Raw genomic sequence first — 57,671 nt, forward strand, 5'->3', positions numbered from 1 at the left:
CCGTCCGGGGGTTTTTTGTCCTTTCGTCCCGGGAGGGATTGTCTGTATTTCACCCCTCTCTCCCCCCCCCCCCCCCCCCATCCCCCCCCCCCCTCCCCCCCTTCCCCCCCCCCCCCCGCCGAGCGTCGCCGTCGTCCTCGACGGGAAGGGCGGACAGGGGACCTGTACACGGGCGATCCGCGGTGCGCACGTCCAGCGTGCCACTGCCATGGGCGAGTTCGGGCGTGCCACATGCACCGGCGCACTACCCCCCGTCGACCCCGAGGTGTCAAGCGAACGCCCACGATGTCAGCCGTCGTGAGCGCCGACGCCCGAGAGCCCGGACGGTGCCCGGTCCCAGGCGGGGATGCGATACGGCGGGATCCTTGTGCGGGGAGAGGTCCGGGGACGCTCTCCGGTGTGCGTCAGAGGTCGCACGTGGCGCCCATCCTGCACGCAACGCACATTGATCGTGCGTCCTTCTTGCGTCTCGCGCGCCGCTGACCCGTGGTGTTCCTCATCTGTCGTGGCCCTGCGTCTTTGCGGTCACCCACCACGTGGAGTGCGTCGCGATCCTGGAGCCCGCCGAGCAGCGCCGTATGCCACGCGACCCCCCGGGCATGCCCGGGGGGTCGCGTGGTGCGGGGTGGGTGGGGTCAGGAGAGGGTGTAGGTGGTCATCTGGTGGATGGCGTTGTCGAGCGAGAGGACGCCGCCGCCGAGGAGTTCGGCGGTGCGGTTGACGCCGAGGTGGTCGAAGTTGAGGGAGACGACGTCGTCGACGCCGTCGGCGTCGAGGTCGGCGGTGAGGTAGGTGCGGCCGCCCATGAGGGTGGCGCCGCCGCGGCTGGACTGGAAGGCGCCGTCGTAGGTGAGCTGGGACGGGTCGTACGCGACGACTCCGGCCTCGGTGCCGCCGATGACGAGCCTGCGCCCGGCGGGGCCGGTGGCGAAGGAGGCGGTGCGGAGGCTGGCGATCACGGAGGCGCGGGTGTCCTGGCCGTCGGCCGGGTAGCCGTAGATCGAGCCGAAGCTGACCGAGTACAGCGCGTCGTTCGCGTCGTCGACGAAGAAGTTGCCGTGGGACCACGGGCTTCCGGTGACCGTCTGGCGCAGGAGCTTCCCGGTGCGGCCGTCGCGGATCTCGACGATGACCCTCGGGGAGGCGGTGCTCAGGTCGCCGGCGACCGTGGGGTCCGCCATGACGATCCAGGTGTTGACGACGGCGTGACCGTCGGCGTACGGGATGGCCGGCGAGGCGAAGACTCCGTGGTCGAGGACGGCGCCGTGCAGCTTGCCGTCCGCGGCCCGGGCGGGGGCCTTCGGGTCGGCGTTCCACTCCACCGCGCCGGTGGCGCCGTCGAGGGCGACGCCGCCGACGACGGCGTCGCCGTCCCAGAAGGCGTTCTCGGTGGTGTACTGCGTGTACACCCGGCCGTCGCCGACGGAGGTGTCGGAGAAGACCACGTCGGTCCGGTCGGTGGGCGCCGTGTACGTCCACAGCAGCCTGCCGCGGGCGTCGTAGGCGCGCAGGGCGTCGGTGGGGACGAGGATCTCGGCCTTGCCGTCGCCGTTCACGTCGGCGACGGTGACCGAGCGGACGAAGGCGCCGGCGCCGTCGATGGTGGTCAGGACGTCGCCGTCGGTGCCGTCGAGGACGACCGTGGCGGAGTCCGCGGCGACGACGACCTCGGGCTTCCCGTCGCCGTTGACGTCACCGGTCGCGACCGCGCGCACGGTGCCGGGCACGGTGGCCCGCCACAGCTGCTTCGGCTCGGCGCCCTTGACCAGGGACGGGCCGGACCAGGCCCAGACGCCGCGGGAGGTGCCGCCGGCGACGACGTCCGGTCGCTTGTCGCCGTCCAGGTCGACGCTCTGGGCGTGGTTCAGTTCGCCGCGCAGCGGGGTGACGCTCTTCTCCTTGCCGTTGCCCAGACGGTAGGAGTGGATGTTCTGGGACTGGTCGACGACGCGCACGTAGTCGGCGTCGCCGGCGCGGTAGACCTGGTGGGCCATCGGCGAGGCGTCGAGCCCCTCGTGGCGCCAGACGGCCTTGCCCTTGGCGTTGAAGGCGGTCAGCGAACCGTAGAGCATGCCGGAGACGTTCTTCGCCGTGCCCATGTCCCGGTCGTCCTGGGCCGAGGCGATCAGCTTTCCGCCGACGGCGTCCAGACGCCAGGTGCTGGGGCCGCTCTTGTCGTTGTCGGCCCCGCGCTTGGTGGTGGCGGACCACGCGACCTCGGAGCCGTCCTCACCCTCGAGGACGCGGATGGTGCTGGCGTTCACGGCGTAGGCCGAGTCGAGCGTGGACTCGCTGACCGCGTACTCGGAACCGGGGGCGGCCGCCGTGTCGCCCACCGTCATGGCGGTGGGCACCGCGTTGATCCGGGTGTTCAGGACGGTCCGTCCGCCCTCCGACAGGTCGTAGGAGACGAGCGCGTAGGAGACCGCGTCGTTGACGTCGGTCTGTTCCAGGGCGACGAGCCGTCCCCGCTCGGCGTCCAGGCGGAGCTGCCGGCCGTAGAGCTCGCTGTCCGCCTTCCAGGCCACCGCGCCGTCGGCGGTGCCGAGGACGACGGTGGTGCCGTGCGCGGCGACGGTGGTGGTCCTGCGCAGGTTCCAGGAGACGGCGACCCTGCCGTCGCCGACCGCCTCGACGGCGCCCCAGGTCGCGGGCCGCGCCTCCCCGGTGTCGTACGTCCAGCTCGACGAGGGGGTCAGCACCCCGTCGGCGTAGCCGAAGCGGATGCCGCTGAGGGTGGCCGTCGCGGTCGCCGGGGCCCCGCCGTCGTTCAGGCGCGGGGCATCGGCGACGAGCAGGGTGCCGTCGACGATCTTGACCATGGAAGCGTATGCGTACAGCTTCGACCACAGGGTCCTGCCGGTCCTGCCGTCGAGGACCGTCACGAACGTGCCGGTGTACAGCGAGGAGCCCGGCGAGGTGAAGGCGCGGAACGGCACGCTGCCGACCGATGCCGAGAAGACGAGGTCGGGTGTGCCGTCACCGGTCAGGTCGCCGGTGTCGTAGCCCTGGTCCGAGGTGGGCGAGAACGGGCTGACGGCGTTGTAGCCCATCAGGATCCGCGCCGGGTAGGGCTCGGTCTGCCACGGCCGGACGTTCCTGACCTTCCAGTCCGCGTACAGGGAGGCGTTGGTCCGCGCCCACGTGGTGGAGCCGTCGGCCTCGTGCAGCTGGACGTTGCCGAGGCTGTGCACGGTGAAGTACCGGCCCTCGCCGGCGTCCGCGGTGGCGCCGACGCCGCGGACGCCCTCGAGTGTGGAGGTGGCGGTGAAGGTGACGGGGGTCGTGGAGTCGGCCCCGGTGGCCGCAGGGCCGCCGGACGTGCCGCCGGGGGACGTCCCGGCCGTGGACGTGTCCTCGTCGGTGGGTGCGTCGGACGACAGGTCGCCGTACACGTCGACGCCCATGTGCGTGCCGAGCCGCTCGGCCTCGGCGGTCGTCAGTTTCATCACCGAGGCGTCGTCCGCCGCCAGCGCGTGCGGTGCCGCCGTCAGCACCAGCCCCGCCGCGACCAGGGCGGAGGCGAGGCGCAGGGCCTGCCCGGAGGTGGGGGTGCTTCTCATCACTTGGCTCCCTGCGCGATGCGGATCGCCGAGCCGTCGGTGAGGACGGCCTGGTCGTAGCTGTACTGGAGGGCGTCGGTGCCGGTCTGGTTCTCGATGCCGACGGTCGCGCCGGCACCCTTCCCGGGCACGGACTTGTACTGGAAGATCACGTCGCCGGTCGCCTCGTCGAAGACCGCCTCGAAGGTGACCCGGCTCCGGTCGGACACGAGGGCGGCGTTGTTCCAGACGATCGCGAACCGGCGCTTGCCGGCCTTGCCCGTGGTGGCCGTCTGCACACTCGACCTGGCGTCGACGACGAGGTCGTCCCAGAACGGGGCGGCGATGCCGTCGGGCTTGTCGGCGCCGGGCAGCGCGGTGTTGGCGTAGTCGCCCAGACGGGGGCCCATGAAGGCGATGAGCCCGTTGGTGGTGACGGAGGCGCTGTCGTAGTCGACGCCGTACAGGCTGACCCAGAAGGGCAGCGAGAGGGTCCGAGCGTCCTCGTCACCGCTCAGGGCGACCTTGTCGGTCCCCTTGATCCAGGAGTACGCGACCGGGGCGCAGCTGTCGCCGAACGCGTCGGTGCGCTCCGGAAGCCGGATCGTGGTGGTCTCGTCGCCGTCGACGGTCAGGGACGAGGCGGCGACCCCGTTGCACAGCACGGGGGCACCGGGCGTCACCGTCAGGGTGTGGCCGCCCTCGGCGACCCGCGGCAGGGTGAACGTGCCGTCGGCGCGCGAGGTGACCGGCGCGACGGGGGTGCCCGTGACCTCGACGACGGCGTGGGCGAGCGGCTTCCCGGTGACGTCCAGGACGGTGCCGGTCACGGCGTGCTGCGGCACGGGGGTCAGTGCGACGTCCTGCGTCAGCTTCTGGCCGTCCGCCAGGGCGACGCCGGTCAGTGCGGTGTCTCGGTAGCCGTAGCCGGAGAACGCGAAGTCGTAGGAGCCGGGGAGCAGCGGCACACGGTAGGAGCCGTCCGATCCGGAGGTCACGGTACGGGTGCCGTTGGTGCCGGTGACCGCGACGGTGATGTCGGCGAGCGGCTTGCCGGTCGCCTCGTCGGTGATCCTGCCGGTCACGTCGGCCGCCTCCTGGGGGGCCTTGGAGACGGAGGCCAGGATGTCGAGCTTCCCCTCGCCCCACACGTTGTTGGCCTCCGCCGTGCCGCCGCAGTGCGTGTCGTCGACGTTGCGCGCGCCCTGGTTCAGCAGCTTCCGGGTGCCTTCGATGTCACCGATCAGCGCCGGCGCCGCCGACCACAGCAGGGCCACGGCCCCGGCGACGTGCGGCGTCGCCATCGACGTACCGTTGATGGTGTTGTACGACGAACCCGGCCAGGCGGAACGGACGTCGACGCCCGGGGCCGAGATGTTCGGCTTCATGGAGCCGTCGACGAGGGACGGGCCGAAGCCGGAGAAGGAGGCGATCCGGCCGGTGGCGTCGTAGGCGCCGACGCCGTACGCCGGAGCCTGCGCGCCCGGGGCCTCGGTGGTGGAGCACGTCGTGCCGTTGCCGGCGTTGCCCGCGGCGAACGCCTCGAAGATGCCGGCCGCGTTCCACGCCTCGACGATGTCCTGGTAGAACGTCGTCTTCCCGCCGCCCCACGAGTTGTTGACGATGTCGGGTGCGAGCTCGGGCCGCGGGTTCTGACCGTTGTGGTCGGTCGGAGCGAGGATCCACTGCCCGGCGGCGAGCAGGGAACCGTCCGAACAGGACCGCGACTCGCAGCCCTTCGCGGCTATCCACGTCGCGTTCGGGGCGACGCCGATGCCGTTCCTGCCCACCATGGTGCCCATCGTGTGGGTGCCGTGGCCGTTGTTGTCGCAGGGGACGCCGCCGTCACCGCACTGGCCGGACGGGTCGTACCAGTTGTAGTCGTGGGTGAAGGAGCCGTCGCCGTTGTTGCCCCGGTAGTTCGCGACCAGGTCCGGGTGGTCGTACTGGACTCCGGAATCGACGTTGGCGATGACGATTCCCTCGCCCCGGTCCGCGTACTGCGACCAGACCTGGTCGGCCTTGATGTCGGCGATGCCCCACTCCGGGGCGCCGTCCTCGGCCGCGGCCGTCTCGACCCCGCCGTCGGCGGCCTCGATCTCGTCCAGCTCGTAGTGCTGCTCCTTGACGACGCGTGCGACGTCGGCGCGCCGGGCGAGCTTCGCGACGAGGTCCGCGCCTCCCCGCACCTCGACGGTGTTGGCGATCCAGAAGTCCCGGTGCCCCACCTTCTCCTTGTCGAGGAAGGAGGCCAGCGATTTCTGGCTGTCGGCGGCGTGGGCGCGGAGCTTCGTGAACGCGGCCTTCGCCCTGGCGGCGTGTCCGCGCCCGGTCCGGGCCGCCGACAGGTCGGCCTGGTCCTTGAGGACGACGAAGAAGGTCGCCTCTCCGCCGTCCGCCACGGCGGCGGACAGGGCGGAGTCGACCGTGGCCGACGGGCCGGTCACGCGGGCCGCACCGGCCGGGAGGGAAGAGGCCGCCGCGGGCAGCGGCGCGGTGAGCAGAGCGGCCGCGGTGACCGCGGCCGCCGTCCACGCGGCGTATCTGCGCCGGGGGTGGGACAGGTGCATCGGGGGTGCTCCTCCGGGAAAACGACGGGGGAGCCCGGACGCTAGAGAGACACCGTTACTCGGGCATTACAGCGGTGGGGGCCTGGCCGGGCGGAGCCCGAGCGGACCGGAGCGGACCGGGGCCCCGCAGGGCGGACCGGACCGGGCGGTGCGGTGCGGAGTCGTCCCCGGCGGTACGGAGGAGGAGCGGAACGGACCGGAGCGGTGCCGGTGTGCGCGTCGGCGCCGGGTCGCCGCTACTCCCGCCCCGGCCCCGACGGAAGGGTCCGCGCCCAGGCCGCCCGGCGCGTCCCGGCGGGATAGGGCAGCTCCGTGGCCGACGACTCGGCACGTTCCAGCTCGCGGGCGCCCTCGGCCGTCCGGCCGAGCCGGGACAGGGCCGTGCCCAGGGCGATGCGCGCCTCCGTCTCCGCGAGGCGTTCGCCGGTGCGCCCGGCGCGGGCGACCTCGGCCCGGGCGAGGCCCAGGGCGGCCTCGGCCTTGCCCGAGAGGAGCCGGGCCCGCGCCACCAGCACCGGGGCGTCGCCGGCGTGGCCGTCCAGGGCACGCAGAGCGTCGTCCGGGCGGTGGGCGTACAAGGCGAGTTCGGCGCGCGCGGTGCGTACCTCGTGCTCGGCCTGCCGGTCCCCGAGCGCGTGGGCGATCACCTCGGCGCGGTCGACCAGCGCCTCGGCGCTCGCGGTCTCTCCCAGGAACCCCCGCACGCGGGCCATCGTCGCGAGGGCGTGCGGAAGGCACCAGGCGTCGTACGCCTCCGCGCCCGACACGGCCTGCTCGGCCATGACCCGGGCCTGCTCGGGCTCTTCGAGCAGCAGGCGCAGCTCCGCCAGGTTCGCCCGCTCGAACGCGGCGGAGATCGGATCACCCGACCGCTCGGCCAGGGCGAGCGCCCGGGTGCCGATCTCGACGGCCTCGCCGAGCCGGCCCGCCCGGCGGGCGTTCTCGCGCAGGGTGGACAGCACCGAGCCGAGCAGGGTCGGGTCCCCGTACGCCTCCGCCGGTGCCAGGGCCTGGTCGCCCGCCGCCCGCGCCTGGTCGAGCCGGCCGGCCAGGCCCAGGCTGGCGGCCTGGAGGGCGAAGGCACGGGCGGTCAGCCCCTGCCCGCGTGTTCCCGGCACGTCGCGCGCGGCGGCCAGGGCGTGCCGGGCGGCCTCGGCCCCCGCCGCGTACCGTCCCTGCACGCAGCGGACCACCGCCAGGGCGAGGAAGTGACCGGCGGCCGGTTCCGGCGCGGTGTCCACGGTCACGGGATGGGCGCGCAGGACCCGGCGGCCGGACCCGGCGGCCCGGGTCTTGGCGAGCGCCTCGGCGAGCAGCGCGGCGGCCAGGACCGCGTCGTCGTGGTCGCCGCGCCGTTCGAACTCGGCGAGGGCCAGCCGCAGCGCCTCCGCGGCCTCCTCGAAGTGGCCCATCCTGCGCAGCACGTGGCTGTGCGCGAGGCGCGCGCGGGCGGCGTCGACGTCGAGCCGGGCGACCAGGTCGCGGTAGTAGCGGTCGGCGGTGTCGTTGGCGTACAGGGCCGCCGCGCGTTCGGCGGCACGGCGCAGGTACGACGCGGCACGCGGGTCGTCCGCGCGGGCGAAATGCGAGGCGAGCGCGTCGACCGCGTCCGGGCGACGGCGCCGGACGGCCTGTGCGAAGGCGGCGTGCAGCCGGCGACGCCGGACCGCGGACAGCTGCTCGTAGCAGGTGATCCGGACGAGCGGGTGCCGGAAGGCCACGCCCGCCTCGGTCCGCCCGGCCACCACGACCTGTCGTTCGTCGACGAGCGAGGCGGCGATGGCCCGCTCCAGGGCGTCGGCGGCCGCGGCTCCGGAGACCGGCGGGTGGAGACCGTGTGCGGCCACGTCGAGCAACTCGGTCAGCGCCGCGTCCCCACCGGCGACGGAGAGCGCCTCCACGACACGGCGCGCGTCCGGGTCGAGCCGCAGGAGCCGGTCGGCCACCAGCTCGCGCACGCCGTCGGGGGCAACGTTGTCAGAGTCGTCGGTCATGCCGCGGGCGAGTTCCAGGGCGAAGAGCGGATTGCCGAGGGAGAGCTCCCACACCCGCTGGACCCGTTCGCCCCGCGGCCGGCCGTCGGCCGCGTCCCGCACGACCGCCAGGCACGCTTCCCGGTCGAGCCGCCCCAGCTCCTCGCGCGCGCAGAGGCGCTGCCGCAGCAGCGACGCCAGCACCGAGCGCCGCGGGTCGCCCTCGGGAAGCTCCTCCTCCCGGTACGTCACCAGGAACCGCAGCCCCCACCCCTGTTCGGCGGCACGCCGGGCCAGGTGGCCGAGCAGCTGGTACGAGCCGGTGTCGGCGGCGTGCAGGTCGTCGAGGACCACCAGCACCGGGCGCGTGGCGGCCAGGTCGCCGAGGAGCGCCGCGCTCGCCCGGAACAGGCGGTCCCGCTCCTCCTCCGGGCTGCGCTCGCCCTCCGCGCGGACGCGCCCCAGCGACGGCAGGAACGCGGCGAGCTCGGGGTACTCGGCGCCGGCGCGGGCGCGTGCCTCCGCCTTCCACTCGGCCAGCCAACCGTCCAGCGCCTCGGCGAACGCGCCGTACGGCGTGTGGCCCTCGGCGTCGTGTCCGCCGCCCCACAGCACGGCGGCGCCCGCGTGTGCGGCCCGCCGCCCCGCCTCGCGGGCCAGGGACGTCTTGCCGACGCCGGCCTCTCCGGTGAGCAGGGTGACCGGCGGTCCCCCTGCCGTGAGCAGTCGGGCGAGCTCCCCGTCGCGTCCCCGGAGCGGTGCCGCCGCCGGGGTGCGCAACGGCCCGGGAAGCGACGGCGGCGCGAGGGCGGGCGAGGGGGCGTCGGCGAGTGCGAGCCGGTGCAGGCGTTCCGTCTCGTGCCCGGGCCGTGCCCCCAGCTCCGCGCCGAGGGCCTCCCGGCACCGGTGGTACTGGCGCACCGCAGGCCGCCGCAGCCCGCGGCGCAGGAAGGACTCCATCAGGATCCGGTGCGCGTTCTCCTCGGCCGGGTCGGCCGCGAGCACCTGTTCGGCCGTGGCGGCCGCCTCCTGGTGCGCGTCCCCCGCGAGCTGGGCCGTGGCGAGTGCGAGCAGCACCCGCTTGCCGAGCCCGGTGAGCCGGTCACGGGGCGTCTCTGCCCAGGGCGCGTACCGGTCCTCCGGCAGCAGTTCGCCGGTGAAACGGCGTGCCGCCGCCGAGAGCGCCGTGATGCCCCCGGTGGCGAGCGCGCACGACGCGGTCTCCGCCGCGTGGTCCGCGTCGATCCACACGGTCCGCGGATCGAGCAGCAGCAGCGAGCCGTCGGACACCAGGTAGGAGGAGGCGGCGCGGGGGGCCAGCTCCGGTTCGAGAGCGTGGCGCGCGGCGTGCAGGGCCACCCTCAGGCTGCGCAGCGCGGCCTGCGGCTCGGCGTCCGGCCAGCAGACCTCCATCGCCTGCTCGCGGTGGAGCCGGTGCCCGGGCGCGACCGCCAGCAGCTTCACCAGGATCCGGGCACTCGGCCGCGACCAGCGCTCCTCCGGTGCCGGACCCGCGTCCCGAGTCACCCGGAAGCCGCCCAAAAGGTGCAGACGCAGCAGAGGGGCCGCACCCCTCCCGTCATCCGTCCGCCCTGTGTCCATGAGGGCGCCAGAGTAGCCGAGCGTCCTGAGGGACCTGGGCGCGCGTACGACGGGAGGCCCGGCGGCGTCCGGCGCCGCAGGTGGAGGAGAGGCTCAGCCCTTTCGGAGCCTCTTCCTGGGGATCTTCAAGTGGTCCGGTCCGTCAGCCAGTTGTCCCACGGTAACCTGCGGTGGTACGCGGAGATTCCGGGGGGAATGGCGGTGGTTGAGATGGTCGGTGCGGGTATGGGTAGGGGGCGTTGGGGCGGGGTGGGGGTCGGGTTGGTGGGGTTAGTGGGGGTGGGGGTCGGGGTGGCCGGGGAGGGGGAGCCCGGGGTGGTGGATGTGTGGGTGGGGGAGAGGGTGGGTGGGGCGGGCAGGGGAGTGGCGTGGGGGGTGGACTTTCTGGGGGAACCGGTGGGGGCGGTGGTGCTGGTGGTGGCGGCCGCGTTGGGGTTGCTGGTGATGCGGCGGGCTCGGGGGGTGGTGGTGCTCCTGGTGGGGGTGGGGGTGGCCGTGGGGGCGACGAAGGTGCTGAAGTCGGTGGTGGGGCGGACGATCCACGACGGGAGCCTGTCGTATCCGAGCGGGCACACGGCGTTCCTGACCGCGTTCGCGCTGGTGGTGGCGGTGTCGGTGGGGGCGCGGCCAGCGTGGGTGTGGGCGGCGGGGATCGTGGCCGGGGGAGTGATGGGGTGGGCGCAGGTGGTGCTGGACGCGCACTACCCGACCGACGTCGTGGGGGGCTGGTGCACCGCGATGGCGGTGGTGCCGGTGGTCGCGTGGGCGGTGGACCGGGTGGCGGGCCGTACGGAGGACGTCGGACGGGTGGCGCGGCGGTGAGGGGGCGTCAGGCGCGGCTGCGGAAGACGGGTTTGACGGGACGGCCGGAGAGCCACGGAGTGGGGTCGGTGGCGTCGAGGGCCTTGCGGTAGACGGCGCACGCTTCGGCGACGGCGTCGACGGTCCGGTCGATGTCGTCGTCGGTGAGGGCGCTGCTGACGACGAAGGACGGGGCGAGGACGCCGCCGGCGAGGAGGCGGCGGAGGAAGAGCGTGCGGTACTCCTGGGAGGGCCGGTGGTGCTCGTCGAGGGTGGCGAAGACGAGGTTGCTGGCCCGGCCGCGGACGATGACGTGGTCGTCGACGCCCATGGCGGCGGCGGCCTCGCGGATGCCGGCGGCGAGGCGTTCGCCGAGGTCGTGGAGGCGGGCGGTGATGCCCTCCTCGGTGTAGGTGGTGAGGACGGCCATGGCGGCGGCGAGGGAGTGGGTCTCGGCGCCGTGGGTGGTGGAGAGCAGGAACACGCGGTCGTCGGGGTGGCGCAGGCCGCCCCGCTCCATCAGCTCGCGGCGGCCGGCGAGGGCGGAGACGGCGAAGCCGTTGCCCAGGGCCTTGCCGAAGGTGGAGAGGTCGGGGGTGACGCCGTAGAGCCCCTGGGCCCCGGCTTCGGACCAGCGCAGACCGGTGATCATCTCGTCGAAGACGAGGACGCAGCCGTGGCGGTCGGCCAGCTCGCGGAGGCCGGCGAGGTAGCCGGCCGGCGGCTCGGTGTGGGTGGCGGGTTCGAGGATGAGGCAGGCGATCTCGCCCGGGTGGCGGTCGAGGAGCGCCTCGGTGGCGGCCAGGTCGCCGTACGGGAACGTCACCGTGAGCCGGTCGGTGTCGGTGGGGATGCCCGCGGACATCGGGGTGGTGGCGATGAACCAGTCGTCGACCGAGAAGAAGGGGTGGTCGGCGCAGAGGGCGACGCGGGTGCGGCCGGTGGCGGCGCGGGCGAGGCGGACGGCGGCGGTGGTGGCGTCGGAGCCGTTCTTGGCGAACTTCACCATCTCGGCGGTGGGCACCGTGGCCAGGAAGCGTTCGGCGGCGTCGAGTTCGACGACGGAGGGGCGGACGAAGTTGCTGCCGCGGTCGAGCTCCCGCCGGACGGCCTCGGTGACGCGCGGGTGGGCGTGGCCGAGGCTGACGGAGCGCAGGCCGGAGCCGTACTCGATGTAGCGGTTGCCGTCGAGGTCCCAGACGTGGGCGCCGCTGCCGTGGCTGATGACCGGGGCGAGGTGTTCGGGGTACTGGTCGTCGCCCTTGGCGTAGGTGTGCGCGCCGCCGGGGATCAGGGCGTGCAGGCGCTCGTTCGCCGCCCGCGAGCGGGGCAGTTCGAGCGGTGCGGCCGCGTCGCGCGGCGCGGTCTTCTCGGAGTACTCGGTGCTCACGCCCGCCTCAGTTCTCTCGGTGCTTCAGGACCTCGGCGAGGCTGGGCGCCTGCCGGTCCCGCGGGGACATCGATGTGACGGGAAGGGGCCAGGGGATGGCGAGTTCCGGGTCGTCGAAGGCGATCGTCACGTCCTCGGAGGGGTCGTGCGGGCGGTCGATCCGGTAGGAGACGTCGGCGGTGTCGGTGAGGGCCTGGAAGCCGTGCGCGCAGCCCGCGGGGACGTACAGGGTCGCCTGGGTCGCGTCGGACAGTTCGAAGAAGGCCCGGTTGCGGAAGGTCGGGGAGTCGGCCCGCAGGTCCACGACGACGTCGAAGACCCGCCCGTACGAGCACCGCACGAGTTTGGCCTCGCCGGCCCCGGAGCGCAGGTGCATGCCGCGCAGGACGCCGCCGACCGAGCGGGACAGGCTGTCCTGGACGAAGGCGTCCGGGTCGAGGCCCACCGAGCGGACGACGTCGGCGTCGAAGGTGCGGGAGAAGAAGCCGCGCTCGTCGGCGTACGGCGTGGGCTCGAACAGGTACGCGCCGGCGATGGCCGGCACTTCGGTCGCTTTCATGGAGCCTTCCGCGGGGTGGTGGCGTGGTGGTTCGTGGGGAACAGGGCCGCCGTCAGGGCGGTGAAGTGGTCCGCGAGACGGCGGGTGGCGGCGGCGTTCCGCTCGGCGAGGGTCCGCCGCAGTTCAGGGGCGTGCTTCTCCAGCGCCCGGAACTGGTCGAGGAGGCGGTCGGGGTCGACCTCGCGGGCCGGATGGCAGTACGCGTCGAGGCCCATGCCGGTCATGAGCGCGTCGCTCTTGGCCGCGTAGCTGACCGCGAGCGTCGGGGTGCCGGCCTTCAGGGCGCAGACCAGGTTGTGGTACCGGGTGGCGACGACGGCGTCGGCGGCGGCCGCCTCGCGCGTCAGGTCGGCGAGCGAGGCCGCCTCGGCGGCGCTCACCAGCGGCGAGTCGACCGCCCGGAGGATCGCGGCGACGACGGGTTCGTCGCACGCGTCGCCGGTGAGCAGCCGGACGGGCCTGCCCTCCTCGACGAGGGCGCGGACGAACCGGGTCGTGCCGTCGAGGTAGCGCCGGTGGATCTCCTCGGCGCGGGCGCGGTCGTCGTTGCCGCCGTGGAAGTCCATGACGCCGACGCAGACCCGCCCCGGAACGGCGCCGGGCGGGCCCGGCGGAGGTGCCGGCAGCGCGAACGCGAGGTCGGGGTGGACCTCGTCGCGCGCGGTGTCCACGCCCATCGCCCGCATGGCGTCGCGGGAGAGGTCGTCCCGGTAGGAGCGGTGGGCGGCCAGCCGGGCCGACCAGCGCACCAGGGTCCGGGTCGCCCGGTCGCCGACCGGGCCGGCGCCGACGCCGACGAGCGCGACGCGGGTGCCGAGCAGCCGGCCGGTGGCGCAGAGCAGGAACAGGGAGTACGGGAATCCCCACGGCCGCAGGGGCAGCGTGGCCTCCAGGACGCCCATGCCCGGGACGATCACCACGTCGTGCCGGCGCACCCAGGCGGCGGTGCGGACGACGTCGACGAGCTTGCCCAGGCCCTTGCCCGCGACGGCGCCGGCGCGCGAGGCGGTGCGGTACTCGCCGCGGTACCAGTGAAGCCGGGTCGCGGGAATCCCGAACCGGGCCGTGACGGCCTCGGGCCCCCCGCACAGCGCGTCGACCCGGGCGTCCGGGTGGTCCTCCCGGAGGTAGCCGAGCACGGCCTCCAGCGAGCCGTCGTTGCCGAGGTTGCCGGAGCCCAGCAGGCCGAACACCCCGACGCGCGGCGGCGTCCGGCGCGGGCCGGTCACGTCCGCCTCCCCTCGCGGCCGGCGACGAGGGCGTCGACGGAGAAGTCGAGCCGGCCCGGGTCGACCGGGGCGCGGTCCTCGACCCGCTCGCCGGCGCTGCCCGGCCTGGCCCGGCTGGTCGCCCAGTCGCGCAGGTGCCGGTAGCAGGCGCGCCGGTCCGCGGGGGACAGCGGCGCCCGCCGGATCGCCGCGACGAACCCCCAGACGTACTCGGCGAGCAGCCGCGGCGTCGGGTGGAGCAGCCCCGCCCGGCGCGGGTCGAGGTTGACGCAGCGGGAGCGCTTGGAGGGGTTCGCCCGCTCGGCGCGGGTGGGGTGGTCGCGCCGGAAGTACAGCAGCTCGGGCACCTGGTGGAAGGGCCCGTTGAGGCCGATCTCGGCGACGAAGGTGCGGTCGGCGTGGTGGTAGCTGTCGTGCGGCTTCACCCGGCGCAGCACGTCGGCCCGGATCACGCCGTAGAAGTCGTCGCCGCCGGGCTCGAACAGCATGCTGCGGAAGCGCTCCGGAGCGCTGGGGGAGCCGGTGGCGAGCCCGTACGCGTAGGGGACCTTCACCTGGCCGTCGCCGTCGATGACCGCCTGGTCGGCGTGGGCGAGGATCACCTCCGGCCGCTCGTCCAGCGCCTCGACGCAGCGCCGCAGCAGGTCGCGGGCGTACAGGTCGTCGTGCGAGGCCCACTTGAACAGCTCGCCGCGGCACTGGGTGAACACGTAGTTGTGGTTGGGGGCGGCGCCGATGTTCCGGGGCAGCCGGAGGTAGCGGATGCGCGTGTCCCGGGCGGCGTACCGGCGGCAGATGTCCTGGGTCCCGTCGGTCGAGGCGTTGTCGGTGATGACCAGCTCGTAGTCCTCGTAGGTCTGGCCGAGCAGCGCGTCGAGGGACTCGGCCAGGTACTCCTCGCCGTTGTACACGGGCAGGCCGATGCTCAGCCGGGGTTGGGCGGTCATGACGTCCTCACTTCGGGAAGGGTGTGCTTGTGGTGCTCGCGCAGGGCGGAGCGCAGCTCCAGCCACCACACGGCCGAGCTGCCGACGGTGGCGGCGGCGACGCCCCAGGCCGAGCCGGCGGTGCCGGCGACCACCGCGCCGCCCAGACCGCCGCCGACGTAGCAGGCGGAGGCGAAGAGCTGGCAGCGCAGGCTGCGCCGGGCGGCGCCGAGCGCGCGCAGCCCGGCCGCGGCGCCGGTGCCGAGGCTGGCGCCCGCGACACCGAGGGTGGCCGGCACGATGAGCTGCGCGGCGGCGTGCCAGACGTCGCCGAGGACGAACGCGCCGAGCCGGTCGGGCACCAGGAGCAGCGCCCCGCCCCAGAGCAGCGCGGCGGCGGCCTGACCGCCGCCCAGCAGCAGGCAGAACGAGCCCAGCCGGTGCGAGGCCTGCCGCAGGACCCGGGCCGCCTCCGCGACCGTGACCAGCGACAGGCCCATCAGGACGGCGAGGAAGGGGCCGAGGAGCAGTTCGGCGCCCCGGATCGCGCCGACCGCGCCGATGCCGACGATCGCGCCGAGCCCGTACGCCCGCAGCTGGCTCGCGCCGCTGAGGCCGACGTTCTCGACGAGGTACCGGTAGCCGAGGTCGCGCTGCTCGCGGAGCCAGCCGCGGGCCCCGGTGACCAGCGGCCGGATGCCGGACTGGAGCAGGCCGTACGCCGCGGCCACCGCGGCCGACCCGCCCCAGGCCAGCACGAAGGCGGCCACGGTGCCCGCGTGGGCCGCCGCCACCATGGCCGGGACGAGCGCGACGCCCCACACGACGTCGTTGAGGAACGCCTTGCGTCCGTCGCCGGCGGCGAAGAACGCGAACCGCCAGGCGTCCTGGAGCAGCAGCGCCGGCAGCACCACGCCCAGGACGGCGAACGCGGGACCGACGTCGCCGCCGATGCCGAGCCCGATCGCCAGGCAGACGACGCCGAGGACGGCGCCGACGCCGAGGGCGGTGCCCGAGGACCGGGCCACCGCCCCCCGCCAGGACGTCTCCGGCACGCCGCTGAAGCGCACCACGAGCGGGTCGGTGGCCAGCCCGCGGGAGACGTTCAGCACGACGCCGTACGTCACCCAGGCCAGGCCGAACGCGCCGAACGCGGCAGGTCCCAGCGAGCGCGCCACGTAGATGCCCACCGCGAAGTTGGTCATGCTGGAGGCCGCCTGGTCGGCCAGTCCCCAGGACAGCCGGCCGACCATGGCCCGCTTGGCGGACCGTGCGGGCGTCCCGGCCGGGGCCTCCGCCGGCGTCGCCCTCTCCTCCTCGGTGGTCATCGGCCTCACGCCTTGATCAGTCCGGCGCCGCGGAGCGCGTCCGCGGCGCCGGCGACGGTGTCGAACGGCAGCCCCGACCGCTCGGCGACGTCCAGCAGGCCGTGCTCGCCGTCGGACATGCTGAGCACCCAGAGCATGGCCATCTGGGCCTCCCGGGTGTCGCTGCGGCCGCCGAGCGCCTCGTACAGCCCCCGCCGTCCCAGCTGCGGTTCGCCGTAGGGGCTGAGGTTGAGGTACCGCCGGTTGCGGTCCAGGACGGCGAACGCCTCGCGGCAGACGGCGAGCGTGTCCTCCATCGCCTCGGGCGAGACGAAGTCCGGGTCGTCCGCCGAGGTGTGGTACTCGGGGTAGCCGGCGTACGGGGTCCGGGTGAGCGAGCCCACGCCGAGGTCGAACCCGGGCGAGCAGAACTGCCGCTCGTCGTAGCCGTAGGGAGTGAACTCCCTGATCTCGTGCGGCCGTCCGGAGGCGGTGAGGACGTGCCGCAGCACCCGGTCGATCTCCGCGTCGCCGCGCCTGCTCCGCTTGTACGTCACCTGGCCCGAGTCGCCCGCACAGGCCAGCACGAGACCGTGCTTGACCCGCTCGATCCGCTCCTTGTTGCGGGCCAGCCAGGTGATCGCCCCGATGGTGCCGGGCGCGAACAGGAACCGGTACGTGTAGTACGGCGTCCGTCCGGCCAGCTCCCGGGCCAGGAAGGTCGCCACGGCGACGCCCGCCATGTTGTCGTTGGCCAGCGCCGGGTGGCAGACGTGGCAGGAGACGATCACCTCGTCGGTGACCTGCCCGGGGACCACGTGCTCGGCGTAGGTGAGGTGGCCGTCGGCGAGCGTCGAGTCGACGCACACCTCGTACTCGCCGTCCGGCAGCGCGTCCAGGGTCTCCTGGGCCAGGCAGAAGCCCCACTCCGGCTTGTAGTAGCTGGTGCGGTACGGCACCCAGGACGGCCGGTCCGGCAGGGTGTGCAGATGCCCGCGCAGCTCCTCCAGCGGCATGGTCGCCGCGATCGGCACGCTGTAGCCGAGCACGTGCAGGCTGGACGCGGCGAAGTCGACGACCCGCCTGCCGGTGGCGTCGGCGACGTACGCGTCCCGGATGTTCCACTCCTGCGGGACGGTCCAGTCGAGCACCTGGGTCCCGGTCGGCACCTCGTGCACCTCCAGCGGGAGGTACTCGCCGACGATGTCCAGGGTGGCGCGGACGCCGTCGCCGGTGATGCTCCGGCACAGCGGGTACAGCCGCCGCACCAGCGTGTGCATCTCCTCGCCGACCAGAGTCACCGGCGCCACCGCAGGGTGTCGTCGACGGTGCCGGCCTCGGACGCCGCGCGCAGCACGGCGAGACGGGTGAAGCGCCGCTCGAAGTCCTCCCGGCCCAGGCCGTGCTCGCGGTAGGCGTCGGCGAGTTCGCGCGCTCCCCGCTGCACGGTCCACGCGCAGTCGAAGCCGGGTATCGCCTCGCGGAACCGGGAGAAGTCCACCCGGTAGGAGCGCGGGTCGGCGCCGTTCTCGCCGGTGATCCGCACCTTCGCGCCGTCCACCGCCTCGGCGACCTGCTCGGCGATCTCGGCGACGGTGACGTTGTTGGCCTCGCTGCCGATGTTGAACGCCCGGTCGTGCACCGCCTCGCGCGGGGCGGTCAGCGCGGCCTCGAAGGCCCGCGCGATGTCGGCGGCGTGCACCAGCGGGCGCCAGGGGGTGCCGTCGGAGAGCACCAGGACCTCGCCGGACAGCAGGGCGTGGCCCACCAGGTTGTTCAGCACGATGTCGGCGCGCAGCCGGGGCGAGTAGCCGAACGCGGTCGCGTTGCGCATGTACACCGGGGTGAAGTCCCCGTCGGCGAGGGCGTGCAGGTCGTCCTCCACCCGCACCTTGGACTCCGCGTACGGCGTCACCGGGCGCAGCGGGGCGTCCTCGGCGACCAGCTCGTCGCCGCCGGCGGCGCCGTACACCGAGCACGTCGACGCGTACAGGAAGCGCCGCACGCCGGCCTCGCGGGCCAGCTTCGCCAGCCGCACCGACGCGTGATGGTTGATGTCGTACGTGAGTTCCGGGGCCAGCGACCCCAGCGGGTCGTTGGAGAGCGCCGCCAGGTGGATCACGGCGTCCACGCCGGCCACGTGCTCGGCGGTGACGTCCCGCAGGTCCACCCGGTGCCCCGCCGGGTCCGCCGGCGCCGGGCCGAGGACGCAGTCGGCGAACAGACCGGCGTCGAGGCCGACGACCTCGTGTCCGGCGGCCGTGAGGACCGGGGCCATCACGGTGCCCAGGTAGCCCTGGTGACCGGTCAGCAGTACGCGCAAGGTTCATTCCCCCAGATCGAGAGTGAGTTTGGAGACGGCGAACGCCTCGGCATAGCGGGCGTGGCTTTCGATGCCGCGGATCCGGGCCAGCCCGAGGAAGGCCTCCCGGTCGTACCAGGGCCGGTGCCGCTGCGAGGGGTAGTGCTCCTGCAGCAGACTCACCTTCCGCTCGGCGACCTCCGGCGACAGCGGCTGGTACGCGGACGGACGGCCGAGGTCGCCGTCCCACTTGACGATCTCGTAGCCGAGCACGAGGTGGTCGCGGAAGGCGGTGGTCATCAGCTTCGCCAGACCGCGGTGGTCCTGGTGCGCGTCGTCGGTGCGGGGTGCCAGCACGAGACCGGGATCGGTCCGCGCGCGCAGCTCCTCGACCGCGGACTTCGCCTCCTCCCAATGCGCGGGCAGACGGCCGTCCGGCAGCTTGTGCACGGTCAGCCGCAGGTCGGCGCCCGGGCAGAAGGCGGCGAGCGCGGCCCGCTCCTCCTCCTCCCGTTCACCGCCCCCGCCGGAGAGCACCAGCGCGTCCACACGGAGGCCCGGCCGCGCCCCGCACAGCGTCAGCAGCGTGCCGCCGGCGCCGATGGCGATGTCGTCGCAGTGCGCGCCCACCGCGACGATCCCGTCCAGGCCGCCGGGCCGCAGCCGGATCACGCGGTGCCCGCCGCGGCGCCGGCCCGGTCCGCACCCGCGCCGCCGTGCTCCCACACGGCCCACGGGCGCTCGCCCCGGGAGTAGGCGTCGTCGAGCGCGGCCCGCTCCTTGACGGTGTCGGTCGGCTTCCAGAAGCCGCGGTGCTGGTGGGCCACCAGCCGTCCCCGCTTGGCGAGTTCGGCGCAGCCGTCGGCGACCAGGTCCCCGTTCTCGGGTATGTGGTCGAAGACCTCCTGGCGGAGCACGAAGTAGCCGCCGTTCTCCCACAGCGGCAGCTCGCTCACCGGGGTGATGCCGCCCACCAGGTCGTTGTCGCCCAGCTCCACGCAGTGGAAGGAGGACTGCGGCGGGACGACCATCATCGACGCGCCGGCATCGCGCCGGGAGAACCGGTCGATCATCTCCGGCAGCGGGGCGTCGGTGAGGACGTCGGCGTAGTTCGCGAGGAACATCTCGTCACCGTCGAGGAGATGGCGGACCCGGCGCAGCCGCTCCCCGATGGGGGACTCGATGCCGGTCTGCACGAACGTGATCGTCCACGAGGAGATGTCGGTGGAGAGGAGCTCGGTCCGCCCGCCCCGCAGCACGAAGTCGTTGGACGTCGTCTCCTCGTAGTTGAGGAAGAAGTTCTTGATGTGGTGGGCCCCGTAGCCGAGGCACAGGATGAAGTCGGTGTGCCCGAAGTGCGCGTAGTAGCGCATGACGTGCCAGATCAGCGGGCGCGGCCCGACCATCGCCATCGGCTTGGGGACGTCGTCGGAGCTGCCGTTGCGCATCCGCATCCCGTAGCCGCCGCAGAAGAGAACGACCTTCATGACTGCACCTCGACAATGCTCAGTTCCGGGATGGGGAAGACCAGGCGGCCGCCCCACTCGTGCACGAACGACAGCTGCTCGGTGAGCTCGGCCCGCAGGTTCCACGGGAGGACGAGCACGTAGTCCGGCTTGTCGGCGGCGATCCGCTCCGGCGGCAGGATCGGGATGCGGGTGCCCGGCGTGAACCTGCCGTGCTTGTAGGGGTTGCGGTCGACCGTGTACGCGAGCAGGTCGGGCCGGACGCCGCAGTGGTTGAGCAGGGTGTTGCCCTTGCCCGGGGCGCCGTAGCCGACGACCGTCTCGCCGCGCTCGGCCGCGTCGATGAGGAACCGCAGCAGGTCCCGGCGGACCTTGGCCACCCGGGCGGAGAACTCGGTGTACCCGGACAGCTCCTGGAGCCCGGCGGCCTTCTCCCGGTCCAGCACCTCCGCCACCCGGGCGCTCGGCTCGCCGGCGGCCTCGGAGGGCCGCGCCCACAGCCGGATGGAGCCGCCGTGCGTGGGCACCAGCTCGACGTCCACGAGCGAGAGGCCGCCGCTGGCCAGGGCCCGGATCGCGGCCGCGACCGTGTAGTACTGGAAGTGCTCGTGGTAGATCGTGTCGTACTGGTTCTCCTCGATGAGGGTCAGCAGGTGCTGCACCTCGATGGAGACCCAGCCGTCGTCGGCGACGAGGGCGCGCATGCCCCGCGTGAAGCCGACCACGTCGGGGATGTGCGCGTACACGTTGTTCGCCACGACCAGGTTCGCCGGGCCGTGCTCGGCGCGGACCCCGGCGCCCGTCTCCGGGTCGAGGAAGTGGGTGAGCGTGGGCACGCCCGCGTCCCGCGCCGCGGCACCGACGTTCACCGACGGCTCGATGCCCAGGCAGCGGATCCCCCGGTCCACCACGTGCTTCAGCAGGTAGCCGTCGTTGCTCGCGACCTCGACCACGAAGGAGTCGTCGCCCAGACCGAGCCGCTCGACGGCGTCGGTGACGAAGGTGCGCGCGTGCTCCACCCAGGAGGTCGAGAAGGAGGAGAAGTACGCGTACTCCGTGAAGGTCTCCTCCGGCGAGATCAGCGGAGGGATCTGCGCCAGCCAGCAGTCGGTGCAGACCCGCAGGTGCAGCGGGTACGCCGGCTCGGGCCGGTCCAGTTCGTCCGCGGCGAGAAAGCTCTCGCACGGAGGCGTCGCCCCGAGATCGACGACGCTCGCCAGCGCCGCCGAGCCGCAGAGTCGGCATCGTGTCATCTGATTCCCCCATCCCCGCCCGCGCCGGAGTCCCGGCGCGGGCCTGTGCGTGGTTCCCTGGTCGGCGACGGGACGTCCCCGTCGCCCGACCGCCCCGCTGTCGCGGCGCGGTACTCCTCCTCCAGACGCCTCAGCCCGACGGTCGGGCTGAAGTGGTCCTCGTACCGGCGCCGGGCCGCCTCGCCCATCTCCCGGTTGCGGGCCGGGTCGGCCGCGATCCGGCGCAGGCAGGACGCGAGTCCGGCGGCGTCGCCCGGCCGGTGCAGCAGACCGGTCCCGCCGTCCTCGACGAGCTCGACGAAGCCGCCGTGCGCCGCGGCGACGGCCGGGACCCCCGCGGCCATCGCCTCGGCGACCACCAGGCCGAACGTCTCCCGGGCCATCGAGGGCGCCACCACGGCCACCGACCGGGCGACGGCCTCCCGGCACTGCTCCGGGTCGTACAGGCCGACGTACCGCACGTCGCCCCGGCCCGCCGCCCAGGCGGTCACCTCCCGCTCCAGCGGCCCCGCGCCGGCGATCACCAGCGGCACGCCCAGCCCGCCGCCGGCGGCGATCTCGTCCCACGCGGTCATGAGCAGCGGCACGCCCTTGGCCTCCGCGAGCCGGCCGAGGAAGAGCAGGTGTTCGCCGTCGTCCTTCCGGCCGACGCCCGGGTCGGGCACGAAGTTGTGCTTCACCGTGAGCCGTTCGGCCGGCATGCCGGACCGCACCAGGACGTCGCGCTGCGCCGCCGAGATGCAGAGGAACCGCTCGACGCCGGACCACCAGCGCCGCCGGTTGACCGCCAGGCTGACCGCGAGCGGCACCGTCGCCAGCCGCGAGTCCCGGTAGCAGCCGTGCCGGACCGCCGGCAGCGACGTGGTCGTCCCGACGCACTCGGTGCACGGGCGGCCGTCCCGGTGCAGCGTGCCGGGCGGGCAGACCTGCGTGTAGTTGTGCAGCGTGGCGACGACGGGCACGCCGGCGTCGGCGCAGGCCGCCAGCACCGCGGGCGACAGGAGCGGGAAGACGTTGTGGACGTGCACCACGTCCGGCCGGTCGGCCCGCAGCCGCGCCGCGAGCTCCGTGCGGACCGACGGGTTCCACGGGACCAGGAGCGGCACGGCGGCCTTGGAGAGGAGCGACCGGGCGGCGATGTCGTCGCTGCGACGCTCGAACACCTCGACCCGGTGGCCGGCCGCGCGCAGCAGCCCCACCTCCTCGTCGACGACCCTGTTCTCCCCGCTCGGCTGCGCCGAGGAGTAGCGGTTGTGCACCACAAGGACATGCATGTTCAGGTCACCTCCTGGCCCATCGGGGAACGCGTGGTCGGGTCGCTTCGGCCGCCGGAGCCGTCTCCGGGGCGGGGGCCGCCGCCGGGGCGGCCGGGGCGGACGCGGCCGGGGCCGGGGCCATCAGCAGCGAGGCGGCCAGCGCCAGGTGCAGCAGGTACGCCGAGGCGTCGCCCAGTCCGGCCTCGGTGTACGAGGAGATGGCGACGTAGCTGATCAGGAAGATCGCGCAGGCCCTCGGCAGCGACGGCGGCCGCAGCAGCGCGACGCCGCCCAGCACCATGAGCATCGCCGCCACGATGGTGACGCCCGTCAGACCCTGCTCCTGGTACACCGCCAGCCAGCTGTTGTCGATCGGCAGCCCGTCGAACGACTTGTCGCTCAGGCCCATGCCGAACACCTGCTCGCCGAGCGTCCGGGGCGCGGCCAGCAGGGCGTCCCACACCTTGGCCCGGCCGGTGAGGTTGGAGAAGTTCTCCTGGCTCTGCCCGCGCAGGAACCAGGCCCGCAGCGCGGAGCTGAACACCACCGCCGCCACCGTGGCGCACAGCACCGCCCAGGCGAAGAAGCGGCGGGCGGCGGCGCTGGTCAGGACGAGCGAGCCGATCGCCAGCATCAGCCCGATGATCATGCCGAGGGTGGCCGTCCGGGTGTGGGTCATCGCGAGCAGGACCAGCGAGGGCACGATGACCACCGCCGCGCTCGCCCCGGTGGTGCGGCGCCCCAGCAGGAGCAGCACGGTGAGCCCGATGATCACCGCCGCGTACTGGCCGATCTGCGGCGGCGTGAGCGGCCACAGGGCGCCGACGAGCCGCCCGCCGTAGTACTCGGGCATGGCCGTGCCCGGCGAGACGACGAGCCCGGCGGCGACCAGCACGAGCACCGCGAAGTACATCCGGATGTGGTGGCGGACGAACGTCATGCTCCCGTCCCACCAGCGGGTGAGCAGCCACAGCGTGCCGACGAAGAGGGACAGCCGGGCGCAGCGGAACAGCGCGCCGAGCCCGACCTCCAGGTGCACGCTGGCGATGACGCTCGGCACCAGCAGCAGGGTGAGCAGGAGGACGAAGGCACTGGCCCGGAACCGCAGCCGCGGGTTGACCGCGAGCGCCAGTGTGAAGGCGGCGACCAGCGCGCCCATGGTGGCCATCTGGATGAGGGAGCGGGGCAGCGGGACGACGGTCTTCGCCCCGGCGGAGCCCAGGGTGTTGAGGGCGAGGAGCGCCCAGACCACCCCGACGATCCGGGGGGTGCGTTCAGCGGTCATCGCTCACCGCCCCGCGCGTCGAAGGAGCTGCCCGCGTCCTGCCCGTAGGGCGCGCCCCGCCACCGGGCCGCGTCGAGCGTCCGGCCCGTGTCGTGGGCGACGAACGTCCAGGGCCCCACATAGGCGTTGTCGTGCCACCGGTTCTCCTGCGCGCGGGTGATCGCCTCGCCGACCCGATCGGCGCGGTACGGGGACCCCTCCGGCGTGTCGCCGGAACCGGCCAGCACCGCCATCCGCCCGCACGCCGTCGTGCAGCCGACGGCCGACGGACGGTGCACGAAGCGGTTCCCGTGGATGTCGACCCGCCGCGTCCTCCACCGGCAGTCGTCGTGGAGCGGCGCGGCGGCGATCGCCGGCGGCGCGCAGCGGGCGGTGTCCTTCACCAGCAGCGTGCAGTAGCCGGTGGAGGTGTTGGCCGTGCTGTTGCAGTACCGGTCGGCGTTCTCCCACAGGGTGATCCCCGACCAGTTGTCCTCCAGCAGGTTCCCGTGGACGTCGATCCGGTCCGTGCGGGCGCGGACCCGCGCCTCGCCGCCGGACTCGGACACGTAGACCGTCCCGTACGGGAAGCCGTCGTCGTCCGCGGCGGCCGCCCGGCCCTCGACCAGGCCGTTGCCCCGGATCGTGTTGTCGCGCACGACCGCGTTGTAACTCGTCTCGTAGATCAGCGCGGCCCCGTCGTTGGATTCCAGGACGTTGTCCTCGAAGAGGAAGTCGTTGTTGTTCGTGTCGGCCCACAGGCCGGTCCCGCGGTTGTCGTGCACCCAGTTGCCGCGCACGTCCGCGCCGTCGACGGCCCAGAACTTGATGCCGCCGGTGCAGCCGCAGCCGGGCTGCCGCCGCTCCCAGTCGTCGGTGTTGTTGCCGACGACCTCGTTGCCCTCGACCACCAGGCCCTTGATCGTGTCCCCGGTCTTGTAGGCGTTCATGCCGTACTGCCCGTTGCCGCGCAGACAGCTGGCGCGGAGCTGCTGGCGGGCGCCGGCCATCAGCCCCGCGCCGGAGTTGTACTGGATCCTCGTGTGCTCGATCACCCATCCGTCGGCCATGTCGTGGTTGACCACGCCCTCGTCGTGGGGCGCGACGAACCCCTCCACGGTCAGGTACCCGATGGTCACGTCGCGGGCGGTCCCGCCGAACGCGTACTGGTTGGTCCGCCGGCCGTCGAGCACCGCGCCGGGCGCGCCGAGGTAGCGGTTGCCCTCCTTGGCCTCGACCTGCGCGTAGGCGTCCGCCGTCAGCGTGTGCCGCCCCGGCCGCAGCCAGAACGTGGTGTGCGGAGGGCTGCTCTCGGTCTTCGCGGCCAGGTCGCCCACGACCGCGGGGTCGACCGTGACCGCGCCCGCCGGCGCCCGCTCCGGCCCCGCCGCCGGGGCGGCGCACACCCGGGCCCGCGGCGACCGCGCCCCGACCGAGGCGCCCGCGACCGGCGCGGACGCCCCCGCCGACGGGGAGTGCGCCCCGGCCGGCTTCGCCGGGGCGTCGGCCGGCCCGGTGCATCCGGCCACCGCCAGCAGGAGCAGCACCAGGGGTGCCGCCGGCACCCTCCGGTGCCGCCGCTCGTTCCGCACGTGCCCCCCTAGCCGTGGAACCTGAGCACGGTGGTGAACCCCTCCGCGCCGTCGGCGAAGCCGGTGCCGACCAGCGTGGTGGCGGGTTCCTTGCGCCCGAAGCCGGGGGAGTACCAGCCCAGCGGCGGGTGGCTCTCGCCGCGGTGCGCCCGCCAGGACAGCTCCCCGGGCAGGTCGAGCGCCGCGGAGCGGTCCTCGCCGTCCCGCGTCCAGGTGAGCACGGCCCGGTTCCCCACCAGGTCCGCGGCGACCGAGGGGCCGAGGTGGAACGCCAGCCGGACCTCGCCGCCCCGCCCCCGCACCTCGTCGACCAGCCTCAGCTCGCCGTTCGCGGCCGTCAGTTCCACCCGGCGCCGGTGCACGGAGCCCTCGTACCCGTCGTGTTCGGCGGACCAGCGGCCCCCGGCCTCGCCGGAGGCGTCCACGGCCAGCACGCGGGTGCGGGCGTGCCGGGTCCACAGGAACGGACCGCCGGAGACGGACTGGTCCCCGCCGTCCAGCTGCAGGGTGTTGTGGCCGAGGGTGGAGCGGAAGTACTGCCGCCACTCGGGCTGCCCGTGGTAGCAGAACGTCCCCGGGTCGGCGAGCACGTCGACCCCGTCGTGCCGCACCTCCACGGAGAGCGCGTCGGCGTGGGCGTGCGCGGCGATCGACAGGAACCCGTGCGGGCCGCCGTCGCAGCGGCACCAGATCCCCCCGGGCCCCCGCAGGATCGTCATGCCCGCGTCGGCGAAGTGCGACGGCCGGCGCGCCGGCCGGGTCACGGCCGGCGCGGCGGACCGGATCAGCGAGGCCAGCAGCGGGGTGCGCACATCGGTGCCGGTGACCTCGGGCCACCAGTCGAGCCGGCCGAAGACGGCGTCCCCGGTGGCCAGCAGCGAGCCCCAGCGGTCCGTGCCCGCGCCGTCGAGGACCAGCCCGTGCCCGTCGTCCGCGTCGCCCTGCCGCGGCGGCCTCAGCCGGCCGTCCACGACCGCCGCGAGCGCGTCGGTCATCCGCAGCAGCACCACCCGGAGGGTCGGGGGCACCGGCACCCCGGCGGCGTCGGCCTCGGCCAGCGCCGCCAGTCCCAGTTCGAGCACCAGACCGTGGTACTCGGTCGCCAGCTCCCGGTTGAGGCCCGAGAGGTGGGTGTTGGCGCGCAGCTGCCGCTCCAGCGACCGCAGCGCGTCGCTCCGCCACCGCGCCGACGAGGGGAACCAGCCGAACGCGCAGGCCGCGGCGAACTGCCCGGCGGCCTCGGCGACGACGTGGTTGTTCGCCGAGGAACCCCGGCTGGGGAAGGCCGCCAGCCACCGCTGGTGGTGCCAGATCTGGGTGAGCGCCACCGGGTTCTCCTCGAAGAGCCCGGGCGCCCCCGCCCACCCGTCGAGGAGCCTGCGGACCCACACCCAGGACAGCAGCCGGATGCCCAGCTCGATGCCGCTGGTCCAGTGCACCCCGCGCAGCGGCGCGTTGGCGCCCCACCACGAACGGAGGTGCTCGGCGACCCGCTCGGCGTACCGGTCGTCGCCGGTGAGCGCGTAGGCCGCGGCGAGGACCGTGAGGTACTGGTGGCGGGACGGCTCCCAGATCTGCTTGATGTCGCCGACCGCCTCCTCGTCGCGGTACGGCACGTCGAAGGCGTAGCCCCACGGGGCCCGGCGCCCCGTCTTCGGGTCGTACCACCAGTCGGGGTCGACCAGGTCGTCGCGCTCCACGCCGAAGAACTCGCCGTGCCCGGCCATCAGCCGGTCCGCCTCGGCGACGAGCCGCTTCGCGGCGTCCGGGGGCACCGCGGCGATCGCCCCCGGGGGCAGCAGCGCGGTGAACCGGGCGCCCGTGACCTCCGGGCGGACCGGCCGCGCCGACCGCCACCGCCGCCTGCGCAGCGTGTCGCCGACCCGGCCGCCGACCTCCCGCGGCCCCATCCGGGAGAGCCGCCGCAGGTACCAGCCCGCGCTCATCGTCATCGGGCGCCCGCCAGCGTCACCGGCACACCGCCGGCCAGGCCGGTCCCGACGGCGAGGGTCGCCGCCGTGGTCGCGACGAGCGACTCCAGCGGCACCGGCATCGGCCCGCCGGTCCGCACGGCCTTGACGAACGCGGCCAGTTCGGCCGACTGGCCCTTGTCCCGGGCCTTGGGCAGCCGCGAGCTGACCCACTTCTTGTGCCCGTACACCGAGGCCCGCACGAAGTCGTCGAGCCGCAGCACCTTGCCGTCCGCGACGAGGTCCAGCGTCTCCTTGGGGAAGCCGGGCGCGCCGCTGGTGACGTAGCTGAGGGAGGCGGTGGAGCCGTCCGGGTAGGTCAGCAGGACCTGGAGGTCCTCGTTGCCGGGCGTGGCGGTCGCGTACACGGAGACCGGGTCGGCCCCCAGCAGCCAGCTCGCCGTGTCGACGAAGTGACCGCCCTCGCCGGCGAACCGGGAGCCCTCGGTGCCCTGCCGGAGGTACCAGCTGCCGTGCTCCAGCCGGCCCGCGTTGATCAGGTAGCGCAGGCTCGCCGGTCCGGTCCGGGTGCCGAACTGCCTCCTGGCCTCCTGCAGCAGCGGCGAGAACCGGCGGTTGAACCCGACCTGGAGCCGGTCGTTGCCGGACTCCTCCACGGCCGCGAGCACCCCGGCCAGCTCGTCCTCGGTGAGGGCGAGGGGCTTCTCCACGAAGACCGTCTTGCCGGCGAGCAGCGCCTTGCGGGTCAGGTCGGCGTGCGAACTGTGCCGGGTGACCACGAAGACCGCGTCGACGGACTTGTCGCCGAGGACGGCGTCGAGGTCGGTGGTCGCCTCGGCGAAGCCGAACTTCCGCTGGGCATTGGCCGCCGACAGCGCGGTCGTCGTGACGACCGTCGACAGCTCGACGCCCTCGCGCTGCGCCAGGTGCGGCAGCAGCATCGACGTCGCGTAGTTGCCCGCGCCGACGAACGCCAGCCGCACCGGCGTCCTGGAGTACCGGGCCTGGGACGGCAGTCCGCCGGCGTTCGGCCTGACCGCGGGCACGGCCACCACCGGGGCCGCGGTCTCCCCCGTGTGCTCGGGATAGCGGAACAGCACGGCCACGGCCTTGAGTTCGCCCTCCTTCAGGCTCCGGTAGGTCTCGACGGCCTCGTCGAAGCCGGAGACGTGCGAGATCAGCGGCTCGACGTCGACGCGGCCGCGGGCGACCAGGTCGAGGAAGCACGCCAGGTTGCGGCGCTCGGTCCAGCGCACGTACCCGATCGGGTAGTCCCGGCCCTCCAGCTCGTACTCCGGGTCGTAGCGCCCGGGCCCGTACGACCGGGAGAACCGGACGTCGAGCTCCTTCTCGTAGTACGCGTTCCACGGCAGGTCCAGGCTGCACTTGCCGATGTCGACGACCCGGCCCCGGTCGCGGCTCAGCCGCGCGGCCAGCTCGACGGGCTGGTTGCTGCTCCCGCCGGCCGCCAGGTACACCTGGTCCACGCCGTGGCCGTCGGTGAGTTCGGCGACGGCGGCCTCCACGGCCGCGGACGCGGGGTCGCCGCAGGCCGCCGCGCCCAGGCCCTCGGCCAGCTCACAGCGCGCCGGGTCGGGGTCGACGCCGACCACCCGGGCGCCGGAGGCGACGAGGAGCTGCACGACCAGCTGCCCGATCAGGCCCAGGCCGATGACCAGCGCCACGTCGCCGAGCTGCGGCTCGCCCCGGCGGACGCCCTGGAGCGCGATCGCGCCGACGGTGCCGAAGGCCGCGTGCTGCGGGGCGAGGCCGTCCGGCAGAGGGGTGTAGAGGTTCTTCGGGACCCAGTTCAGCTCGGCGTGCAGCGCGTGCTCGTTGCCCGCGCAGGCCACGAGGTCGCCGACCGCCACGTCGTCGACGCCGGCGCCGACCTGCTCGACGACCCCGCACAGCGAGTAGCCGAGCGGCGTGTAGGAGTCCAGCTTGCCCATCACCTTGCGGTAGGTGGCGGGCACCCCGTTGGTGGCGACGCTCTGCACGACCTTGGCCACCTGGTCCGGCCGCGACCGGGCCTTGCCCAGCATCGACATGCCGGCCTCGGAGACCTTCATGAGCTCGGTCCCGGTGGATATCAGCGAGTAGGCCGTCCGGACCAGCACACCGCCCGGCTTGCACCCCGGCACCGGCACGTCGAGCAGCGTCAGTTCACCGCTCTTGTAGTTCTGTACTACCTGTTTCACCGAAGTCCTCTTGTCTCTACGCAGTCAAGGAAGGGTGCTGGTCGGACCCGGCGGTCGCGCCGCGGTACCAGTACTCCAGGGTCAGCACGTGCCACAGGTGCTTGGAGAAGTCCCGCTGCCCGGCGGCGTCCTGCGCGACCATGCGCGCCAGCGCGTCGCGGCGCAGCAGTCCGGAGCCGACGAGCACGCCGTCGTTCACCACCTCGCGCACCAGCGGCGCCAGGTCCCGGCTCATCCAGGCCCGCAGCGGGGCGCTGAACAGGCCCTTGGGCCGGTAGACGATCTCCCGGGGCAGGACCGAGGTGGCCGCCTCCTTGAGGACGGCCTTGCCCTGGCGCCCGACGATCTTGCGGTCACCCGGGACCGCGAACGCGGCCTTGACCACCTCGACGTCCACGTACGGCACCCGCACCTCCGTGGACGCGGCCATGCTCGACCGGTCCGTGTACGCGAGGTTCAGGCCCGGCAGGAACATCCGGGCGTCGCCCAGGCACATGCGGTTGACGAAGTCGTCCAGGTCGTTGTCCCGGTAGACGTCCGCGTGCTCCGTCAGCACGTCCCCGACCGTCCCGGCCAGGTCCGGATCGACCAGGGCGAGCAGCTCCTCCCGGTCGTACATCGTGTAGCTCCGCCGGAACGCCGTCTCCTCCGGCAGGTCGGCGAAGGAGAGGAACCGCTTCGCGAAGCGCACCGACCGGTACCCGCGGCGGGCCGAGGCGACCGGCAGCCGGTCCACGGCCGCGGACACCCCGCGCCGCAGGGGCCGCGGCACGCGCTGGTAACGCAGGGCGATCAGGTTGGCCAGGTGCTTGCGGTAGCCGGCGAACAGCTCGTCGGCGCCCATCCCGGAGAGCATCACCTTGACCCCGGCCTCCCGGGCGGCCTGGCAGATCAGATACGTGTTGATGGCGGCCGGGTCGCCGATCGGCTCGTCCAGGTGGTACGTCATCCGCGGCAGCAGGTCCAGCACGTCCGGGGCGATCTCGATCTCGTGCAGGTCGACGCCGAACCGCGCGGCGACCTGCCGGGCGTAGCGCAGGTCGTCCGGCATGGCCTCGAACCTGGCGTCCTCGGCGCGGAACCCGATCGTGTAGGCCGAGATCCCCGGCTGTTCGGCCGCCGCGAGCGCGGTCAGATAGCTGGAGTCGAGACCGCCCGACAGGAAGGTCGCCACCGGCACGTCGGCCAGCAGATGACGCCGGGTCGACTCCTCGACGACGGCCGCGATGTCCGGGAGGTCCCCGCCGCGGGCCCGCTCCCGGCCCTCGGCCGCCACCTCCCGCAGGTTCCAGAACCGGCCGCGGTCGGTCCGCCCGTCGGGCCGGAAGCGCATCCAGGTCCCCGGCGGGAGCTTCTCCGCGTCGCGGAACGCGCACCGCGAGTCCGGCACCCAGTAGTACAGCAGCGAGGCCACCAGCGCCCCGTGGTCCACCTCCAGGGATCCGCCCGTCACGGCGGCCAGCGCCTTGAGCTCGGAGGCGAACACCAGCCCCTCGCCCCGCCGGAGGAGGAAGAGCGGCTTGATGCCCAGCTGGTCACGGGCGAGCACCAGCTCACCGGTCCGCTCGTCGAAGATCCCGAACGCGAACATGCCGCGCAGCCGGGGCAGACAGTCCGTGCCCCAGCGCCGCCAGGCCTCCAGGAGCACCTCGGTGTCGGAGGTGCCCCGGAAGCGCACTCCGGCCGCCGCCAGCTCGGCGCGCAGCTCCGGCGCGTTGTACAGCTCCCCGTTGTAGGTCAGCACGAGGCCGTCCGAGACCATGGGCTGCGCGCCCGTCTCGGAGAGGTCGACGATGGCCAGCCGACGGTGCCCCAGGTGCACTTCGCCGTCGGCGACGGGGTGGCTGTAACGGCCCGCCCCGTCCGGTCCCCGGTGGGCGAGGGTCTCGGTGAGCCGGTCGGCCACGAGCTTCCCGTCCGGCCACCGGTACGTCCCTGCGATGCCACACATGTCCTACCGTGCCTCCTGGTCGCTTTCCGGTACCCGTGCCGCCCACTTCGGCAGCCGTTCCCCCCGCAGCCGGCCCGCCCCGTTCTGCCGGGCGAGCAGTTCCCCCTGCCCGCGCAGGGCCGTCTGCAGCCCGTCCCACAGCGTGCCGTCGGTCCGGTCGCGCGGGTCGGGGTCGATCAGCACCACCCCGATCACCGGGATGTGCTGGTCCGCGAGCTGCCGCGCCACCGTGTGCAGCCACGCGGCGCTGCCGTGCCCGGCCCGTACGACGAGAACGGTCCGCGTACCGAGGTACTGGAGGTCCGTCCACGCCGTGCCGGGCGCCACCGAGCCGACGCCCACCAGCCGTTCCTGGTGCGCCGCCGCCGCGGCCTGCTCGCCGCTGACCACGGTCGGGCCCCCCGCCTTGCCGCGCCGGTCCACGAGCTGCCGGCCGGGCAGCCCGTCGACGACGACCACCGGCCCGTCCGCCTCCAGCGCCGCCGCGAGGTCGAGGGCGATGCCGCCCGCGCTGCGCGCACAGCCCAGCTCCAGCAGCGACACCGGCTCCGCCGAGCCGCGCACGGTGCGCGCCAGGGAGACGGTGAGCCGCTCGCGGGCCGCCCCGGTCCGGCGGCGCCGCCAGGGCACGGCCGTCCGGCGGGGCAGCTCGGCGATGACCGAGGCGCCCAGGTTCGCGGCGATCTCCCGCCGCAGCACCGGCCGGTCCGCCACGACCGCGCCGACCGCGGAGACGGCGAGCCCGAGGACGAGTCCGAGGGCCAGTCCGATGCCCGCGTCGGTGGCGAGGGCCCGGGGCAGCGAGTGCCGCACCGCGCGCGGCGCGTCCACGATCTGCGTACCGGAGATCAGCCGCGGCGTCCCGATCCGCGCCTCCGCGGCCCGCTGGTCGAAGTCGCTGATCCGCGAGGTGAGTTCGGCCCGGCGGGCGAAGAGCGACTCCATGTCCGCCGACGCCTTCGACCCGCTCGTCGGCGCTCCCTCCCCGATCGACTTGTTGACCTGCGCGAGTTCCCCGCGCATCCGGTCGCGCTGGTCGAGCAGGGCCTTGGCCTCGGAGTTCGCCGCCTCCCTTATGCGCCGCACGTGGTCCGTGACGAACACGTCGGCCAGCGCCCGCGCGCGGGCCACCGCCTGCGCGTCGGTGTCGCCCGTCGCCTCGATCTGCAGCAGGTTGTTGGTCAGCCCGGTCCCCAGGTACTCCTGCATGAAGTCCTCGGGCTTCTCCGCGGACTTCAGCGACGTCAGGGCCTGCTCGGCGATCCGCGTCGTCTGCAGCAGCGCGACGTCGGTGCGGATCAGCGTCCCGGGGTCGTTCGGCTGGTCCTCCTGGTGCGCCACCAGGAGCTTGGTCACCGCCGTCGGCGCGGGCGGCAGCAGGACCGCCACCGCGGCGCCGAGGAGCAGCCCGAGCAGCGCCAGGGAGCACCAGACACGGCGCCGCCTGCGCACCGCCACCACCAGCGTCTGCAGGTCGAGCAGCGGAGCGGCGGCCGACGACTCGGAGGTCGTACTCGTCGTCACCCTCGGACTCCCGTCACGTCGTCGGTCCTCGTCGGCTCCGGTACGGCCGCCTTCCGCGCGCGGCCGGAGGACCGCGCCGGACGGGCCAGGACCGTGCCCGCCAGCACGACGCCGACGACCTCGTGCCGGGCGTCCGCACACGCCTCGGCGACGCCGGCGAGCTCGCCGGCGGTCCAGCTGCCCGCGCTGAGCATGATCAGTGCGCCGGTCTCGTCGTCCCGGTCCGGCAGCATCGGCTGGGTCACCGAGACGGCCGTCACCCGCAGCAGCGGCTCGCCGGCCGCCTCGGCGACCAGCTGTCCGGCGGCCCGGAGAGCGGTCTCGTCGCCCTCCGGCACGACGACCAGCAGCGACCGGGAGGCCGGCAGCCGGTCCCGCAGGCGGGCGCACACCCGCCGGTAGCGGGTCTGCCTGCTGGCCTCGTCGCCCGACGTGCGCGGCACCGGCAGGTCCCAGCGGACGTCGAGGCCGAGGAGCCGGCGGACCAGGCCCCGCGGGCCGCGGCCCTCCGTGCGGTGCGCGGCCCGTTCGGCCGGCACGTCGACGGTGCCCAGCAGCGTCGAGCGCAGCGCGGCGGTGATCTCCGCCTCGGTGCGCAGCCGGCGGCTCATGCGGGCCGCCGTGAGGTGGCCGACGACCGCGATCAGGAAGGCCAGCACCGCCCCGGCGGCGACGAGCTGCGTCCGGGTCGGCGGCGCCTTGCCGTCCGGCCGGGCCGCCGGCCCCATGACGACCAGGTTGGCCTTCACGGCCTTGCTCGAGGCCGGGTCGGCCTGGTCCAGCTTGTCCATCGCCTCGCGCAGCGAGGTGCGCAGCTTCTCCAGGTCGGTGCGGGTCTGCACGCTCTCCACACTGCTGCCCGGGTCGGCGGCGTCGGCCAGCTCGGTGATCCGCCGGTTGGTCTGCTCCACCTGCTTGTGCAGCGCGCTGAGCCGCGCCGCCGCGTCCGGGTCGGTCCCGTTGCCCAGGACCCGCGCGGCGAACGTGACGAACTGACGGGCCGTCTGGTCCGCGAGCCGCTGCGCGCGTTCCGGGGTGTCGGCCGTACCGGAGATCTTGATGATGTTCCCGTCCGACGCCTCGGCGGTCACCTGCTCCCGCAGATCGGCGGCGCTGACCCCGCCCCAGGCGAGGGCGGCCGCCACGCGGTCGACCACCACCGAACTGGTGGCGATCTGCGTCTGGGTGCGGAGCTCGCGCTCCTCCCAGGCCCCCGGCAGCAGGACGGACGCCGAGGTCGTGTAGCGCGGAGGGAACAGCAGGGAGGTGCCGTAGCCGACGAGCGCGCCCACCAGCACCAGCAGGGTGAGCAGCCGCCGGCGCCGACGGACAATCCGCCCGATGGTGACCAGGCGTATCGTGTCATCGCTCAACGGTGCGGCCTCGTCCCTGTGCTGTCGGCGAGCCCGCCTGTGCCGGGGCGCCCGCGCGCCAGGCGGCTTCGTAGGCGTCGAGCAGGGAGCGCTGGGAGTTCCGCCAGGCCAGCGGACCGTTGATCCGCTCCTGGCCGATCTTGCCCATCCGGGCCCGCTCCTCCGGGTCGTCCAGCAGGAGCCCGACGAGCCTGGCGAACTCGGACTCGTCGTTGGCCGGCGCGTAGACGGCGGCGTCTCCGGCGGAGACCCGCGCCTCCCGGAGGTCGAAGGAGACGATGGGCCGGCCCATCACCATGTACTCCAGGACCTTGTTCATGGTCGACACGTCGTTGAGCGGGTTGTACGGGTCGGGGGAGAGACAGACGTCCGCCGTGGACAGGTAGCGCACCAGGTCGGCGTCCGGGACCCGCCCGGTGAACTCCACCCGGTCCGAGAGACCGAGCGTCCGGGACAGCTCGACCATCGCGTCGAAGGTGTCTCCGGCGCCGACGAACACCGCGTGCCAGTCGGTGCGACCGACCTCGTCGCGCAGCTTCGCCAGCGCCCGCAGCGCGTAGTCGACGCCGTCCTGCGGACCCATGACGCCCAGGTAGCACAGCAGGTGGGGCTTGCCGCGCTTCAGCTCCGGCTCGGGCGGCACCGGGCGGAACCGCTCCGTGTCGGGGGCGCTGCGCACCACGAACACGTCCTCGGGCCGCCGGCCGCCGCGGCGCACCGCGACGTCCCGGTAGCTCTCGTTCGTGGCGAGGACGACGTCGGCCGTCCGGTAGGTCATCCGCTCCAGCGCGCACACACCGCGGTAGAGCAGGTCCTCGCCGCGGTCGAACCGGGACAGGTACAGCTCGGGCACCAGGTCGTGCTGGTCGAAGACGAACCGGGCCCCGCGCCGCTTCAGCCGGCGGGCCGGCAGGAAGAGCAGGTCCGGCGGGTTGCAGGCGTGGACCACGTCGACCGGGCCCACCTTCCGGGCCAGCCGGAGGGTGTGCCACAGCGCCGCGCCGTACTCGCGCACGTAGCCGGCCGGGCCGCCGGTGGCGGCCTTCAGCGGGTAGCGGTGGATCCGCACCCCGTCGATCACCACCTCCGCCTCCGTGTCCCGTTTGCTGCCGCGGGGGCAGATGACGTCCACCTGCCATCCCGCGTCGCGCAGGGTCGTGCACTCCTGCCACACCCGCCGGTCGAACGGCACCGACAGGTTCTCCACCAGGATCAGCGCGCGCCGGTTCGGCCGGTCGCCGCTGGTCTCGTCACCAAGCAAGGCCCACGTACCCAGGTTCGGCCCGGCGCGTCTCGGCGTCGGGAAGGCGGATGAGGTCGATGATCAGCGGGCCCTCGCCATGGGGGAGCGCCGCCAGCACGGCCGGGTCCTTCGTCCCGACCAGGCACACCTCGGCGTGGTCGAGCACCTCGTCGACGGAGTCGGCGAGCAACTGCGCGAGGTGCGGCAGCCGGGTCTCGATGTACTCGCGGTTGGCGCCCAGGAGCCGGGAGAGGCTCACGTTGGCGTCGTGGATCCGCAGGTCGTAGCCCTTGCCGAAGAGGCGCTCCGCCAGCTCGACGAGCGGGCTCTCGCGCAGGTCGTCGGTGCCGGGCTTGAAGGACAGGCCGAACAGGCCCACCCGTCGCTTCCCGGTGCGCTCGACCAGCTCCACCGCGCGCTGGAGGTGGTCGGCGTTGGAGGGCAGCACGTGGGAGAGGATCGGCACCGAGACGTCGGCCCGCTGGGCCGCGTGGACCAGGCTGCGCAGGTCCTTGGGCAGGCAGGAGCCGCCGAAGGCGAAGCCGGGCCGCAGGTACGCGGGGCTGATGTTCAGCTTGCGGTCGGCGAGGAACACGTCCATCACCTGGTGCGAGTCCACGCCGAGGGCGTGGCAGACGGCACCGAGCTCGTTCGCGAAGCCGATCTTGAGGCCGTGGAACGCGTTGTCCGCGTACTTGATGGCCTCGGCGGTCGGCACCGGGACCCGGAACACCTCGCCGGGCAGCCCCTCGTACAGCGCCGCCACCACGTCGCCGCTCGCCGTGTCCAGCTCGCCGATGACGGTCTTGGGCGGGTCGAAGAAGTCCTTGACGCTCGTGCCCTCGCGCAGGAACTCCGGGTTGACCGCGACGCCGACGTCCACGCCGGCCGTGCCGCCGACGTACTTCTCCAGGATCGGCACCAGCAGGTTCAGACAGGTGCCCGGGAGCATGGTGCTGCGGAACACGACGGTGTGCCGTCCGCCCCGCTCGGCGAGCGCGGCGCCGATCTCCTCGGTGACCCGCTCCAGATAGGTGGTGCACAGGCTGCCGTTGGGCTCGGACGGCGTGCCCACGCAGATCAGCGACACCTCGCTGTTCATGACGGCCTCGCGGACGTCGGGGGTGGCTCTCAAGGCCCCGGACGCCACGACCTCGGCGACGAGTTCGCCGATCCCCTCCTCGACCACCGGGGCCTTGCCGTCGTTGACCAGGTCGACCTTCACCTGGTTCACGTCGACACCGATGACCTCGTGCCCCATGCCGGCCAGGCACGCGGCCGACACGCAGCCCACGTAGCCGAGCCCGAAAACGCTGATCCTCATGACCCGTCCCTCCCCCCGGGCAGGCCCTTCCGGCCCGCCCTCCGTACGCCCGACCGACCGCGACCCCCGCGCATCAGTAGGCCCCCTGCCCGTACACCACCGCACGCAGCGTCTTCCACAAGATCACCGTGTCCAGCGCGAGCGACCAGTCCTCCACGTACCGCAGGTCCAGCCGGACCGCCTCCTCCCACGACAGGTCGCTGCGTCCGCTGATCTGCCACAGCCCGGTGAGGCCGGGTTTCACCAGCAGCCGCCGCCGGATGTCCGGCCCGTACGCCGCGGACTCCTCCGGCAGTGGGGGGCGCGGTCCGACGAGCGACATCGATCCGGTCAACACGTTCACCAGCTGCGGGAGTTCGTCGAGCGAGTACCGGCGCAGCACCGAGCCGACCCGCGTCACCCGGGGGTCCCTGCGGAGCTTGAACAGCAGCCCGGCGCCCTCGTTGAGCTCGGCCAGCTCGTCCCGCGCCCGGTCGGCCCCGGACACCATGGTGCGGAACTTGAGGATGGTGAACTCGCGGCCGTCCTTGCCGACCCTGCGCTGCCGGTAGAACGCCCCACCGCGGCTGTCGACGAGCACGAGCAGCCCGACGAACGCCATGAGCGGCGCGAAGAGCACCAGCAGGACGGCCGCGCCGAGCCGGTCCACGACCCCCTTGATCGCCCGGCGGCCGCCGGTGAACGTCGGCATGCTCACCCGCAGCAGCGGGATGCCGAGCACCGCGTCGACGTGCAGCCGGGGACCGGCCACCTCCATCAGCACCGGCGCGACCACCATCTCGGCGTCGCTGCCCTCCAGGTTCCAGGCCAGCCGCTGCAGCCGCTCCGGCGACCAGTGCGGGTCCGGCGTGATCGCGACGACCCGGTAGCCGTCGCGGCTGACGTGGTTGGCGACGTCCGCGAGCGGGCCGACGACCGGCACTCCGTCCACGTGGTCGCCGTCGGGCCCCAGGCCGTCGGTCGTGCAGACCGCGTCCACCCGCCAGCCGAGGTGCGGGAACTTGCGGGTGCGGGTGATCAGGTCGCTCACGGTGGCCGGGCTGCCCGCGGCCAGCACCGGCCGCAGGCACCGTCCCTCGTTGCGGTGCCGGTGGAGCCCGACGCGCAGCACGTACCGCGCGGTCATCGTGACGAGGGCTATCGCCGGTATGGCGACGAAGATCCACAGCTTGATGTTGTGCGAGGTCAGCGCGATGCCGCCGAGCGCCAGGATGACGGTCGCCGTGAACAGCGAACGGCCCAGCCGGCGGAACTCCTCGGCGCCCTGGCCGAGTACGGCCGGCGCCCACGACCTGTTCACCGCGAGCGCGGCCAGCACCAACAGCTCGGTGCCGAACGCCAGGATGCCCCACTTCTCGTGCCAGTTGGCCGCGTCGCGGGCCCCGAAGAAGTTCCCGATGGTCCCCGCCACGAGGGCGGTCGCCACGGTGTCGCTCATGATCACGGTACGGCGGTACCGCTGCTCCCAGTCGGTCGACGACCGGCTGATCGGCCCGTTGTCCAGACTCCCGCGCGTTGACGGAAACGGGCTGACTACTCCCCCTTGCCGCACAGAACCCCCCAGGTCCCCAGTGGTTCGACGTGTTCGCCTAACACTGTTCCTCCGCCCGGGAGGTCCCCGCCCTCCCGCACATGACATCCCTGTTCCAGAGCTGCTCGAACGCCTCTGGTCGGCGGCAGGTGACGCACGTGGCTGCCGGCCCCCCGAGGCGCACGGGATCCCGTCGGAACCCCGGGTGCTCCCCGCACCCGAGGCCCTCTCAGGCCCCGCTCATGGATCACCCCCGCACCGGGCGCGGGTGACTCGACTGCTGGTTTTCCGTAGCGCCGGACCTAAAGATCGTTAATGGTCGCCTCGTACCCGAACAGCTGAAGCACGGTCAATCTAGACCATCAGGGAGAGGTCTGGAGAGGGGATGTGTGCAATTCGTGGTCAAGCTTTGATGATGGGCACAGATCGGTCACGAACGGGCGGTGTCTTCGCGCCAACGACCGCCCCAACAGGCTTTTCTCGAAGCTTAGTTCGGACCGGAACGGCATATTCACCTGCGACGGCCCTGGCGGAATGGCATATTCACCGACGGTTGCCGCGGGCGGCGCCAAGCGGAATTGGTGACATCCATATGAGGGTGCCCGGCCGCGCGTCGGCATGTGTGTGCCGGGTGAAGCAATTCCCGGACAATGGGAAATGAGACACCTGACCTGCGGAATTCCCCTTCCTTGCCCAGCTGCGGGTTTATCGGGGAGGAGGAGTGGGACGCGCGAGGCCGAGCGCCGGTCAGGAGTCCGCGTCGTGCCGCCGACATGGGCCGGCGCCACTCCACCGTCCCCGGCCCGCACCGGTTCCGCCGGCCGAGGGCCGGCTTGATGCCGGCCGGAGGATCCGCAGCGAGGCATGGCGGTGCGGGGGCCGGCGGCCATGAGCGCTATCGGGCGCGCCTCGGCCTGCGCCGATGCCGAATGGCAGTCAGGTTGCCACGGGCTCGGACGGTGCCGGGGTGATCGGGGCCGAGGACGCGTTCGCAGTCGGACACGGCCTGCTCCAGCATGCCGAGGCCCTTGCGGAAGCTGCCCGCGTTCACATAGCCGACGGCGAGGTTGGCACGCGAGGCGAGAGTATAGGGGTGCTCGGAGCCGAGGAAGCGGAGGCAGTCGGCGGTGACGCGCCGCATCAGGTGGAGGGCTTGGGTGAAGCGTCCGGCCTGGTGGAAGGAGCCGGCGAGGTTGCCGCGGGCCGTGAGCGTGTTCGGGTGGTGGGGACCGAGGAGCTGCGTGCAGTCGGCGGCGACCTGTTCCTGGAGGCTGATGGCCTTCCACGTGCGACCCGCCTCCTGGTACGAGCTGGCGAGGTTGCCGCGGGCTGCGAGGGTTTCGGGATGGTGTGGTCCGAGGGTCTGCTCGCACTCCGCGACGACCTCTTCCAGCAAGATGGTCGCCTCTGAGGTGCGGTCCGCCTGCTGGAGCGAGGCGGCCAGATTGCCGCGTGCCTTGAGCGTCTCGGGGTGCCGTCGTCCGAGTATGTCTTCGCAGTCGGTCGTCACCTCTTCGTACAGCCTCACGGCCTGGGAGGTGCGACCTGCTTGCTTGTACGCACCGGCCAAGTTGGCCCGGGTGGTGAGGGCGGTCGGATGGTGGTGTCCGAGCAGACGCTCGGTGTCGGCCGCCACCGACTCCAGGAGGACTACCGCCTCCTGGGTGCGTCCGGCCCGCTCGTACCCGCTGGCCAGATTGCTGCGGGCCGTGAGGGTGTCGGGGTGATGATGCCCCAGGAGTCGCTCGTGATCCGCTGCCCCCTCTTCCAGGAGCACGACGGCCTCTTGGGTACGTCCAGCCTGGTAGTACGAGGCGGCTAGACTTCCCCGGGTCGTCAGGGTGCTGGGGTGATCGGGTCCGAGTACCCGTTCGCGGTCCGCCACGACCTGCTCCAGCAGTTCGATCGCCTTCTGCGTGCGCCCGTCCTGCTGGTACGAGTTGGCCAGGATGCCCCGCGCCGCGAGGGTCTCGGGATGGTCGGGTCCGAGCACACGCTCGCCGTCGGCCACCGACTGCTCCAGGAGACCCACGGCCGTGCGCGTCTGACCCGCCTGTTGACAGGCCCCGGCCAGGTTGCCGCGGGCCGTGAGACTGCTCGGGTGGTCGGGACCCAGGATTCGCTCGTGATCCGCCGCCACTTGTTCCAGAAGGGTGATGGCCCGCTGCGTGTGGCCTGCCTGTTGGTACGCGCTGGCCAGGTTGCCCCGGCTGGTGAGGGTGTTGGGGTGGTCAGGGCCGATCAGCCGCTCGCAGTCGGCCGTCAGCACTTCCAGTTGGTCGATCGCCCTCTGGGTGTGACCTGCGTTGCGGTACGACCCGGCCAGATTCCCCCGGGCCGTGAGGGTCCGGGGATGGTCGGTTCCGGAGATCCGCTCGGAGTCCGTCACCAGCCGTTCCAGGAGGCGGATCGCCTCCTGGGTCCGGCCGGCCTGCTGATAGGCGCCGGCCAGGTTGCCGAGGGAACTGAGGGTTTCGGGGTGGTCGGCTCCGATGAGCCGCACGTGATCGGCAGTCACCTCTTCCATGAGACGTACGGCCTGTTGGATGCGACCGGCCTGTTGGTACGAGGCGGCCAGGCTGGCCCGGGCCGCCAGCGCTTCGGAGCGGTCGGGGCCGAGGACGCGTTCGAAGTCGGCCACCGCTCGTTCCAGCAGGCCGAGTGCCTCCTGCGTGCGCCCCGCGTGTTGATAGGAGGAAGCGAGGCTTCCGCGTGCCGAGATGGTGCTGGGGTGGTCGGGTCCGTGAAGCCGTTCACAGTCGGCGGCCACCTGCTCCAGGATGCCCAGGGCCTGCTGGGTGTGGCCCGCCTGCTGATACGAGCCGGCCAAATTGCTGCGGGCCGAGATGGTGAGAGGGTGGTCCGGTCCGAGGCGCTGCTCGCAGTGCGGCACCGCTGTCTCCAGCAGGTCGATCGCCTTCCGGGTGTGGCCCGCGTGCCGGTGGCTGGCTGCGCGCCGTACGCGGATCCCGAGCGTCTCCAGGTGGTCGTCGTCCAGTACCCCTTTCGCGGTGGTGGCGACCCCCTCCCAGTAGGCGGTCGCCGCGCCGATCAGCCCGGCGGCCAGGAGGCTCTCTCCCGCACGGTAGAGCACCGCCCGCCCGTCCTCCTCCCCCCACAGCTCGTCGTGGGCGTGGCGCGCCAGGGTGTCCGTGTTGGTGCGGAGGGTGGCGGCGAGGTCGGGCTGGGACTGGTCGGCTTCGGGCCAGATGTGGAGGAGGGCCCGGGCGGCGGTGGTGGCGAGGAGGGGGAGTTCGCCGGCGGGGGTGTCTTCGAGGACGGCGCGGGCGGTGAGGGCGTGGATGCGGACGGCGCGGGGTTCGGCGGGGGTGTCGTAGGTGAGGAGGGCGTAGCGGTGGAGGAGCTGGAGGAGGGCGTGGGAGCGGTCCTCGGTGACCTGGGCGCCCGCCGGGAGGTGGGTGGCGAGGTGGTCGAGGAGGGGGCCGCCGGCCCAGAGGGCACGGGGGTGGCCGGCGGGGTCGAGGAGGGCGGCGAGACGGAGGGCCGGGACGGCGAGGCCGGTGGGGTCGGAGGAGCGGGCCGCTTCGAGGGAGAGGAGGAGGGCGACGGTGATCTGCCGGCCGTACCCCTCGGTGTCGGCGGTCTCGGGAAGGGCGTCGTCCAGGCGGGTGGCGCGGTTGTCGAAGAGGTGTAAGTAGCGGGTGCAGCTGAGGTTCTCGTTGAGCATGTGGGCGGCGGCGAGGCCGAGGGCGAGCGGCAGGTGGCCGAGGGCTTCGGCGAGGTCGGGGGCCCGCTCGTCGAGGAGGTGGCCCATCCGGTCGCCGCCGAGGCGCTGCCCGAGGTAGGAGAGGGACTCCTCGGGGGTGTAGACGCTGATGTCGATGCGGGTGCGGCCGCCGCCGGTCAGACGGGCGTCGTTGAGGCGGGTGGTGGCCAGGACCCAGCCGGTGCCGGTGCGGCTGACGGGCCACCAGGTGCCGAGCGTGGCGGGGTCGGTGATGTCGTCGAGGACGACGAGCCACCGTCGGTCTGTCGTGACCAGCCACTTCAGCAGGACCCGGGCGTCGGCCTCGGGGTCGTCGCCGGTCGCGCCGGGCAGCCGCAGGTCGGCGGCGGCCTGGGCGTACTGCGTGATGACCTGCTGGAGTTCGGTCGCGGGAGCCCAGATGACGAGGTCGGCGCCCTCGCCGAGGAAGTCGGTGGCGCAGGCGGCGGCGAGCTGGGTCTTGCCGACCCCGCCGCCGCCGGACAGCACCTGGGTGAGGACGACCGATCCGCCGGCCGACCGCGTCCGCTCGATGCGCTCGCGCAGGTCGCCGCGGGCCTGGAAGGCCGTGGCCCGGGTGGGGACCGGGCCCACCTCGACGGGCCACGCCACGTCCTCGCGTACGGGCGCGGTCCGCGGGTGGTCGGCCGTGACCTCTTCCGAGGTGGTGGCGGTGCCGGGGTGTCCGTGGCGGGAGACGAGCCGGGCGAAGTCCGGCAGGGCCAGCGCCTGGTGGACCGGTGCGGCGTGGAGGCGGCGCCAGTCCATGGTGCGGTCGTCCTCGACGGCCACGCCCACGAGCCGGCCGCGGCAGAAGATCGCCGAGCCGGACGCGCCGGCCCACGGCCGTGCGTCCGGGCGGCCCGGCGCGGGCCAGATGCGGCAGTCCAGCACCCACCCCACCGGGGACGTGGACACGGCTGACAGCTCGCCGCGCAGGTCCTCGACATGGACCGGGCCGCCCTCGTCGGCGGCGAACGCGGGGAATCCGGCGCCCCTGTAGGGGAGGGTGCCGGTGCCGCCGGGGCGGCCCCAGACCACCGGGCCCCCTGCCGTCGGCACGGGCTCGGCGAGCCACAGCAGGGCGATGTCGAGGGCGTCCGGTGCCGGGGGGTCGCCCAGCGGGTCGGGCCAGCACACCTCCGCCGGGCCTCGCGCGAGTCCGCCGAAGCGGGAGTGTCCGACCTGGGTCTCGATCCGCTCGGCCCACACGCCTTCGGGCCGGACGACGTGGAGGGCCGTCAGGACCAGTCGGGGACCCACGAGATAGCCGGAACCGCACCCCTGCGGGCCGCCGGTGGCGACCCGTACGAGCCGTCGTGGGTCCATCTCACACCTCCCACTCCCGCAGTCCGGCGCCCTTCTTGTCGGGGGTGGCGGCGGGCGGGGTGGTGGCGGAGCTCTGGGCGGGGACACCGGCGGAGTTCCGCGCGGCCGCGCCGTCCGCCGTCGCTCCGTCGGTGGGTGCCTGCAGACCGCCGGCGCTGCTGCCGATCTTGGCCCGGCTGCCGCCGAGTGCCTCGTCGTGGACCTGGAGGGTGAGGGTGAGGGTCTGCCGCAGGGTGCTCCCCAGGGCGCCGCCGGCTTCTCCGGCGACCTTGGCACCGAAGGCCCCGACCTCGACGTTGACCTTGCCGTTGCCGTCCCGGCGGAACTCCACCTCCAGCGTGAGCTCGGCCTGTTCCACCTCGAACCGGAACTGCTCGTTCTTGCCGTCGTCCTGTGCGGCGTAGAGCTGTCGGCGGAGTTCGTTCAGTGCTTCGGCCAGTGTGATGGGCTCGTCCATGGGACCCCCTCGTTCGTGTCACCCGGTGGTGACGTCCCCCGCCGAAGTCTGTCCTATGCGCCTCATCCACCGCAGGCGTTCACCGGGGAGTTCCCTCCCTGTGCGCCGGCGCGACATCCGAGGCTCGTGGGGCGGAAGTTGCTCGTGTGACGAGGGTCACGCCTGTGGTGCGTGATGTTCGTGAGGGCTGATCCGCTTGATCACGTGGCGGGTACCGCCGCCGTGAGGGGAGGGGGCACCGATGGATCGCGAGTGCCTGACGTGGTGCGCGGCCGACATGGGCCGCCACGCCGCCGAGTTCGTCGAGGGCGTGGCCGCGCGGGGACGGCTGCCGCTGGACTACACGGTGGCCAGCCTGCTGCTGGTGGACCGGCTGATCGAAGGGCTCCGCAGGGGCGGCGCGGGCCGGGACGAGGTGGCCGGACCGCTGGCCGGGCTCGGGGCGTACGTGGGGGAGGTGCTGGTGCGGCGGGCCGGGGCCGTGTGGGTCGACCTGCCGCCCGGCCACCTGCTGCGGTCGGTCTTCACCCACCCGGTCGGGGTGCGGATGCCGGACGGCCGGGTGTGGAACCCGCTGGGCCGCACGGTGAACCGCTTCGAGATCGGGCCGGGCGAGTCCCTCCACACGTACTACCTCACCCTGCATGGCCGGCGCCCGACCCGCCCGCGGGGCGGGCCGGTCCACCGCGCCGAGAGGCCGTCGGGCCCGCCCTGCTGACGGTCTGACAGGATGAACGTTTTCCGGCTCCTCGTGGGGCCCGGAGTCCGGAACGCGTACGGGTTGTGAAGAGGGGCGTGTGGGCGAGGGAACGGGGCGGGCGTCCGGCGCGGCACCCGGCCCGGAGCGGGACGCGGAGCTCGGCGCCGCCGTCGAGCGGGCCCGGCACGGCGACGAGGACGCCTTCGCGACGGCCTACCGGATCGTCCACCCCGGCCTGCTCGGCTATCTCAGGGGCCTCGTCGGCGACGACGCCGAGGACGTGGCCTCCGACGCGTGGCTGGAGATAGCCCGTGACCTCGGCCGGTTCCGCGGGGACGGCGCGGGATTCCGCGGCTGGACCGCGACCATCGCCCGCCACCGGGCCCTCGACCACCTGCGCCGCGTACGGTCCCGGCCCCGCCCCACCGGCATCGAGCAGGACGTCCTCGACCTCCCCGCCGCCGGCGACGCGGCCGGCGCGGCGCTCGACGCCCTGTCGACGGAACGCGCGCTCGCCCTGATCGCCGGACTGCCCCCGGACCAGGCCGAAGCCGTGCTGCTGCGGGTCGTCGTCGGCCTCGACGGACCGACCGCCGCCCGGGTGCTGGGGAAGCGCCCCGGTGCGGTACGGTCCGCCGCACATAGGGGATTGAAGCGACTTGCGCAGCAACTCACGGGGAGAGGGAGGTGACCCATGCCTGACGACGAGCCCACCGCGGCCGCCCTGGAGGCCGCCCTGCGCGCCGCGCTGACCCGGCCGACCCCGTACGCCGGCCCTTCGCTGTCCTCCGGCCCGGCCGGGGACGCCCCGTCGTCCCCGCTCGCGGGCCCGCCCCCGCACCTTGCGCCGGCCGAGGGCTCCGCGCCGGCCGAGGGTGTCTCGCGCACCGCGCCCGTACGTGCCGAGGTCCACCTCGGGCCGGACGGCGGCGAGCCGACGGTGCCGGAGGGCGAGCCGCGGGCCCTCGCCGCCTACCGGGCCGCCCGTGACGCGGGACTGCACGCGGCGGGGCGGACGCGGCGCCGTGACGACTGGACCCCCGCCGCCGCGCGCCGCGGTCCGGCGCGTTCCCTCCGGACCGCCGTGGTCGCGGCGGTCGCCGGCGTCGCGCTGGGCGGCGTGGCCGTCGCGGCGGGCGGCCTTCCCGACGCCTTTCCCGGCAGTGCCTCGCCGGGTCCGGAGCGGCGGTCCGCCGCGAGGACACCGGCTCCTGGCACCGCTTCCGCGGGGGTCGGTGCGACCCGCCCGGTGCCGCCGGAGACCAGCACCCCCTTCTCCCCGTACGGCCACTTCCCGCCGCGCCCGGACCACGGCCGCGGCGACCCGTGCCGCGGGTACGGGAAGCCGGACGGTGCGGTGAAGCCACGCCCGGCGGACCGGGCGCCGGGCCAGGCGGAGAAGCCCCCGAAGGCGAACGGGCCGGACGCCCCGGAGCCCGCAGCGAAGGCGGGGACTCCGGGGAAGCCGGGGACGGCCGGTAGGGCGGGCCAGGCGGACGAGGCGGGCCAGGGGGACAAGGCCGGCCAGCCGGCGAAGCCGCGGGCCTCGGGAGGCGGCGGGCGGCCCGTCAGCCGCCCCTGTGACCATCTCCCGCACCCTGGTCACGACCCCGTCGCCGAGGCGCCTCCGGCACGGCCGGGCGGCCGGCGCCAGCCGGCCCCGTCACCACAGCCGGCCCCGTCACCCCAGCCGTCCCTCGCGCACCCGGGGAAGGCGCAAGGCAGGGTGGCGGCGGGGGCGTCGGGCGCTACGGCTCGATCAGGCCCACCCGGATCGCGTACCGGGTGAGTTCGAGGCGGTCGCGCAGGCCGAGCTTCTGCAGGATGTTGGCGCGGTGGCGTTCGACGGTCTTGGGGCTGATGACGAGGAGTTCGGCGATCTCCTTGGAGCTGTGGCCCTCGGCGACGAGCTTGAGGATCTCCTCCTCGCGCTCGGTGACGGCCTTGTCGGGGAGGGGGCGGCCCTGTTCGGCGCGGTCGAGGTAGCCGCGGACGAGGGCGGTCTCGGCGCCGGGGTAGATGAACGGCTCGTCGCGCACGGCCGCGCGGCACGCCTCGACGAGGTCGCGGTCGGCGACGGACTTGAGGACGTAGCCGCTCGCGCCCGCCTTGAGGGCCTCGAAGAAGTACTGCTCGTTGTCGTACATGGTGAGGATCAGGATCCGCAGCTCCGGCCGGAGGCGGCTGAGTTCGCGGGCCGCCTGGAGGCCGGTGAAGCGGGGCATGGAGATGTCGAGGACGGCCAGGTCGACGTCCTCGGAGCGGGCCAGCGCGACGGCCTCGGCCCCGTCGGCGGCCTCGGCGACCACGGTCAGGTCGGGTTCGGCGTCGAGGATGAGCCGGACGCCGCCGCGGACCAGGGCGTGGTCGTCGGCGAGCAGGATCCGGGTGGGACGCGGGGGAGGGGTCGTCCCGGACGGTTCGGTCATGGTCCCTTCGCCTTCGGGTTCTCGGCGCCCGTGGTGTCCAGGCGGACTTCCGTGCCCCCGCCGGCGGCGTCGCCGACGGCGAGCTCCGCGCCGATGAGGAGCGCGCGTTCGCGCATGCCGCGGAGGCCCGCGCCCTCGGCGGCGCCGCCCGTGCCGCGGCCGTCGTCGCGGACCAGCAGCCGCACCCCGCCGCCGGGCAGCCGGCGCAGGCAGAGGTCGACGTGGCTCGCGCCCGCGTGGCGGGCGGTGTTGGTGAGGCCCTCCTGCGCCACCCGGTACAGGACGAGCTCGGTCTCGGGGTCGAGTTTCGGCAGTCCGCCGTCGATGTGGGGCCGGACGGACAGGCCGCGGGTGGAGAACTCGGAGGCCAGGGAGCGGAGCGCGCTGTGCAGACCGAGCTCCTCCAGGACGCCTGGCCGCAGCCGGCGGGCGATGCGCCGGATCTCGTCGAGGCTGCCCCGGGTGGTCTCCTGCGCCTGCCGGAGCTCCGGCCGCAGCTCGGCGGGGGCGTGGTCGGCGGCGATCTTCAGCTGGAGGAGCACGGCCGTGAGGGTCTGTCCCACCTCGTCGTGCAGCTCCTGCGCGATGCGCCGCCGCTCGGCCTCCTGCGCGGACAGCACGCGTGCGCTGCTGGCGGCCCGCTCGGCCTCCAGCCGGTCGAGCATGGTGTTGAAGGTGCGGGTCAGGTCGGCGACCTCGCCCCGGCCCGCGACGGCCGCGCGCCGTCCCGGCCTCAGCAGGTCCGCCGTCCGCATCGCGCGGGTGAGCCGCTGGAGCGGCGCGAGGCCGACGCGGAGGAGGACGGCGTTGGCGACGAGCATGGCGAGCAGCCCGGCCACCAGGACCACCGCCTCGCCGAGCAGCACGGGGGTGGAGACGGTGACGGGGCCGAAGAGCAGCAGCACGGCGACGACGAGGACCGAGGCGTTCAGGAGGAAGATCCGCCAGTACAGCGACACGGTCCCTCCCTCCGACGGGAACCCGTCGCGCTCGGCCGTCGGCCCCTCTGACCTGCGGCGGGACCCACGTCCCCGCACCATCCTGACCAGGCTCACCGGGTCTTGTCCATCCGTGCCGACACCCATGTCCCGGCCCGTCGGGAAGATGGCACGATGTGCCGGGCCAGGGGGGTGGCGAGCGGAGCCGGCACGCGGTCTCCGCCTGGTGGCCGTGGCCGGCCGCCGCCCGCCACGCCCGGTCACGACACCACACGACACCATGGGAGGGACGGGCCTGTGCCTGCTCCGCGGATGAGAACGACGCCTCTGCCCGGCATCGGAGTCCAGTACGACTTCACGACACGGGAGCACCGCGAGCTGTCGGTCATCGCGCACCGCGACGGCACCCGCACCGTGAACGTCTACCGGGCCGACGACCCCGACGCGTGCGCCCAGTCGCTCCACCTCACCGAGGGGGAGACGGCGTCGCTGATCGACGCGCTGATGCCCGCGCACCACAGCCCGAACGTGCTGCACACCACCGACCTCGGCCTGGTCGCCGAGCGGATCGAGCTGTCGGCCCACTCGTACTGGAACGGTCGGGTGCTCGGCGAGACGCGGATGCGCACGGAGGCGGGCGCCTCCATCGTCGCCGTGCTGCGCCGCTCCGGGGCGGTACCGTCCCCGACGCCGGCGTTCCGGTTCGCCGGCGGTGACACGCTCATCGTCATCGGCACCCGCGAGGGCGTCGACGCGGCCGCCGCGATCCTCGGACAGGAGTGAGGGCGGGTGCACTCTGCGGTCTTCCTGATCGAATTCGGCGCCATCATCCTCGGGCTCGGCCTCCTCGGACGGCTGGCCGGCCGCTTCAGCTTCTCCCCGATCCCGCTCTACCTCCTCGCCGGGCTCGCCTTCGGCAACGGCGGCCTGCTGCCGCTCGGCGCGAGCGAGGAGTTCGTCGCCATCGGCGCCGAGATCGGCGTGATCCTCCTGCTGCTCATGCTGGGCCTGGAGTACACGGCCAGCGATCTCGTCTCCAACCTCAAGACCCAGTACCCCGCCGGGCTGGTCGACTTCGCGCTCAACGCGCTGCCGGGCGCCGCCGCCGCGCTGCTGCTCGGCTGGGGTCCGGTCGCCGCCGTCGTCCTGGCCGGTGTCACCTGGATCTCCTCCTCGGGCGTCATCGCCAAGGTCCTCGGCGACCTCGGCCGCCTCGGCAACCGCGAGACGCCGGCGATCCTCAGCATCCTGGTGCTGGAAGACCTGGCCATGGCCGTCTACCTGCCCATCATCACGGCCCTGCTCGCCGGCGTCGGCCTCGCGGCCGGCAGCGCGACGCTCGCGATCGCCCTGGGCGTGGCCGGCGCGGTCCTCTTCGTGGCCGTCCGCTACGGGCGGCTGATCTCCCGGTTCGTCTCCAGCGACGACCCGGAGAAGCTGCTCCTCGTGGTCCTGGGCCTGACCCTGCTGGTCGCGGGCGTGGCCCAGCAGCTCCAGGTCTCGGCGGCCGTCGGGGCATTCCTGGTCGGCATCGCCCTGTCCGGTGAGGTCGCGGAGGGCGCCCACGCGCTGCTGAGCCCGTTGCGCGACCTGTTCGCCGCGGTCTTCTTCGTCTTCTTCGGGCTCCACACCGACCCCGCCAGCATCCCGCCGGTCATCCTCCCGGCGCTCGCCCTGGCCGTCGTCACGGCGCTGACCAAGATCGCCACCGGGTACTGGGCGGCGCGGCGCGCGGGCATCGGCGTGAAGGGCCGCTGGCGGGCCGGAGGCACGCTGGTCGCGCGCGGCGAGTTCTCCATCGTCATCGCCGGGCTCGCCGTCACCGCCGGAGTGCAGCCGCAGCTCGGCCCCTTCGCCACCGCCTACGTGCTCGTCCTCGTCGTGATCGGCCCGCTGACGGCCCGCTTCACCGAGCCGATCGCCGCCGCCGTGGCCCGTCGTCGCGCGCCGGAGCCCGAGGGGACGGCCGTGCGCGGAGCCGTGCGCGGCCCCGGCCGGGGGACGGCCCCGGCCGATACCGCGTCCGAGGCGGCCGCACTCTCCCCGAAGACCGCCGACGGGCCGCGGGACGCACCCGGCCCGCGCGACGCCCCCCGCGCCGGCGGTGCTCACGACCCGCACGGCGGGTCCACGGCCGACGAGACCGACGGCGCGGACAGCGTCGACGGCAGGAGCGCGGCCGACCGGGTGTGAGCGGCACGCGGGGTGCGGGTGTGCCCGGAGGGACGGGAACCCGCCTGAACGACGGGAGTACGGCCGGCCGGGTGTGAGCAAGGTCCGACGTGTGCGGGCCACGAGCGCCGCGCGGGCCCGGATGCGGTGCGCCCCGCCGGCCGCGGCCGGCGGTCAGTACGATGGCCTGCCGTTCCCCGGCCGGTGAGCGGGCGGGCGGACCGACGGACGCGCCGGCGGGCGGACCGCGGCGGCGACGGTGGGCAGGAGGACGGCGGCATGGTGGACCGGGCGGACGACGGGACGGGTGCCGCGCCGCGCAGGCGCGGGCAGGGCGAGCTGGAGGCCCAGGTGCTCGCCGTCCTCCGCGAGGCGTCCGAGCCGGTGCCGGTGGCCTGGGTGCGCGAGCGCCTCGGCGGAGCCCTCGCCTACACCACGGTGATCACGATCCTGACCCGGCTGCGGGCGAAGGGCGCCGTCGAGCGCGAGCGGTCCGGCCGCTCCTTCCGGTGGACCGCCGTCGCCGACGAGGCCGGTCTCGCCGCCCTGCGGATGCGGAAGGTGCTGGACGCGGAGGCCGACCGCCAGGCGGTCCTGGCCAGCTTCGTCACCGCACTCTCGCCGAACGACGAGCGACTGCTGCGTGAACTGCTCTCCAGGGAAGCCGAGGAGGAGGAAGGCTAGCCGCCATGGGAGTCTTCGTCTTCCTTCCCCTGGTCCTCCCGCTGACCGCGTGGCCGGTCGCGCGCCTCGCCGAACAGCGGCTCCATCCGCGGACGGCGACGCGCCTGCTCGCCGTCCTGGCCGGCGTCTCCGCCGTGTGCAGCACGCTCTGCCTCGGCCTGCTCATGATCGTGGGCACGGCCCAGCTGCCGGGCAACCCGCTGCCCGACGGCTGGTCCGATCCCGACGTCCGCGCCGCCGTCCCGTACGACGAGATCGCCGGCCGGGCCGCCATCCCGGCCCTCCTCGCCGTCCTCGTCTCCTGCGGCGTCGCGGCCTGGCGCCAGCTCCGCGCCCGCCGGCGCGCGGCCGGCGCGCTGGCCGGGCTCCCCGCCACGTCCGTCGCCGTGCTGCCGGACCCGACGCCGTACGCGTACGCGCTCCCGGGCGGCGCCCGGGAGCGGCGGGGCCGCGGCGGCGGCCGGGTCGTGGCGAGCACGGGGATGCTGGCCGGGCTCTCGTCGGCGGAGCGCCGGGCGCTGTTCGCCCACGAGCGGGCGCATCTGGCCGGGCGGCACCACCGGTACCTGCTCGCGGTGCACCTGGCCGCGCGCGCCAATCCGTTCCTGCTCCCGCTGCGGACCGCCGTCGCCTACACGGCCGAGCGCTGGGCGGACGAGGAGGCGGCGGCGGAGGTCGGCAGCAGACGGGCGGTGGCGCGCGCGATCGGCCGGGCGGCGCTGCTGTCCCCGCGGGCGTTCGCGGCGACGCTGCCCGCCCTTGCGGCGGCCGGACCGGTGCCCCGACGGGTCGCGGCCCTGATGCGGCCCGCCCCGCTGGTCGGGGCGTGGCCGCCGGTGTTCACGGCGGTGGGGCTGGCGGCCTGGGGCGCCGCGTTCGGCGTGGCCGTGTCGGCGCTGTCCTCGGCGAACTCCGCCGTGACCCTCTTCCTCGTCCTGCACGCGACCGCCGCGCCGATGTGAGGCGCACCGACGTGGACGGCCCCGGTCCGACCGTCGCGCCGATGTGAGGCGCACCGACGTGGACGGCCCGGACCGACCGCCGTGCCGGGGTGACCGGGGCGGCGGCCGCGCGGGGCGGGCGGGGCGCCGTGACGCCGTGGGGACCTGGGGCCTGTCGTCACCATCCCCTCTGCCCCGCGACGGGCCGCCCTTCGGGCAACGAGGGGATGGTGACGACAGGCCCTAGAGGTCGAACTCGTGGGGCGGCAGGTCGAGGGTGAAGCACGCCTCGCGCACCACGGCCTGCTCGGTCTTGTCGAAGTCGCCGTCGGCGCCGCCGATGACGATGCCGATCTGGACCACGGCACGGGCCTCGGCGGGCTTCTTCTTCGCCTTGGCGATCTCCTGGAGCACGCTCACCTTGCCGAAGTCGAAGTCGGCCGTGAGCTTGTTCAGGTTGTCGTCGAAGCGGCGCTGGAGGTCGGTCGCGTCGAAGTTCTGCAGCACCTCGTTGGTCGCGATGAGCTGCGCGACCCGGCGGCGCTCGGCGGGGTCGATCGTGCCGTCGGCGGCCGCGACCAGGGCGCACATGGCCATGCTCGCGTCGCGGAACGCGCCGCTCTTCAGGTCGTTCTTCTTCGCCACCAGCTGGGTCTGCATCGTCGATGCGGATTCCTTGATGCGGTCCCACAGGGCCATGAGTACTCCCGACGTCGGTTACTTCTACGAACGTGTAGAACGTAGCAGCGGGCGGCGGGGTTCCCGGGGCGGACGAGGCATTCGGAACGGACGGGGTACCCGGTACGGGAATGACCCGCGCGTCGAGCGGTCAAGGGCGCGAGGGGGTGCGGTGGTGCGCTCCCGCGGCGCCGCTCACACGCCCATCAGCAGCAGCGAGGCCCAGAGGGCGGTCGTCGAGGCGACCAGTGCGGCCGGGACCGTCAGCAGGCCGAGCCGGGTGAACTCGCCGAGCGCCACGGGGTGCCCGTGGTCCTGGGCGACCCGGCGCCACAGCAGGGTGGCCAGGGAGCCCGCGTACGTGAGGTTGGGACCGATGTTCACGCCGAGCAGCACCGCCAGCACCGAGCCTGGACCGGAGGCGGCCGCCAGCGGGACCAGCGCCAGGGTGGCGGGCAGGTTGTTGATCAGGTTGGCGAGGACGGCGGCGAGCGCCGCGGTGCCGAGCAGGGCCGGGAGCGAGGTGCCGTCGGGCAGCACGTGCGCGAGGACGGAGCCGAGGCCGTTGTCGACGACCGCCCGGACGACGACGCCGAGCCCGAGGACGAACGCGAGGAAGGGCAGCGACGCCGAGCGGACGAGGGTGCGCGCGGTGGTGCGGCGGTGGGCCAGGGCGTGGACGGCCAGCACGGCGGCTCCCGCCGCGGCCGCCCAGGCCGGGTCGACGCCGACCGCCGAGGCGACGCCGAAGCCGGCGAGCGTCGCGGCCACCGTCCACAGGGCGAAGTGCGGGAAGGGCACCGCCTCGGGCGGCTCGACGGGGTCGGCCGGGGCAGCGAGGTCGCGCGCGAAGAACCGGCGGAAGACCGCGTACTCGACGGCGATGGCGACGAGCCAGGGGAGCAGCATCAGCAGGGCGAACCGGGTGAAGCCGACCCCGGCGGCGGTGAAGGCGAGCAGGTTCGTCAGGTTCGACACGGGCAGCAGCAGCGAGGCGGTGTTGGACAGGTGCGCGCCGGCGTAGACGTGGGGCGCGGGGCGGGCCCCCATCCGCGCGGTGGTCGCGAAGACCACCGGTGTCAGCAGGACGACGGTCGCGTCCAGGCTCAGGGCGGCGGTGATCAGCGAGGCGAGCACGAAGACGGCCCCGAGCAGCCGCCGCGGCCGCTGGTGCGCCCGCCGGGCCATCCAGGTGCCGCACGCCTGGAAGAGCCCCTCGTCGTCGCAGAGCCTGGCGAGGACGAGGACGGCCGCCAGGAAGCCGATGACCGGCCCCAGCCGCTCCGTCTCCTCGCGCACGGCCGCGGGGGTGACCGCGCCGACCGCCAGCACGACGCCGGCGGCGGGCACGGCGAAGGCCGCCTCGGGGAGGCGGAAGGGCCGGACGACGGCGCAGACCAGCACCACGACCAGGGCGAGCACGGAGACGAACGCGACGAGCATGTGTTCGATGATGCAGGGCGGCTCCGGGTCGGTGGCCGCCGGGGGTGATCCGGGGCGCGGGGCGGCCTCCGGGCCGTCCGAGCTGACGGCCGATCAGAAGTGCGTGCGGGTGAAGGGCTTGTGGGCGCTCCCACGATCAATAAAATGTCACACACCATACGAGGAGTCGGAGTCCATCCATGGCCCACGAGCAAGACCCCGCGCACCGCGCCCGCCCCTGGCACGGGATCATGGTCGCCACCGCCCTGCCCTTCCGCGGCGACGGCACCGTCGACCACGACGCCTACGCCGAGCACGTGGCCTGGCTGATCGCCCACGGCTGCGACGGGGTGGTCCCCAACGGGTCGCTCGGCGAGTACCAGACCCTCACCGACGAGGAGCGCGCCCGGGTCGTCCGCACCGCCGTCGAGGCCGCCGGGGACGGGGCCCGCGTGATGCCCGGCGTCTCCGCGTACGGCAGCGCCGAGTCCCGCCGGTGGGCCGAGCGGGCCGCGGAGGCCGGCGCCGGGTCCGTCCTCCTCCTGCCGCCCAACGCCTACCGCGCCGACGAGCACGCCGTACGCGACCACTACGCCGCGGTCGCCGCCGCGGGCCTGCCCGTCGTGGCGTACAACAACCCGATCGACACCAAGGTCGACCTCACCCCCGGGCTCCTGGCGAGCCTGTACGCCGACGGCAGCATCGTCGCGGTCAAGGAGTTCAGCGGCGACGTCCGCCGCGCCTACGAGATCGCCGAGCTCGCCCCCGGGCTCGACCTGATCGTCGGCGCCGACGACGTCCTCCTGGAGCTGGCCGTGGCCGGCGCGGTCGGCTGGATCGCCGGCTACCCCAACGCCCTCCCGCGCACCTGCGCCGCCCTCTACCGCGCGGCCGTCGCCGGAGACCTCGGGGTCGCCCTCCCGCTCTACCGGTCCCTGCACCCGCTGCTCCGCTGGGACTCCAAGACCGAGTTCGTCCAGGCCATCAAGCTCTCGATGGACCTGGCCGGCCGCCCCGGCGGACCGACCCGCCCGCCGCGCCACCCGCTCTCACCCGAGCAGGCGGCCGTCGTCCGCGCCGCCACGGAGAAGGTCCTCGCGGAGGGGCACGCGTAGGGCGATCCCGTGGCCGACGGGGCCGTCACCGCCCCATCCGGCCGCCCGCGTACGCCCCGGCCACCGACGCCGTACGCGACCCCGGCCACCGTCGCCCGCCCCCGGGCCGCCGTCCGTACCCGCCCCGTGCCGACCCGGCCCACCGGCCCACCTGAATCGCGCCGCCCCCCGACCCGTCCCCCGCCCGCCCGACCCCAGCCCGTTCGCCGCCCGAGAGGACGACCCATGCGCACCCGCCACGTCTACCACGCGGTGGACTCCCATACCGAGGGCATGCCCACCCGTGTGATCACCGGCGGCGTCGGCGTCATCCCCGGAGCCACGATGGCCGAGCGCCGGCTCCACTTCATCGCGCACATGGACCACCTGCGCACCCTCCTCATGTACGAGCCGCGCGGCCACGCGGCGATGAGCGGCGCGATCCTCCAGCCGCCGACCCGCCCCGACGCCGACTACGGCGTCCTCTACATCGAGGTCTCCGGACTGCTGCCGATGTGCGGGCACGGCACCATCGGGGTGGCGACCGTCCTCGTCGAGACCGGCATGGTGCCGGTCGTCGAGCCCGTCACCACCGTCCGCCTCGACACCCCGGCCGGGCTCGTCAGCGTGGACGTCCAGGTGGACGACGGCGCCGCGAAGGCGGTCACCCTGACCAACGTGCCGTCCTTCTCCGTCGGGCTCGACCTCAAGGCCGAGGTCCCGGGGTACGGCACCGTCACCTACGACCTCGCCTTCGGCGGCAACTTCTACGCCTTCGTCGACCTCGACTCCCTGGGCCTGCCCTTCGGCCGCGCGCACAAGGACGAGCTGCTCGCCGCCGGTCTCGCCGTCATGGAAGCCGTCGACGCCGGGCCCGACCGGCCCGTCCACCCGGAGGACCCCGCCATCGCCGGGGTGAAGCACGTCTACCTGGCCGCGCCGGGCTCCGACGCGACCCGCTCCCGCCACGCGATGGCCATCCATCCGGGCTGGTTCGACCGTTCGCCCTGCGGTACGGGCACCAGCGCCCGCATGGCCCAGCTGCACGCCAGGGGGCTGCTGGCCCCGCACACCGACTTCGTCAACGAGTCCTTCATCGGGACCGAGTTCACCGGCCGGATCATCGGCGAGACCACCGTCGGCGGACGGCCCGCCGTCGTCCCGACCGTCACCGGCCGGGCCTGGATCACCGGCACCGCCCAGTACTTCCTCGACCCGGACGATCCCTTCCCCGCGGGCTTCCTCCTCTGATCCGGGGGCGGAGGGCCCGTAGGCGGAGGGCTGCGGACGGAGAAACGTGACATTGTACGATGCTCCTCCGCCAGATCTCGGAGGACGCACGATGGGTGACCTGAAGCAGTACGGCCTGGTCCGGGCGCAGGAAAGGCTCCGCGACCAGGTCGGGCACGCCCTCCGCGCGGCCCTCATCGCCGGCGAACTGCGGCCGGGCCAGGTCTACTCGGCCCCCGGACTCGCCGCCGACCTCGGCGTCTCCGCCACGCCCGTCCGCGAGGCGATGCTCGACCTGGCCAGGGAGGGCCTGGTCGAACCGGTGCGCAACAAGGGCTTCCGTATCACCGAGGTCAGCGGGCGGGACCTCGACCAGTACACCGAACTGCGCACCCTCATCGAGGTCCCCACCGTCGGCCGCATCGCCGAGACGGCCGACCGGGACCGGCTGGAGGCGCTCCGCCCCGTCGCCGAGGAGATCGTCGCCCGCGCCCGCGACCACGACCTCATCGGCTACCTGGAGGCGGACCGCCGCTTCCACCTCGCGCTGCTGGCCCTCTCCGGCAACGAGCGGCTCGTCGAGACCGTCGGCGAACTCCGCAAGCGCTCCCGGCTCTACGGGCTGACCGCCCTGGACGAGGCGGGAAAGCTGGTCACCTCCGCCGAGGAGCACCTCGAACTCCTCGACCTCATGACCGCGGGCGACGCGCGCGGCGCCGAGGAGTGCATGCGCCGCCACCTCGGCCACGTGCGCTCCCTCTGGGCCGACGACGCCCACGGCGACATCCCCGCCCCGGGCCGCGAGACGTCCACGCCGAGCCGCGGGACGGCTGCCTTGAGCCGCGGGACGGCGCCCTCGCCCCGCGAGGCGGACGTCCCGCGGGGCGAGGGCGCCGGGCGGCCCGGCGTCGCCATCCGCTAGCCGCGTCCTGCACGCGCGATCGGACGGGCGGCACGCGGAGCGCGACACGGACTCCGGCGCAGGCTCCGGGGCGGGCTCCCGCACGAGCACCGAAGCGAGCACGGAACCGGGCTCCGGTGCGAGCACGGAAGCGGACTCCGGTGCGGTCCCCAACTCGGGGTCTCCCAGGGCGAATCGGGACCCTGGACAGCCTCGGGGCGATCTATATGCTGTGGCCATGCTTCCTGCCGCCCCGACGCCCGCGCACGCCGCCGGCGCCGCTTCCGTGCCCCCGCCCGCCACCGCCTCCCGGCTGGCCCAGGTCGGAGCGTCGCCGGTACGGGAGATCCTGGCGCTCACCGCGCGGCCCGAGGTGATCTCCTTCGCCGGGGGTCTGCCCGCCCCCGAGCTGTTCGACGTCGAGGGCATACGGGCGGCCTACGACCGGGTGCTGGCGGAGCAGTCGCAGCACGCGCTCCAGTACTCGACCACGGAGGGCGACCCCGAGCTGCGGACCGCCGTCGCCGAGCGGCTCACCGCCCGCGGCCTGGCCACGGAGGCCGACGACCTGCTCGTCACCACCGGCTCGCAGCAGGCGCTGACGCTCCTCACCACGGCACTCGTCGAGCCCGGCGCCGTCGTGCTCGTCGAGGACCCCTGCTACCTCGCGGCCCTCCAGACCTTCGGCTTCGCGGGGGCCCGGGTCGTCCCCGTGCCCACCGACGACCAGGGCGTCCTCCCGGCCGCCCTCGACGAGATCGCGGCCCGCGAGCAGCCCACCCTCCTCTACCTCGTCCCCACCTTCCAGAACCCCACCGGCCGCACCCTGCCCGCCGACCGCCGCGCCGCCGTCGCCGAG

42 protein-coding genes (1 of these 42 running past the window's edge) are annotated in these 57,671 nt (G+C 74.1%); 12 read left to right on the top strand and 30 right to left on the bottom strand.

Going from position 1 to position 57,671, the window contains the following annotated elements; translation table 11 throughout:
- Positions 1–635: 635 nt before the first annotated feature.
- The 3 genes from ACZ60W_RS26370 to ACZ60W_RS26380 all read right to left on the bottom strand — a co-directional run bounded on the left by ACZ60W_RS26370 (position 636) and on the right by ACZ60W_RS26380 (position 9,612).
- Positions 636–3,563: an FG-GAP repeat domain-containing protein gene (locus tag ACZ60W_RS26370; RefSeq protein WP_469757852.1), complete on the bottom strand. Its 2,928-nt coding sequence runs from the start codon at positions 3,561–3,563 to the stop codon at positions 636–638.
- Positions 3,563–6,112 carry a S8 family serine peptidase gene (locus tag ACZ60W_RS26375; protein WP_469757853.1) on the bottom strand — a complete coding sequence of 850 codons (2,550 nt, stop codon included), beginning with the start codon at positions 6,110–6,112 and terminating at the stop codon, positions 3,563–3,565. The genes ACZ60W_RS26370 and ACZ60W_RS26375 overlap by 1 nt, the downstream gene beginning before the upstream one ends.
- Before the next feature lie 236 nt (positions 6,113–6,348).
- On the bottom strand, positions 6,349–9,612 hold the full coding sequence (locus ACZ60W_RS26380) for an ATP-binding protein (protein ID WP_469757854.1): 3,264 nt from the start codon (positions 9,610–9,612) through the stop codon (positions 6,349–6,351).
- A 450-nt stretch (positions 9,613–10,062) separates the two neighbouring features.
- Here ACZ60W_RS26380 and ACZ60W_RS26385 point away from each other — a divergent pair, with 450 nt between their 5' ends.
- On the top strand, positions 10,063–10,509 hold the full coding sequence (locus ACZ60W_RS26385) for a phosphatase PAP2 family protein (protein ID WP_469757855.1): 447 nt from the start codon (positions 10,063–10,065) through the stop codon (positions 10,507–10,509).
- A gap of 7 nt (positions 10,510–10,516) precedes the next feature.
- Here the strand turns inward: ACZ60W_RS26385 and ACZ60W_RS26390 are convergent, their stop codons facing one another.
- From ACZ60W_RS26390 to ACZ60W_RS26500, 23 genes are all read right to left on the bottom strand, one after another.
- On the bottom strand, positions 10,517–11,878 hold the full coding sequence (locus tag ACZ60W_RS26390; RefSeq protein WP_469757856.1) for a glutamate-1-semialdehyde 2,1-aminomutase: 1,362 nt from the start codon (positions 11,876–11,878) through the stop codon (positions 10,517–10,519).
- A gap of 7 nt (positions 11,879–11,885) precedes the next feature.
- Positions 11,886–12,437: a dTDP-4-dehydrorhamnose 3,5-epimerase gene (gene rfbC / locus ACZ60W_RS26395; RefSeq protein WP_469757857.1), complete on the bottom strand. Its 552-nt coding sequence runs from the start codon at positions 12,435–12,437 to the stop codon at positions 11,886–11,888.
- Positions 12,434–13,666 carry a polysaccharide pyruvyl transferase family protein gene (locus ACZ60W_RS26400; protein ID WP_469757858.1) on the bottom strand — a complete coding sequence of 411 codons (1,233 nt, stop codon included), beginning with the start codon at positions 13,664–13,666 and terminating at the stop codon, positions 12,434–12,436. The genes rfbC and ACZ60W_RS26400 overlap by 4 nt, the downstream gene beginning before the upstream one ends.
- Positions 13,663–14,613, bottom strand: a complete 951-nt coding sequence (locus tag ACZ60W_RS26405) for a glycosyltransferase family 2 protein (protein WP_469757859.1) — start codon at positions 14,611–14,613, stop codon at positions 13,663–13,665. The genes ACZ60W_RS26400 and ACZ60W_RS26405 overlap by 4 nt, the downstream gene beginning before the upstream one ends.
- Complete coding sequence (locus ACZ60W_RS26410; protein ID WP_469757860.1) at positions 14,610–15,920, bottom strand: hypothetical protein; 1,311 nt, start codon at positions 15,918–15,920, stop codon at positions 14,610–14,612. Before ACZ60W_RS26410 ends, ACZ60W_RS26405 begins: the two co-directional genes overlap by 4 nt.
- Positions 15,921–15,925: 5 nt before the next feature.
- Entirely contained in the window at positions 15,926–17,209 is a 1,284-nt protein-coding gene (locus ACZ60W_RS26415; protein WP_469757861.1) for a DUF4910 domain-containing protein, read from the bottom strand.
- Positions 17,197–18,222: an NAD-dependent epimerase/dehydratase family protein gene (locus ACZ60W_RS26420; protein WP_469757862.1), complete on the bottom strand. Its 1,026-nt coding sequence runs from the start codon at positions 18,220–18,222 to the stop codon at positions 17,197–17,199. The genes ACZ60W_RS26415 and ACZ60W_RS26420 overlap by 13 nt, the downstream gene beginning before the upstream one ends.
- A gap of 3 nt (positions 18,223–18,225) precedes the next feature.
- Positions 18,226–18,873 carry a PIG-L deacetylase family protein gene (locus ACZ60W_RS26425; protein WP_469757863.1) on the bottom strand — a complete coding sequence of 216 codons (648 nt, stop codon included), beginning with the start codon at positions 18,871–18,873 and terminating at the stop codon, positions 18,226–18,228.
- Positions 18,870–19,688: a glycosyltransferase family protein gene (locus ACZ60W_RS26430; protein ID WP_469757864.1), complete on the bottom strand. Its 819-nt coding sequence runs from the start codon at positions 19,686–19,688 to the stop codon at positions 18,870–18,872. The genes ACZ60W_RS26425 and ACZ60W_RS26430 overlap by 4 nt, the downstream gene beginning before the upstream one ends.
- Positions 19,685–20,920: a class I SAM-dependent methyltransferase gene (locus ACZ60W_RS26435; RefSeq protein WP_469757865.1), complete on the bottom strand. Its 1,236-nt coding sequence runs from the start codon at positions 20,918–20,920 to the stop codon at positions 19,685–19,687. The genes ACZ60W_RS26430 and ACZ60W_RS26435 overlap by 4 nt, the downstream gene beginning before the upstream one ends.
- Positions 20,917–22,194 carry a glycosyltransferase gene (locus ACZ60W_RS26440; protein ID WP_469757866.1) on the bottom strand — a complete coding sequence of 426 codons (1,278 nt, stop codon included), beginning with the start codon at positions 22,192–22,194 and terminating at the stop codon, positions 20,917–20,919. Before ACZ60W_RS26440 ends, ACZ60W_RS26435 begins: the two co-directional genes overlap by 4 nt.
- Before the next feature lie 7 nt (positions 22,195–22,201).
- A complete protein-coding gene (locus ACZ60W_RS26445; RefSeq protein WP_469757867.1) occupies positions 22,202–23,461 on the bottom strand; it encodes an O-antigen ligase domain-containing protein in 1,260 nt (419 codons plus the stop codon).
- On the bottom strand, positions 23,458–25,032 hold the full coding sequence (locus tag ACZ60W_RS26450; RefSeq protein WP_469757868.1) for a right-handed parallel beta-helix repeat-containing protein: 1,575 nt from the start codon (positions 25,030–25,032) through the stop codon (positions 23,458–23,460). The genes ACZ60W_RS26445 and ACZ60W_RS26450 overlap by 4 nt, the downstream gene beginning before the upstream one ends.
- Positions 25,033–25,040: 8 nt before the next feature.
- Positions 25,041–26,984 (bottom strand): alginate lyase family protein, encoded by a 1,944-nt coding sequence (locus ACZ60W_RS26455; RefSeq protein WP_469757869.1) that lies wholly within the window; start codon positions 26,982–26,984, stop codon positions 25,041–25,043.
- A complete protein-coding gene (locus ACZ60W_RS26460; RefSeq protein WP_469757870.1) occupies positions 26,981–29,164 on the bottom strand; it encodes a bi-domain-containing oxidoreductase in 2,184 nt (727 codons plus the stop codon). The genes ACZ60W_RS26455 and ACZ60W_RS26460 overlap by 4 nt, the downstream gene beginning before the upstream one ends.
- 16 nt (positions 29,165–29,180) lie before the next feature.
- On the bottom strand, positions 29,181–31,115 hold the full coding sequence (gene asnB / locus ACZ60W_RS26465; RefSeq protein ID WP_469757871.1) for an asparagine synthase (glutamine-hydrolyzing): 1,935 nt from the start codon (positions 31,113–31,115) through the stop codon (positions 29,181–29,183).
- A gap of 3 nt (positions 31,116–31,118) precedes the next feature.
- On the bottom strand, positions 31,119–32,639 hold the full coding sequence (locus tag ACZ60W_RS26470; RefSeq protein ID WP_469757872.1) for a Wzz/FepE/Etk N-terminal domain-containing protein: 1,521 nt from the start codon (positions 32,637–32,639) through the stop codon (positions 31,119–31,121).
- A complete protein-coding gene (locus ACZ60W_RS26475; protein ID WP_469757873.1) occupies positions 32,636–34,012 on the bottom strand; it encodes a Wzz/FepE/Etk N-terminal domain-containing protein in 1,377 nt (458 codons plus the stop codon). Before ACZ60W_RS26475 ends, ACZ60W_RS26470 begins: the two co-directional genes overlap by 4 nt.
- A complete protein-coding gene (locus ACZ60W_RS26480) occupies positions 34,002–35,273 on the bottom strand; it encodes a glycosyltransferase family 4 protein (protein WP_469757874.1) in 1,272 nt (423 codons plus the stop codon). Before ACZ60W_RS26480 ends, ACZ60W_RS26475 begins: the two co-directional genes overlap by 11 nt.
- Entirely contained in the window at positions 35,263–36,579 is a 1,317-nt protein-coding gene (locus ACZ60W_RS26485) for a nucleotide sugar dehydrogenase (protein ID WP_469757875.1), read from the bottom strand. The genes ACZ60W_RS26480 and ACZ60W_RS26485 overlap by 11 nt, the downstream gene beginning before the upstream one ends.
- Positions 36,580–36,652: 73 nt before the next feature.
- Positions 36,653–38,131: a sugar transferase gene (locus ACZ60W_RS26490; RefSeq protein WP_469757876.1), complete on the bottom strand. Its 1,479-nt coding sequence runs from the start codon at positions 38,129–38,131 to the stop codon at positions 36,653–36,655.
- Between the two features lie 874 nt (positions 38,132–39,005).
- Positions 39,006–43,166 (bottom strand): tetratricopeptide repeat protein, encoded by a 4,161-nt coding sequence (locus tag ACZ60W_RS26495; RefSeq protein ID WP_469757877.1) that lies wholly within the window; start codon positions 43,164–43,166, stop codon positions 39,006–39,008.
- A 1-nt stretch (position 43,167) separates the two neighbouring features.
- Positions 43,168–43,623 carry a trypco2 family protein gene (locus ACZ60W_RS26500; protein WP_469757878.1) on the bottom strand — a complete coding sequence of 152 codons (456 nt, stop codon included), beginning with the start codon at positions 43,621–43,623 and terminating at the stop codon, positions 43,168–43,170.
- A 241-nt stretch (positions 43,624–43,864) separates the two neighbouring features.
- On the opposite strand from ACZ60W_RS26500, the gene ACZ60W_RS26505 reads away from it, so the two are divergent.
- The 3 genes from ACZ60W_RS26505 to ACZ60W_RS26515 all read left to right on the top strand — a co-directional run bounded on the left by ACZ60W_RS26505 (position 43,865) and on the right by ACZ60W_RS26515 (position 46,112).
- Positions 43,865–44,341, top strand: a complete 477-nt coding sequence (locus ACZ60W_RS26505) for a hypothetical protein (protein WP_469757879.1) — start codon at positions 43,865–43,867, stop codon at positions 44,339–44,341.
- A 79-nt stretch (positions 44,342–44,420) separates the two neighbouring features.
- The gene (locus tag ACZ60W_RS26510) at positions 44,421–45,014 is read left to right on the top strand and encodes an RNA polymerase sigma factor (protein WP_469757880.1); all 594 of its coding nucleotides are present in this window, start codon (positions 44,421–44,423) and stop codon (positions 45,012–45,014) included.
- A gap of 3 nt (positions 45,015–45,017) precedes the next feature.
- Entirely contained in the window at positions 45,018–46,112 is a 1,095-nt protein-coding gene (locus ACZ60W_RS26515; protein WP_469757881.1) for a hypothetical protein, read from the top strand.
- On the opposite strand, the gene ACZ60W_RS26520 is transcribed toward ACZ60W_RS26515, so the two are convergent.
- The gene (locus ACZ60W_RS26520) at positions 46,072–46,752 is read right to left on the bottom strand and encodes a response regulator (RefSeq protein WP_469757882.1); all 681 of its coding nucleotides are present in this window, start codon (positions 46,750–46,752) and stop codon (positions 46,072–46,074) included. The genes ACZ60W_RS26515 and ACZ60W_RS26520 overlap by 41 nt on opposite strands.
- Positions 46,749–47,711 (bottom strand): HAMP domain-containing sensor histidine kinase, encoded by a 963-nt coding sequence (locus ACZ60W_RS26525; protein WP_469757883.1) that lies wholly within the window; start codon positions 47,709–47,711, stop codon positions 46,749–46,751. The genes ACZ60W_RS26520 and ACZ60W_RS26525 overlap by 4 nt, the downstream gene beginning before the upstream one ends.
- A gap of 291 nt (positions 47,712–48,002) precedes the next feature.
- On the opposite strand from ACZ60W_RS26525, the gene ACZ60W_RS26530 reads away from it, so the two are divergent.
- From ACZ60W_RS26530 to ACZ60W_RS26545, 4 genes are all read left to right on the top strand, one after another.
- Positions 48,003–48,473, top strand: a complete 471-nt coding sequence (locus ACZ60W_RS26530; RefSeq protein WP_469757884.1) for a cation:proton antiporter regulatory subunit — start codon at positions 48,003–48,005, stop codon at positions 48,471–48,473.
- Between the two features lie 6 nt (positions 48,474–48,479).
- Entirely contained in the window at positions 48,480–49,883 is a 1,404-nt protein-coding gene (locus ACZ60W_RS26535; protein ID WP_469757885.1) for a cation:proton antiporter, read from the top strand.
- Between the two features lie 258 nt (positions 49,884–50,141).
- On the top strand, positions 50,142–50,546 hold the full coding sequence (locus ACZ60W_RS26540; RefSeq protein ID WP_469757886.1) for a BlaI/MecI/CopY family transcriptional regulator: 405 nt from the start codon (positions 50,142–50,144) through the stop codon (positions 50,544–50,546).
- Positions 50,547–50,551: 5 nt separating this feature from the next.
- Entirely contained in the window at positions 50,552–51,508 is a 957-nt protein-coding gene (locus ACZ60W_RS26545) for a M56 family metallopeptidase (RefSeq protein WP_469757887.1), read from the top strand.
- Between the two features lie 222 nt (positions 51,509–51,730).
- On the opposite strand, the gene ACZ60W_RS26550 is transcribed toward ACZ60W_RS26545, so the two are convergent.
- Positions 51,731–52,186, bottom strand: a complete 456-nt coding sequence (locus ACZ60W_RS26550; protein WP_469757888.1) for a tellurite resistance TerB family protein — start codon at positions 52,184–52,186, stop codon at positions 51,731–51,733.
- A 174-nt stretch (positions 52,187–52,360) separates the two neighbouring features.
- Positions 52,361–53,608, bottom strand: coding sequence for an SLC13 family permease (locus ACZ60W_RS26555; RefSeq protein WP_469757889.1), 1,248 nt, complete (start codon positions 53,606–53,608; stop codon positions 52,361–52,363).
- A gap of 179 nt (positions 53,609–53,787) precedes the next feature.
- Here ACZ60W_RS26555 and ACZ60W_RS26560 point away from each other — a divergent pair, with 179 nt between their 5' ends.
- The 4 genes from ACZ60W_RS26560 to ACZ60W_RS26575 form a co-directional block, all read left to right on the top strand.
- Positions 53,788–54,702, top strand: coding sequence for a dihydrodipicolinate synthase family protein (locus tag ACZ60W_RS26560; RefSeq protein ID WP_469757890.1), 915 nt, complete (start codon positions 53,788–53,790; stop codon positions 54,700–54,702).
- A 225-nt stretch (positions 54,703–54,927) separates the two neighbouring features.
- Positions 54,928–55,932 (top strand): proline racemase family protein, encoded by a 1,005-nt coding sequence (locus tag ACZ60W_RS26565; RefSeq protein ID WP_469757891.1) that lies wholly within the window; start codon positions 54,928–54,930, stop codon positions 55,930–55,932.
- A 91-nt stretch (positions 55,933–56,023) separates the two neighbouring features.
- The gene (locus ACZ60W_RS26570) at positions 56,024–56,833 is read left to right on the top strand and encodes a GntR family transcriptional regulator (RefSeq protein ID WP_469757892.1); all 810 of its coding nucleotides are present in this window, start codon (positions 56,024–56,026) and stop codon (positions 56,831–56,833) included.
- 217 nt (positions 56,834–57,050) lie between these two features.
- A protein-coding gene (locus tag ACZ60W_RS26575) for an aminotransferase-like domain-containing protein (RefSeq protein ID WP_469757893.1) crosses the window boundary here: on the top strand, positions 57,051–57,671 show its 5' portion. Its footprint extends 603 nt past the window's final position; only the first 621 of its 1,224 coding nucleotides appear in the window; it begins with the start codon at positions 57,051–57,053; the stop codon falls past the right edge of the window.

The organism is Streptomyces sp. NPDC104202 (assembly GCF_055584185.1).

Bases quoted from the DNA above. Each gene is read 5' to 3' on its own strand.
- ACZ60W_RS26545 (WP_469757887.1), top strand. From the start codon at position 50,552: ATGGGAGTCTTCGTCTTCCTTCCCCTGGTCCTCCCGCTGACCGCGTGG.
- ACZ60W_RS26495 (WP_469757877.1), bottom strand. From the start codon at position 43,166: ATGGACCCACGACGGCTCGTACGGGTCGCCACCGGCGGCCCGCAGGGG.
- ACZ60W_RS26560 (WP_469757890.1), top strand. From the start codon at position 53,788: ATGGCCCACGAGCAAGACCCCGCGCACCGCGCCCGCCCCTGGCACGGG.
- ACZ60W_RS26570 (WP_469757892.1), top strand. From the start codon at position 56,024: ATGGGTGACCTGAAGCAGTACGGCCTGGTCCGGGCGCAGGAAAGGCTC.
- ACZ60W_RS26435 (WP_469757865.1), bottom strand. From the start codon at position 20,920: ATGACACGATGCCGACTCTGCGGCTCGGCGGCGCTGGCGAGCGTCGTC.
- ACZ60W_RS26505 (WP_469757879.1), top strand. From the start codon at position 43,865: ATGGATCGCGAGTGCCTGACGTGGTGCGCGGCCGACATGGGCCGCCAC.
- ACZ60W_RS26370 (WP_469757852.1), bottom strand. From the start codon at position 3,563: ATGAGAAGCACCCCCACCTCCGGGCAGGCCCTGCGCCTCGCCTCCGCC.
- ACZ60W_RS26375 (WP_469757853.1), bottom strand. From the start codon at position 6,112: ATGCACCTGTCCCACCCCCGGCGCAGATACGCCGCGTGGACGGCGGCC.
- ACZ60W_RS26405 (WP_469757859.1), bottom strand. From the start codon at position 14,613: ATGACCGCCCAACCCCGGCTGAGCATCGGCCTGCCCGTGTACAACGGC.
- ACZ60W_RS26520 (WP_469757882.1), bottom strand. From the start codon at position 46,752: ATGACCGAACCGTCCGGGACGACCCCTCCCCCGCGTCCCACCCGGATC.
- ACZ60W_RS26555 (WP_469757889.1), bottom strand. From the start codon at position 53,608: ATGCTCGTCGCGTTCGTCTCCGTGCTCGCCCTGGTCGTGGTGCTGGTC.
- ACZ60W_RS26500 (WP_469757878.1), bottom strand. From the start codon at position 43,623: ATGGACGAGCCCATCACACTGGCCGAAGCACTGAACGAACTCCGCCGA.
- ACZ60W_RS26455 (WP_469757869.1), bottom strand. From the start codon at position 26,984: ATGACGATGAGCGCGGGCTGGTACCTGCGGCGGCTCTCCCGGATGGGG.
- ACZ60W_RS26410 (WP_469757860.1), bottom strand. From the start codon at position 15,920: ATGACCACCGAGGAGGAGAGGGCGACGCCGGCGGAGGCCCCGGCCGGG.
- ACZ60W_RS26550 (WP_469757888.1), bottom strand. From the start codon at position 52,186: ATGGCCCTGTGGGACCGCATCAAGGAATCCGCATCGACGATGCAGACC.
- ACZ60W_RS26440 (WP_469757866.1), bottom strand. From the start codon at position 22,194: ATGCATGTCCTTGTGGTGCACAACCGCTACTCCTCGGCGCAGCCGAGC.
- ACZ60W_RS26445 (WP_469757867.1), bottom strand. From the start codon at position 23,461: ATGACCGCTGAACGCACCCCCCGGATCGTCGGGGTGGTCTGGGCGCTC.
- rfbC (WP_469757857.1), bottom strand. From the start codon at position 12,437: ATGAAAGCGACCGAAGTGCCGGCCATCGCCGGCGCGTACCTGTTCGAG.
- ACZ60W_RS26565 (WP_469757891.1), top strand. From the start codon at position 54,928: ATGCGCACCCGCCACGTCTACCACGCGGTGGACTCCCATACCGAGGGC.
- ACZ60W_RS26485 (WP_469757875.1), bottom strand. From the start codon at position 36,579: ATGAGGATCAGCGTTTTCGGGCTCGGCTACGTGGGCTGCGTGTCGGCC.
- ACZ60W_RS26540 (WP_469757886.1), top strand. From the start codon at position 50,142: ATGGTGGACCGGGCGGACGACGGGACGGGTGCCGCGCCGCGCAGGCGC.
- ACZ60W_RS26530 (WP_469757884.1), top strand. From the start codon at position 48,003: ATGAGAACGACGCCTCTGCCCGGCATCGGAGTCCAGTACGACTTCACG.
- asnB (WP_469757871.1), bottom strand. From the start codon at position 31,115: ATGTGTGGCATCGCAGGGACGTACCGGTGGCCGGACGGGAAGCTCGTG.
- ACZ60W_RS26515 (WP_469757881.1), top strand. From the start codon at position 45,018: ATGCCTGACGACGAGCCCACCGCGGCCGCCCTGGAGGCCGCCCTGCGC.
- ACZ60W_RS26430 (WP_469757864.1), bottom strand. From the start codon at position 19,688: ATGAAGGTCGTTCTCTTCTGCGGCGGCTACGGGATGCGGATGCGCAAC.